Below are 47,812 nucleotides of genomic sequence, written 5' to 3'. Positions count from 1 at the left end.
GGGTGGGGGAGGCGGCTTCCGGTCCGGTGGCGGGCGGGTCTTCGGCCGCGGGCGTGGTGGCCGGGGGTGCGTCGGCCGGGCCGGCTGTTTCGGAGGGGCCGCGCCCCCCGGCCGCCGGGGCTGGGGCGGTGGTCTTCGGTCCGGCGGGGGACGGGGCTCCGGACGTGCGGGTGGGGGGCGGTGGAGCTCCGGCCGTTTCGGCGGGGCTGCGCCGGCCGGCCGCCCGGACGCGGCTGGTGGTCCCCGTCCAGGCCGCCGCGCTCGCCGCGCTGTGGGGGGCCGCGCTGACGCTGCACCCGCCGACGCCTCCGTACGCCGGCATGGTGCTGGCCGAGTTCGCCCTGCTGGGCGTCGCGTCGGGCGGCCTGCTGCTGCTCCGGCAGTACCGCCGGGCCGCCCTCGACGCCCCCGGCCCCCGGCCCCCGACCCGCTCCCGGCGGCTGCTGCGGGCCACCGCCACGGTGACCGGCCTGGCTCTGCTGGCCGTCGGCGGCTGTTCACTGGCCGCCGAGCGGAGCAGACTGCCGGGCGTGACGGGCGGGCCGGGACACACGCACGCCTTCGACACCGGAGGCGGCCCGCCGGCCGGGCAGGCCCCCGTGCGGTCCGTCGACGACCTCACCGGTGACCGCGGCGCCGAGCCCGATCGGCGCTTCACCCTCACCGCGACGGACCGCACCATGCGTCTGGCGTCCGGCGAGAAGGTCGCCGCCCTCGCCTTCAACGGGCAACTTCCCGGGCCGGAACTGCGTGTACGGCGGGGTGAGCTGGTCGAGGTGGTTCTCGTCAACCGGAACGTGGAGGGCGGGGTCACGCTGCACTGGCACGGTGTCGACGTCCCCAACGCCGAGGACGGAGTGGCGGGCGTCACCCAGAACGCGGTGTTCCCCGGCGGACGCCATGTGTACCGGTTCCGGCCGGACCGGGCGGGCACCTTCTGGTACCACTCGCACCAGCAGTCGAGCAGCACGGTGGCGCGAGGCCTGTTCGGGGCGCTGGTGGTCGAGGAACCCGGCGGTGGCGATCCGGCCGTCCGGGACCGCACCGTCGTCGCGCACGCCTGGACCGTCGGCGGTGCGAAGTCCCCGGCCGGAGGCCCGCCCGGCGGGGGCGGCGCCCTCAGCGGAGTCAACGGCAGCGGCGGGACCCTGCGTACGGCCTTCGGCGACGACACACGGCTGCGCACGGAGAAGGTGCCGGCCGGCACCGAGGTGCGGCTGCGGCTGGTCAACGCCGACAACTGCCCGCGCACGTACTCGCTGGCCGGGACGCCGTTCAAGGTCGCCGCGATCGACGGCAACGACGTGGCGGGCCCGACCGAGCTGCGCGATGTGAGGCTGCGGATCGCCGGCGGCGGCCGTTACGACGTGACCTACCGCCAGCCCGCCGGGCCGGTCCACCTGACCGTGGTCGGTGACGCGAACGCCTCCAGCGCGAGCCACGGCTCCGAGGGATGCGGTGAGGACGGCGCGTACGGAGCAGGGCGCCCGGAAACGGCGTCCCTGCTGCTGGCACCGGACCCGGCCACCGAGCCCCCGGCCCCGGCGGCGGGACCCCTGTTCGAGCCGCTGCACTACGGCACGGCGGGCAGCGCCCCGTTCGGCCCCTCGCCGCGCTTCGACCGCTCCTTCCATCTCGTCCTCGGCAACAGCCTCGGCTTCTACGACGGCCGGCTCATGGTGCTGTGGACCGTCAACAACGCGGTCCACCCGGACATCCCCGCGCTGCTGGTGACCGAGGGCGACCTGGTGCGCACGACGTTCGTCAACCGGAGCCTCGACGACCATCCGATGCATCTGCACGGTCATCGCATGCTCGTCCTGTCCAAGGACGGTGAGAAGGCCACCGGCAGCCCGTGGTGGACCGACACGCTGAACGTCGCACCGGGTGAGCGCTACGAGATCGCCTTCCGCGCCGACAACCCGGGTCTGTGGATGGACCACTGCCACAACCTCGACCACGCGCGCGACGGCATGGTGCTGCATCTCGCCTACGACGGGGTGTCCAGCCCTTACGAGGCAGGCAGGTCCAGCGGCAACCTGCCGGAGTGAGCGACGCCGGCCGAACCGGCCGGCGCCCGCCGGGCCACCATCCCGAGCACCCGCTCCCGTGCCTCGCCCACGGCGCGACGGTCCGCCTCGGGCCCCAGCGCCCGGGGCGGCAGGGTGGGCACCACGGTGCTGCGTCCCGAGCGCACGGCCTCGTGACCCCGGGCCAGGACCGTGAGGCTCTGCGCGGGGCCGGCCTCGACGAGCACCCGGTCGCCGTCCCTCAGCACCCGGTCGAGCGTCGGCCGGAAGAGCACCGGAGCCGTGGGCTGCACCGCCCAGAAGGCCGGGCTCACGGCCTCCGCCGCGCTCAGCGGCCGCGCCGTGTACGCGGAGTACAGGGGCGTGCGCGGCGCGGCCAGCGGCATGCCGGCGACCAGTACCTCGGTCGGCCCGACCAGCGGGGTGAGCGCGGGGCTGTGGTACGGAGTACGGGACCCGAGCCGACGGAAGGTCCTGCCGTCCGCCGTGAGCCGCGCCTCCACCGCGCGCAGCGGCTCCCGCGGGCCCGACAGCACCGTATGGCGGGGGGCGTTGACGGCGCCCACGACAACGCCGTCACCGAGGTACCCGGACAGTTCGTGCTCGGGGGCCGCCACCGCGAGCATGCCGCCCGCGGGGGTGCAGCGCTGCATCCTCACCCGTTCCCACAGCAGTTCGACGGCGTCCTCGAGGCGGAACACCCCGGCGAGCACCGCTGCCGCGAACTCGCCCATGCTGTGCCCGACATACGCGGCCGGCCGCACGCCCCAGCTCTCGACCAGCCGCCCCATCGCGTGGTCGACGGCGAACAGCAGGGGGGCCGAGCGCGTGTCGGCGTCCATCGGCACAGCCGGCGTGGCGGCCAGCCAGTCGGCGCGCACCGCCTCGCCGTCGGTACCGAGCGCGGCCAGCACCGCGTCGACGGCTTCGGTGAAGACCGGCTCGTGGCCGTACAGCCCCGCGGCCATACGGGCGTGCTGGGCGCCGGTGCCCGGGAACATCAGGACGACGGAGCGGTGCGAAGGACGCGTCATGACGCGAGCGTGGCCGCCGCGGGTCGAGCCGTACTCCATCGTGACGTCCAGAGGACGTCGAGCCTGTCTTGAGCGGCCGCACGCACACTGGGCGGCATGAGCGTTGTCGAGGAAACGCCCCTCAGTACCCCGGCTCCCGCGGACGGTCAGCTGCGCGACCGTGCCGCCGAACTCGCCGAACTGCGCGAGAGCGTGCGGCGCGGTCCCGGCGAGCGGGCCACCGAAGCGCAGCACGCCAAAGGCAAACTGACCGCGCGTGAACGCCTCGCCCTCCTGTTCGACGACGACACGTTCACCGAGGTCGAGGAGTTACGGCGGCATCGGGCCACGGGCTTCGGACTGGAGGACCGGCGGCCGTACACCGACGGTGTCGTGACCGGCTGGGGACAGGTGCACGGCCGGACGGTCTTCGCCTACGCCCATGACTTCCGGATCTTCGGCGGTGCCCTCGGCGAGGCCCACGCGCAGAAGATCCACAAGCTGATGGACCTCGCCGAGTCCGCGGGCTGCCCGGTGGTCGGTCTGTGCGACGGAGCGGGCGCCCGTATCCAGGAAGGGGTGACGGCGCTCGCCGGCTACGGCGGCATCTTCACCCGCAATGTGCGCAACTCGGGTGTCATCCCGCAGATCAGTGTGATTCTCGGCCCGTGCGCCGGTGGTGCCGCCTACTCCCCGGCGCTCACCGATTTCGTGTTCATGGTGCGCGGCACCGCCCAGATGTTCATCACCGGCCCGGACGTCGTGCAGTCGGTCACCGGGGAAGTGATCACCCACGACGAACTCGGCGGCGCCGATGCCCACGCCTCCGTCTCCGGGGTGGCGCACTTCGCGTACGACGACGAGGCCGGCTGCCTGGAGGACGTACGGCACCTGTTGTCCCTGCTGCCGTCGAACAACCGTGAACTGCCACCCGCCGAGCTCACGTCCGACCCGGCCGGGCGCCGCACCGAGGCTCTTCTCGACCTGGTGCCCGCCGACCCCGGCCGGGCGTACGACATGCGGGCGGTGATCACGGAGATCGTCGACGACGGGGACTTCTTCGAGGTCCAGGAGTCATGGGCGGCCAACATCATCTGTGCCCTGGCCCGGCTGGACGGAGAGTCGGTGGGCATCGTCGCCAACCAGCCCGCCGCGTTCGCCGGTGTGCTGGACATCCACGCGTCGGAGAAGGCGGCCCGCTTCGTCCAGACCTGTGACGCCTTCAATGTGCCGCTGGTCACCCTGGTCGACGTGCCGGGCTTCCTGCCCGGCGTGGACCAGGAACACGGTGGCATCATCCGCCACGGAGCCAAGCTGCTGTACGCGTTCTGCAACGCGACGGTGCCGCGGGTGCAGCTCATCCTGCGCAAGGCGTACGGCGGGGCGTACATCGTCATGGACTCGCGCTCCATCGGCGCGGACATCTCGCTGGCCTGGCCGAGCAACGAGATCGCGGTGATGGGTGCGCAGGGCGCGGCGAACGTCGTCTTCCGCCGGGAGATCGCCGGGGCCTCGGATCCAGAGGCGACGCGTGCCCGCCTGGTCAAGGAGTACCGCGCGGAGCTGATGCACCCGTACTACGCGGCGGAGCGCGGTCTCGTCGACAGCGTGATCGACCCCGCGGAGTCCCGCAGCCGGTTGATCGGGGCTCTGACGATGCTGCGCTCGAAACACGCGCCGATCCCGTCCCGCAAACACGGGAACCAGCCCCAGTGAGCGGCGCCGGCGACACGGTCCGCATCGTGCGGGGCCGTCCACGGCCCGAGGATCTCGCCGCTCTCCTCGCCGTCCTCGGCGCCCTCACCGGGTCCCACGTTCCGTCCGGGACCGCGGTCCGGGCCGCCCCCTGGACCCGGGAGCGGGCCGCCGACCTGCCGGCCTCGGCCTGGCGCACCCGGACTCTCCCGGCCAGGCGGGCGTCTCACCCCTGATGGACGGCGGTGCCCGCCGATGGGCCGCGGACGGGGACGGTCCGGCCCGAAGCTCGCACAACCGATGCCGACATCTCCCTCCAGTGGTGTGAACCTATGGCTATGGAGGGCCTGGCCAGCGAATTCTTCGGCATGTAGCGTCGTCCGCATGAAGATCCTCATCAGCGCCGACATGGAGGGCGCCACCGGTGTCACCTGGCCGGCCGACGTGCTGCCGGGGACTCCCCAGTGGGAGCGGTGCCGGTCCCTGTTCACCTCGGACGTCAACGCCGCGGTGCAGGGCTTCTTCGACGGCGGCGCCGACCAGGTGCTGATCAACGAGGCCCACTGGACCATGCGCAATCTGCTGCTCGAGCAGCTGGACGAGCGGGCCGAGATGCTCACCGGCCGGCACAAGTCCCTGTCCATGGTCGAGGGCGTGCAGCACGGTGACGTCGACGGCATCGCCTTCATCGGCTACCACGCCGGCGCCGGCATGGAGGGAGTCCTCGCGCACACCTACCTCGCCAACTCCATCACCGGGGTGTGGGTCGACGACGTGCGGGCCAGCGAGGGCCTGCTCAACGCGCACGTGGTCGCCGAGTACGGAGTTCCGGTGATCCTGGTCACCGGCGACGACCTGGCCTGTGAGGACGCGCTCGGCTATGCGCCCGAGGCCCTGAAGGTCGCCGTCAAGGACCATGTGTCCCGGTACGCGGCGGTGTGCCGCACCCCCGCCCGGACGGCGGCCGACATCCGCGCGGCGGCCAAGGACGCGGCCGCCCTGGCGGTGCGCCGGGAGCCCGTCGACGCGGGGCCCTTCACCGTCGCGGTGGAGTTCGACGCGGAGCATCTGGCGATGGCCGTCACCGTCGTGCCGGGCGTGACCCGGACCGGTGAGCGGAAGGTCGCCTACACCAGCACGACCATGTACGAGGGAATCCGTACCTTCAAGGCGGTCACCACGATCGCCTCGAGCGCGGTGGAGGAGCAGTATGGCTGACGAGCGGGCCCTGGACGAGGTCGTGACCTTCACCTCCGACCTGATCAGGATGGACACGGCCAACAGGGGCGGCGGCGACTGCCAGGAGCGGCCCGCCGCCGAGTACGCCGCCGCCCGGCTCGCCGAGGCCGGCCTGGAGCCGGTGCTCCTGGAGCGCACCCCCGGCCGGACCAACGTCGTCGCGCGGCTGGAGGGCAGCGACCCCTCGGCCGACGCGCTGCTCGTCCACGGTCATCTGGACGTCGTACCGGCCGAGGCGGCCGACTGGAGCGTGCACCCCTTCTCCGGGGAGGTCCGCGACGGAGTCGTCTGGGGGCGCGGAGCCGTCGACATGAAGAACATGGACGCGATGATCCTCGCCGTGGTGCGGGCCTGGGCGCGCGAGGGCGTGCGACCCCGCCGGGACATCGTCGTCGCGTTCACCGCCGACGAGGAGGCCAGCGCCGAGGACGGCTCCGGATTCCTCGCCGACCGGCACGCCCACCTCTTCGAGGGATGCACCGAGGGCGTCAGCGAGTCGGGCGCCTTCACCTTCCACGACGGCGCCGGACGGCAGCTCTACCCGATCGCGGCCGGCGAGCGCGGCACCGCCTGGCTGAAGCTCACCGCGCGCGGCCGGGCCGGACACGGCTCCAAGGTCAACCGGGAGAACGCGGTGACCCGCCTCGCCACCGCCATCACCCGGATCGGCGAGCACGAGTGGCCGCTGCGCCTCACCCCGACGGTACGAGCCGCGCTCACCGAACTCGCCGCCCTGTACGGCATCGAGACCGACCTGTCCGACGTGGACGCCCTGCTGGACAAGCTCGGCACGGCGGGCAAGCTCGTCGAGGCCACCGTCCGCAACAGCTCCAACCCGACCATGCTGGACGCCGGGTACAAGGTCAACGTGATCCCCGGTGAGGCCGTGGCGTACGTGGACGGGCGGTACCTGGCCGGCGCGGAGGACGAGTTCCGCGCCACCATGGACCGGCTCACCGGACCGGACGTCGACTGGGAGTTCGCGCACCACGAGACCGCCCTCCAGGCGCCGCTGGACACACCGACGTATCTCCGGATGCGGGCCGCCGTCGAGGAGTTCGCGCCCGAGGGGCACGTGGTGCCGTACTGCATGTCCGGCGGCACGGACGCCAAGCAGTTCTCCCGGCTCGGCATCACCGGCTACGGCTTCGCGCCGCTGAAGCTGCCGGAGGGCTTCGACTACCAGGCCCTCTTCCACGGCGTCGACGAGCGCGTCCCGGTCGAGGCGCTCCACTTCGGTGTGCGGGTGCTCGACCGGTTCCTGCGGACGGCCTGAGCGAGTGGGGGAGACAGTGCGGACCCTGGCGTACGGCGAGTGGCCCTCGCCCATCGACGCGGCCACCGCCGCGGCCCACGACGGCAGCCCCGAGTTCGCGGGCTTCGTCGGCGACGAGGTGTGGTGGACCGAACCCCGCCCCGCCGAGGCCGGCCGGCGCACGCTGGTGCGCCGACACACCGACGGCACGGAGGAGTCCGTGCTGCCCGCGCCGTGGAACGTGCGCACCCGGGTCATCGAGTACGGCGGACTTCCCTGGGCCGGTGCCGTGCACGGCGACGGCCCGGTCGTGGTGTTCGTGAACTTCGCCGACCAGCGCCTCTACCGGTACCGGCCGGGTCACGAACCCCGCCCGCTCACCCCCCTCTCCCCGGTCGGGGACGGGCTGCGCTGGGCCGAGCCCGTGCTGCTGCCGGAGCGCGGCGAGGTGTGGTGCGTCCTGGAGGAGTTCACCTCAGACGGCCCCAGCGACGTACGCCGCGTCCTGGCCGCCGTACCCCTGGACGGCTCCGCCGCCGACGACCGGGACGCCGTGCGGGAGCTGAGCGACGGCCGGCACCGCTTCGTCACCGGGCCGCGTCTCTCGCCCGACGGGCGGCGCGCCGCCTGGATCGGCTGGGACCATCCACGCATGCCGTGGGACGGTACGGAGCTGCTGGTCGCGGATGTCTCCCCGGACGGCACGCTGAGCGGCGCCCGCACGGTGGCCGGCGGACCCGAGGAGTCCGTCCCCCAGGCCGACTGGACCCACGACGGACGGCTGCTGTATGCGAGCGACCGCACCGGCTGGTGGAACCTCTACCGGGACGGGGAACCGCTCTGCCCGCGCGAGGAGGAGTTCGGCGGACCGCTGTGGAAGCTGGGACAGCGCTGGTTCGCCCCGCTGGACGACGGACTGATCGCCGTCCTGCACGGCCGGGGCGCCCAGGCGCTCGGTGTACTCGACCCCGAGACCGGTGAGCTCGTCGACGCCGCCGGACCCTGGACCGAGTTCGCCCCGTCCCTGGCCGCCCACGCCGAGCGAAGCGAGAGGGGGGTCCCCCCGCCCGGAGGGTGGGGGAGGGTCGTCGCCATCGGGGCCGGCCCGCGCAGCGGCCACGAGGTGGTGGAGCTGGACACCCGCACCGGCCGGGCGCGCGTGATCGGCGCCGCGCACGAGGACGCCGTGGACCCCGCGTACTACCCCGAGCCGCAGCTTCGCACGTTCACCGGGCCGGACGGCCGCGAGATCCACGCCCAGGTGTACCCGCCGCACCACCCCGGGTGCGCCGCCCCCGCAGGCGAGCTCCCGCCGTACGTGATCTGGGCCCACGGCGGCCCCACCGGCCGGGCGCCGCTCGTACTCGACCTGGAGGTCGCCTACTTCACCTCGCGCGGCATCGGCGTCGCCGAGGTCAACTACGGCGGCTCCACGGGGTACGGGCGCGCGTACCGGAACCGGCTGCGCGGACAGTGGGGCGTGGTCGACGTCGAGGACTGCGCCGCCGTCGCGCTGGCCCTCGCCGACGAGGGCACCGCGGACCGCGACCGGCTCGCCGTCCGCGGCGGCAGCGCCGGCGGCTGGACCACCGCCGCCTCGCTCACCACGACCGACGTCTACGCCTGCGGCACCATCATCTACCCGGTGCTCGACCTCACCGGCTGGGGCACGGGGGAGACCCACGACTTCGAGTCCCAGTACCTGGAAAGCCTGATCGGCCCGCGGGCCGAGGTCCCCGAGCTGTACCTGCGGCGCTCGCCCGTCGAGCACGCCGACCGGCTCTCCGTGCCTTTCGTGATGCTCCAGGGGCTGGACGACGTGATCTGCCCGCCCGTGCAGTGCGAGCGGTTCCTGGCCCGGCTGACCGGCCGGGGCGTACCGCACGCGTACCTCACCTTCGAGGGCGAGGGCCACGGCTTCCGGCGGGCGGAGACGATGGTGCGCGCCCTGGAGGCGGAGATGTCCCTGTACGCCCAGGTGTTCGGGATGCGACCGCCCGGGATCCCGGCGCTGGAGCTCGGCACGTGAGCCGCGTCGAAGCGCTGCGCCGACCGTCCCGCCTCGCCCCCGGCGCCCGGGTGGCCGTGGTCGCGCCCAGCGGCCCGGTGCCCGAGGACCGGCTCCGGGCCGGCCTCGACGTCCTGCGCGGCTGGGACCTCGACCCGGTGGTGGCCCCCCATGTCCTCGACCGGCACGGAGCCTTCCGCTACCTCGCGGGCAGCGACGCCGACCGGGCCGCCGATCTGCAGTCCGCCTGGTGCGACCCGGCCGTCGACGCGGTGATCTGCGCCCGCGGCGGCTACGGCGTACAGCGCATGGTCGACTCCCTCGACTGGGAGGCGATGCGGGCGGCCGGACCGAAGGTGTTCGTCGGGTTCAGCGACATCACCGCGCTGCACGAGGCGTTCGCGGTCCGGCTCGGCCTCGTCACCCTGCACGGGCCGATGGCCGCGGGCCTCGACTTCGTGAAGAGCGCGCGGGCCCAGGAGCATCTCAGGGCCACCCTCCTGGCCCCCGAGACGGTCCGCACCCTCACCTCCGACGGCACCGCGCTGGTCGGCGGCCGGGCGAGCGGCGTCACCCTCGGGGGCTGCCTCTCCCTGCTCGCCGGCGACCTCGGCACCCCGCACGCCAGAGCGTCGGCGCGCGGCGGACTGCTGTGCCTGGAGGACGTGGGGGAGGACACCTACCGGCTCGACCGCTGCCTCACCCAGCTGTTGCGGGCCGGCTGGCTGGAGGGGGTGAGCGGCCTGCTGCTCGGCTCCTGGGCGCAGTGCGAGCCGTACGACGGCGTGCGGACGATGCTCGCCGACCGGCTCGGCGGCCTCGGTGTGCCAGTGGCCGAGCAGTTCGGGTTCGGCCACTGCGACGACGCGCTCACCGTCCCGTTCGGCGTCGCGGCGGAACTCGACGCGGACGCGGGCACGCTGACGCTGGAGGAACCGGCGCTGAGCTGAACCCTCCTCCGGGCCGCGGCGGGCGGGCGAGGACGCCGCGCGCGGGTCCGGCGGGGCGTCGTAGGGTGGCAGGGTGCCGCACACCGCTTCCCGCTACCTCGCCGAGGGCGCCCGCGTGGGACTGCGCCACTTCACCCACGCGGACGGCGCCGAGTTCACCGCCCGCGCCCGGGAGAGCAAGGACCTGCACCACCCGTGGCTGTTCCCGCCGGACAGCGCGGCGGCGTACGCCGCGTACGCGAGCCGGCTGATCGAGGACCCCACCAAGGCGGGGTTCCTGGTCTGCGAGAAGGAGGCGGACGGCGCCCTCGCCGGGTTCATCAACATCAACAACATCGTCGAGGGCGGCTTTTTGTGCGGCGCGCTCGGTTACGGCGCCTTCGCGCACGCGGCGGGGCGTGGGTTGATGCGCGAGGGACTGCACCTCGTCGTGCGGTACGCCTTCGGCCCGATGCGGCTGCACCGGCTGGAGATCAATGTGCAGCCCGGCAACGCCGCCTCGATCGCCCTGGCCCACGCCTGCGGGTTCCGCCTGGAGGGCTTCTCCCCGAAGATGCTCTACATCGACGGTGCCTGGCGCGACCACCAACGCTGGGCGCTCACCAGCGAGATGACGGTGCGTCGTTGACGAGCGCCCGGCCACGGGCCGGGACGCGACGGCAGCGCCGCCCTCCGGCGCGCCGGTGCCCGCCCTCGCGCGAACCCGGCCCGTAGCGACCCTGTTCAGACGGACGTCCGGCGGCTTCCATGGAGATCGTGACGACGATCCGACGTGAGGTACTGACACTGCCCGCCGCGCACCTTGGCCCCGACAACCCGCTGCCCCCACTGCGGCCCCTCGACGAAACGCACCGTATCGAGGACCGCGACAAGGCCGGTCTGCCGCGCGACATGGCCCGGCAGATCGGCTACGCACCCCTGCACAGCCTGCTGCCGGTTCCCGTCCGTGACGGCTACGACCGCGACCGCGAACCCCGCCCCGTCGACGCCCTCGTGATCGAGAACGACCGGCTGCGCGCCACCGTGTTGCCCACCCTCGGCGGCCGGATCGCCTCCCTCGTGCACCTGCCCACCGGCCGCGAACTCCTGTACCGCAACCCGGTGTTCCAGCCCGCCAACTTCGCCCTCAACGGCGCCTGGTTCTCCGGCGGCATCGAGTGGAACATCGGCGCCACCGGCCACACCACCCTGTCCTGCTCACCCGTGCACGCGGCCCGTGTCCCCGCCCCCGACGGCGGGGAGATGCTGCGCCTGTGGGAGTGGGAGCGGCTGCGCGACCTGCCCTTCCAGGTCGATCTGTGGCTGCCGGACGGTTCCGACTTCCTGTACGTCGGCGTCCGGATCCGCAACCCGCACGAGAAACCGGTGCCGACCTACTGGTGGTCCAACATCGCCGTCCCCGAGGAGTGCCGCGTCCTCGCCCCCGCCGAGGAGGCCTACCACTTCGGCTACGAGCGGCGGCTGCGCCGGGTGCCCGTCCCGGAGTACGACGGCGTGGACCGCACCTACCCGCCCCACAGCACCTACGCCGCCGACTACTTCTACGACGTCCCCGAGGACCGCAGGCGCTGGATCGCCGCGCTGGACGCGGACGGCCACGGCCTGGTGCAGACCTCCACCGACGCACTGCGCGGCCGTAAGCTGTTCGTGTGGGGCCGGGGACCGGGCGGGCGGAGCTGGCAGCGGTGGCTCACCGAACCCGGCACCGGCGGCTACTGCGAGATCCAGGCCGGGCTCGCCCGCACCCAGCTGGAACACGTCCGGCTGGAGGCCGGGAGCGAGGTGTCCTGGCTGGAGGCGTACGGACCGTTCGACGCGCCGCCGGAAGGGGAGTGGAGCGGCGCACTGGCCGAGGCGGAGACCCGGCTCGAAACGGTCCTGCCGCGCGCCGACGTCGACGCCGCCCATGCGGCCTGGCAGCCGTACGCCGACACCGACCCCGGCGAGCGGCTCGCGACCGGCTCCGGCTGGGGTGCGTTGGAAGTGCTGCGCGCCGGCTGGAAGCTGCCCGGCACCCCCTTCGACGAGACCACCCTGGACGAGGAACAGACACCCTGGCTGCACCTGCTGCGCGCCGGTTCCTTCCCCGAACCGTCCGGTATCCGGCCGCCCGGCGGGACACTCGTCGCCCGGCACTGGCGGGACATGCTGGAGACCGCGCCCGCGACCCCTCTCACCGAGTACCACCTGGGCATCGCCCAGTGGCACGCGGGCGACCGGGCGCAGGCGGAGCGCAGTTGGGAGCGGGGCCTGCGGCACGCGACAGCCGCGTGGCCCGCGCTGCGCTGCCTCGCCGTCGCCGACCAGGAGGCCCGCAACCCCGAGCGGGCCGCCGACCGGTACGCGCGGGCCTTCGACGACCTGTGCCGCGCGACCGGCGACGAGGGGGGCGACTGGACGGCCGTCACCGCGGCGCTCGGACGGGAGGCGGTGGAGGCGCTGCTCGCGGTGGGCCGTACGGCCGACGCGCGGTCCGTGTGGCGGCGGCTGGACCCCACGACCCGCGCCCGCGGACGGTTCCGGCTGACCGAGGCGGGACTGCTGCTCGCCGAGGGGCGGCGCGAGGAGGCCCGCGCCGTGTTCGACGCGGGCTTCGAGGTCGCCGACCTGCGGGAGGGGGACGAGGCGATCGGACGGCTGTGGAGTGCCCTGACCGACGAACCCCTGCCGGAACGCTACGACTTCCGGATGCGGCCCACGCCCTGAACGAGTGTCAGGCGCGGCGGTCCGCGTATTCGTAGACCGCCCCGTCCGGGTGCCGTGCGATGAGGTTGCGGCCCACCGGGGTCGGGACCGGGCCCGCGATGATGTCGGCGCCCATCTCCGCGAGGACCCGGCGGGCCTCGTCGACGTCCCGCACCGCGATGGTCGCCGCGACCTTGCGCAGTACGTCCAGTTCCGCCGGGGGACCGCTCATCAGCAGGAAGCAGCCCACCGCGGCGACCTGGACGCCGGCCCGTTCGAACCGGAGGGCTCTGCCGCCCGCCAGCCGCTCGTAGAAGGGGATGGCGGTCTCGATGTCGTCGACGCAGACGCGCAGTGTGGCACCCAGAATCTCCATGGGGAGGAGCCTAGTTGGGGGCGGCCGGGACGAGGTGATCGCCCCGGCCCGTCCACTCATGGGTCTCCGCGCCCCGCGTCGGCGGGCGTTACGCGCCGCGGGCCGCGGGTACCCGTTCGCCATGCAGCACCTGGAGCACCTGGAGCATCTGGAGCATCTGGACAAGCACCTGGTCGACGAACTGGCACAGGTGGCCCGCGAGAGCGTACGCGACGAACTGCGCGAACAGGCGCGGGGGCAGCGCCGCAAGGCCGCCCTGTACGCCGCGTCCGGCACCGCCGCCCTCTACGCGGGCGCGGCGGTCTCGCTGGCCGTGGGACTCGCGCTGGCCCTGGTCCTGCCGGACTGGGCCGCCGCGCTGATCACGGCCGCGATCCTGGCGGCGCTCTCCTACGCCCTGCGCGGCGCGGCCCGGCCCTCGGCCTCCCGGCGGGCCACCGCACCCGCAGGCCGGGGTGCCCCGATCCCACCGGTGCCGTCCACCCCGCCCACCGCGGGCGTCGTACCGCCGCGACCGGACGAGTCCCGCCCCACCGACACCCACCACCGGCCGTGACCCCCGCCGCGGCCCGGCCCCGCTGACGGTCCGCCCGGCCGCCGGACGCGAAGGCGGTCGACTCCAGGACAGCGAGGGTGGGCGGCGGGATCCGGCAGCTGTCCGCCGGCGCGGCGTACGGCCGCGGGGTGTGCGGGTCGTGGAAGCGCGTGCGGGGCGTCGTCGGCGGCTCCCGGACCAGCAGGTCGCCCGCGTCCCCGAGGCGAGGAGCGGGTCGGGTCGGGTCCGCAGACAACCTGTGTCGCGGATGTCACCTCGCCACTCCGGGCAGCGAAAACCTGTGACCGGTCACAGGAGTTGACGTGCCGCACCCAGCGCTGCCCGGTGCGCGGCCTCCGTGCGGCCGGAGTGCGGATCCGAGTCGGCGGTCGGTCCCGCCGGGGCGGAACCCAGCCCTACCCGGCAGCGGCGAGGTGGGCGTTCACGGCGGCGACACCGTCGACGCCCTGGCAGAGACCCACGACCACCGGGACGAGACGCGGTTCCGGTACGTGTCCCCGAAGGGTGACGACCCCGTCCTCGACCTCGACCGCGACGGTGCCCTCGTCCAGGGCGAGGATGCGTCCCAGCACGTCCTGCTCGACCTCGCCGCGGATCTCGACGTCGGAGCGGATCAAGGCGTCGAGCAGGTCGCTGCGGGTGACGATGCCGGTGAGGAGCTCGTCGTCGCCGACCACCGGCAACTGCTTGACGTGCCGGCTGCGGAGTTCCCGTGCGGCCCGGGGAATCGTCCAGTCGGCGCGGGCGGTGAAGACGGGGCTGCTCATGAGCTCACCCGCGGTTCGGGCCCGGGCCCTGCCCCACGAGCGCTCGTCGCTTCCCTCCTGCCCCTGTGCGTCGGGCATGCCGGTCTCGTGCCGCAGCACGTCGGACGCGGACACGACCCCGACAGGAGACCCGTCGTCGTCGACGACCGGGGCCGCGACGATGTCGTTCGCGTCCAGCAGCGCGGCGACCTCCTGCAACGGTGTGTCGGGACGGAAGGTGAGGACCTCCTCGGTCATCACGTCACCGACCGTGCGGCGATACAGCATGGCATCGGCCTCCTCCGCTGTACGACGGGTCAGGCTCGGTCCGGGCCCGGGCGAACCGCGCGCGGCGCGTCCGCCTCCCCGCTCCTACCGGCCCGCTCACACCGTCTTCCCCCACCATGACAGCACCGCGCCGCTCCGGCGACCAGTGCCGTTCGGCCCGGCCGGGAGGCCGGGCGGTGCTTGTCGGCGTCGGGGCGTCCGCCCCGGAGCTCAGCCGGCCTGCTGGAGCCGCGGCAGCACCTTGGTGCGATAGAAATCGAAGAAGCCGCGCAGATCCGGGCCGATCTGGTTGACGTAGATCCGGTCGAAGCCCGCGTCGGCGAACCGCCGGAGCTCGGCGACATGCTCGTCCACGTCGTCGCCGCACACCCGGCTCCCGCGCACCATGTCCTCGGTGACCAGGCTCTGCCCCTGCGCGTCGTTCCACGGATGGAAGTGGTCCGAGATCCACAGGGCCTGGAATCCGGCCTGCTCGGCCATCCGCGCCTGCTCGATCAGCTCCGCGGGACCGTACTGCTCGCATGAGAGGAAGTAGCCGTACTTGGGCATGGGAGGTGCCTCCGCGACATGGGCGTCCGGGTCCCGGGCCGGGTACCCGGAGGGCCGGGCGGAGACCGGCCGGACGTTTGGCGGCCCCGGCCAGGGGGACGCGGAAGTCTCCCGACGTACGCGACAGCGCCGGAGGCGAACCGTGAGTCGACCCCGCACAGTGATCGTCGGTGCCGGCTTCGCCGGATACCGTACGGCGCGGACCCTGTCCCGGCTGGCCAGGGGACGCGCCGAGATCGTCCTGCTCAATCCGACCGACTACTTTCTGTACCTTCCCCTGCTGCCCCAGGTCGCGGCCGGTGTCCTGGAGCCGCGCCGGGTCACGATCTCCCTCTCCGGCACGCTGCCGCAGGTACGGCTGGTGCTGGGGGAGTCCGACCGCATCGACCTCGACGCGCGGCAGGTGCACTACACGGGGCCCGAGGGTGAGGGCGGCACCCTCTCCTACGACCGGCTGGTCCTCGCGGCCGGCAGCGTCAACAAGCTGCTGCCGATCCCCGGCGTCGCCGAGCACGCCCACGGCTTCCGGGGCCTGCCCGAAGCGCTGTACCTGCGGGACCACGTGACCCGTCAGGTGGAGCTCGCCGCCGCCACCGACGACCCCGTGAAGTGCGCCTCCCGCTGCACCTTCGTCGTGGTGGGCGCCGGCTACACCGGAACCGAAGTGGCCGCGCACGGGCAGCTGTTCACCGACTCGCAGGTCGCGAAGCACCCCATGCGGACCGGGTTGCGGCCACGCTGGATGCTCCTCGACATCGCCGACCGGGTCCTGCCCGAGCTGGACGAACGGCTTTCCCGTACGGCGGACGGCGTGCTGCGTGCACGGGGCGTCGACGTGCGGATGGGCACCTCCGTGAAGGAGGCCACACACGACGGAGTGCTGCTCACCGACGGGGAGTTCGTGGACACGCAGACCCTGGTGTGGTGCGTGGGTGTCCGCCCCGACCCGCTGGCCGAGTCCCTCGGGCTGCCCATGGAACGCGGCCGGCTGCTCGTGGACCCGCACCTCCAGGTGCCGGGCCGGCCGGAGGTGTTCGCCTGCGGTGACGCGGCCGCGGTGCCCGATCTGGAGGAGCCGGGATCGTACACCCCGATGACCGCGCAGCACGCGTGGCGGCAGGGCAAGGTGTGCGCGCACAACATCGCCGCCTCATTCGGTGACGGGGAGCGGCGCGCCTACCGGCACAAGGATCTGGGGTTCGTGGTGGACCTGGGCGGCGTCAAGGCCGCGGCCAACCCGCTGGGCGTGAACCTCTCCGGGGTGGCGGCGGGCGCGGTCGCCCGCGGCTACCACCTCGCCGCGATGCCCGGCAACCGGGTGCGGGTGGCCGCGGACTGGCTCCTCGACGCGGTACTGCCGCGCCAGGCGGTGCAGTTGGGCCTCGTACGGTCCTGGTCGGTGCCGCTGGACACGGATTCCCCCGAGCTGCCCCGCATACCGGGCAAGCCGGAACCGAAGCAGGAGCGGGAGCCGCAAGGGAAGCAGGAGCGGGAGCGGGAGCCTTCCCGGACGGGGGGCGAGGCCGCGAAGAACCAGCCCGGCGGTGAACCGGCCAGGAATCAGCCCGGCGGTGAACCGGCCAGGAACCAGCCCGGCGGTGAACCGGCCAGGAACCAGCCCGGCGGTGAGCCCGGCAAGGACCGGCCGCCCGCCGTCACCCCGCCGCCCGATCAGCCGCCGCCCGGGCCGGGCGTCGCGCCCGGACCCGTCAGGCTTACCGACCGATTTACCGAAGGAGACTCATGAACGCCGGTGAACTCGTCGAACTCGGGCAGCAGTTGCGGGTGGACAGTGTCCGCGCGGCGGCCGCCGCGGGCTCCGGGCACCCCACGTCGTCCATGTCGGCGGCGGACCTGATGGCCGTCCTGTTCGCCCGTCACTTCCGCTACGACTTCGACCGCCCCGACCATCCGGCCAACGACCGCTTCGTCCTCTCCAAGGGCCACGCCTCGCCCCTGATGTACGCCACCTACAAGGCGGCCGGCGCCATCGACGACGAGGAACTGCTCACCTTCCGCGAGAACGGCAGCCGCCTCGAGGGACACCCCACCCCCCGGCAGCTGCCCTGGGTCGAGACGGCCACCGGCTCCCTCGGCCAGGGTCTTCCCGTCGGTGTCGGTATCGCGCTGGCCGGGAAACGGCTGGACCACGCCGACTACCGCGTCTGGGTACTGTGCGGGGACAGCGAACTCGCCGAGGGCTCGGTGTGGGAGGCGGCCGAGCACGCCTCGTACGAGAACCTCGACCGTCTCACGGTGGTCGTGGACGTCAACCGGCTGGGCCAGCGCGGCCCCACCCGGCACGGTCACGACCTCGACGCCTACGCGCGCCGCTTCCAGGCCTTCGGCTGGCACACCGTCGAGGTGGACGGCCACGACGTGGACGCCGTCGACCGCGCCTACGGTGAGGCGGTCTCCACCAGGGGCCGGCCCACCGCGGTCATCGCCCGCACCCTCAAGGGCAAGGGCGTCGAGTCGGTCCAGGACAGGGAGGGCCTGCACGGCAAGCCGCTGCCGGAGGCCGAGGAGGCCGTCGCCGAGCTCGGCGGCCCGCGCGACCTGCGCCTCAGGGTGAGCCCACCGTCCCCCGACGGAGCACCGTCCGGCCGGCGGTCTGCCGGGACCCCCGATCTGCCCCGCTGGGACAAGGGCGAGGAGGTGGCCACCCGCAACGCCTTCGGTGAGGCGCTGGCCGCCCTCGGCACCGCCCGCGGCGACATCGTGGCCCTCGACGGAGAGGTCGGCGACTCCACCCGCGCGGAGTTCTTCGCCAAGGAACACCCCGAGCGGTACATCGAGTGCTACATCGCCGAGCAGCAGATGGTGGCGGCGGCGGTGGGCATCGCGTCGCGCGGCTGGACGCCGTACGCGTCCACCTTCGCGGCGTTCCTCACCCGCGCCCACGACTTCATCCGCATGGCGTCGGTCAGCGGCTCCGGCATCAACCTCGTCGGCTCGCACGCCGGCGTCGCCATCGGCCAGGACGGCCCCAGCCAGATGGGCCTGGAGGACCTGGCGATGATGCGCGCGGTGCACGGCTCGACCGTGCTGTACCCGTGCGACGCGAACCAGACCGCACGGCTGGTCGCCGCGATGGCCGACCTCGACGGCATCCGCTACCTGCGCACCTCGCGCGGGGAGAGCGCGGTGATCTACGGTTCCGACGAGGAGTTCCCGGTCGGCGGCAGCAAGGTGCTGCGCTCCTCCGGCAGTGACCGGCTCACCCTGGTCGCCGCGGGAGTCACCGTGCCCGAGGCGCTCGCCGCCGCCCAGGTCCTGGAGGGCGACGGCATCGCCGTACGGGTGATCGACCTGTACTCGGTGAAGCCGGTCGACCGCGAGACCCTGCGCACGGCCGCCGAGGAGACCGGCTGTCTGATGACCGTCGAGGACCACCACCCGGAGGGCGGTCTCGGGGACGCGGTCGCGGAGGCCTTCGGCGACGGACGCCCCGTCCCGCGCCTGGTCCGCCTCGCCGTGCGGACCATGCCGGGGTCGGCCTCCCCGGAGGAGCAGCTGCACGGCGCCGGCATCGACGCCGCGTCGATCGCGGCGGCCGGCCGGCTGCTGGTGGGGGAGGCGATCGTGTCGTGAGCAACGCCTGCATGTGATCGTTCCCCTGCCCGGGAACCACGACTTCGACGGTCGCGCCCTGCACCGTCCGTGCCCTGCCCGGCGCCCCCGTCGCCGTGCCCGTCTCCGGGGACCGGCCCGCCGTCGGTCGGCGGGGCTGCGGGGCTGAGTCCGGACGACCGCGCCGGCCGGCACTGCCACCCGGCCGTGGCAACCGGGTGAGCGTCCGGAGGTTTGGCGAACAGACTTGCGGCCACACGGAGGGGGAGGTGGCCATGTCGAACACGAAGAACACCGAAGAGTCACAGGATTCACAGGAATCCCGTACTTCCCGTACTACACGAACGTCCCGCAAGCAGACCGAAGACAACCCGACCACCAAGCGGCCGGGCCCGATGGAGGTGCTGCGCCAGGCGCGCGGACAGCTCGCGGAGCTCACCGGGATGGAAGCCGAGTCCGTGTCGTCCTTCGAGCAGACGGGGGACGGCTGGGCGCTGGAGGTCGAGGTCCTCGAACTCGAGCGTGTCCCCGACACGATGAGCCTGATGGCGAGCTACCAGGTCGAGCTGGACCCGGATGGGCAGCTCACCGGGTACCGGCGGGTCCGCCGCTACGAGCGGGGCCGAGCCGACGCGCGCGGCGGCCGCTAGGCCGCCCTGCCGGACTTCGTACACGGACGCATACACACAGACAAGGAGGAACAGCCGGCATGACAGTTGTACCGGCACAGCAGACCGGCGGTGGGGGCGGCAGCAGCGGCCTCTACGACGTGCTCGAGCTCGTTCTGGACAGGGGGCTCGTCATCGACGCATTCGTGCGCGTGTCCCTGGTCGGCATCGAGATCCTCAAGATCGACGTTCGGGTCGTGGTCGCCAGCGTCGACACCTATCTCCGTTTCGCCGAGGCGTGCAACCGCCTCGACCTCGAAGCCGGCCCCCGCAAGAGCCCGGGTCTGCCCGAGATCGTCGGCGAGGTCACCGAATCCGGTGCCCGCGGCAAGTCGAAGGGCGCCCTCTCCGGTGCCGCCGAGACCATTTCCGACGCCTTCAAGCAGGCGCGCGAGGACGGTTCCGAGCGGGAGACGGAGTCCCGCCCGCGAGCCCGTAAGAGCACCGCGTCCCGACGTAGGGAGGAGCAGGAGTGAGCACCTACGTCTACGGCATCACGGCGGCGTCGCACCCCTCACTGCCCGAGGGCATGGGTGGCGTCGGGGATCCGTCGCGCCCGGTGCGCATTCTGCGGGAGGGTGACCTGGCGGCCGTCGTCAGCGACGCGCCCGACGGGCTGCGCCCCAAGCGCAGGGAACTGCTCGCCCACCAGAACGTGCTCAGCGAGATCGGCGCGGCCGGCTGTGTGCTGCCCATGCGGTTCGGCAGCGTGGCCCCCGACGACGACTCCGTCACCGGCGTCCTCGCCGAGCGTGCCGAGCACTACCGGGAGCGGCTGCGCGCGCTGGACGACCGCGTCGAGTACAACATCAAGGCCAACCACGTCGAGGAAGCCGTCCTCCACCACGTGATGGCCGGCAACCCGGAGATCCGCGCCCTGGCGGAGGCCAACCGCCGGTCCGGCGGTGGCGGTTACGAGGACAAGATCCGGCTCGGCGAGATGGTCGCCGCGGCGGTCAAGGCCAAGGAGTCCGAGGACGGCGCCGCACTGGAGAGCGCCCTGGAAGGGGCCGCCGACGCCGTGAGCGTGGGCCCCGAATCCACGGGCTGGCTCGCCAACGTCTCCTACCTGGTGAACCGGGCGACGGCGGAGGACTTCCTGGCCGCGGTGGAGCGGGTCCGCAAGGACATGCCCCACCTCGAGGTACGTCTGAACGGTCCGCTCCCCCCGTACAGCTTCGTCGAGCCCGGACCGGCCGAGCCGGCGGGCACCGCGGCGGGTGGGGCGGACACCGGAACGAGGTGACGTCATGGGCCTGATCTCGGAAGTACTGCTGCTGCCGTTGGCACCGGCGCGCGCCGGCGGCTGGGCCATCCGGCAGGTGGTGCAGGAAGCGGAACGCATCTATTACGACCCTGCGACGATCCGCACCGAACTGGCCCGTCTGGAGGAGCAGTTGGAGTCCGGAGAAATCACCGAGGAGGAGTTCGACCGGCAGGAGGACGAACTCCTCGACCGGTTGGAGACCGCGACGCGCACAGGCGCGGGTAGTGGGGACGGGACGGCACGATGAACCGAATGGGAATGGGCCTCGCGATCGGGGCGGGATATCTCCTCGGGCGGACGAAGAAACTCAAGATGGCGGTCGCCGTCGGCGGGCTGGTGGCGGGCAAGAAGCTCAACCTCAGCCCTCGGATGGTCGCCGACCTGCTCTCCCAACAGTTGCGGGACAACCCGCAGTTCAAGGAGCTCGGTGATCAACTGCGCGGCGATCTGCGCGGGGTCGGCAAGGCCGCCTCCGGCGCGCTGGTCGAGCGGCAGATCGGCTCGCTCGCCGACCGGCTGCACGGCCGTACCGCCGAGATGCGCGAGGAGCTGAACGGCGGCGGCCGGCGGGAGCGGGCGGACGACGAGGACGCCGACGAGGAACCGGAGGACCGGGAGCGGAAGCAGGACTCCGAGGCGGACCTCGAGGACCACGAGGACCACGAGGAGGAGCCGCCTCCTGAGCGGCCGGCGAAGAAGGCCGCCGCCAAGAAGACCGCGGGCACGAAGGCGTCGGCGAAGAAGGCCCCTCCGGCGAAGAAGGCCGCGGCCAGGAAGACGGCTCCCGCGAAGAAGACGGCCGCCAAGAAGTCCGCGGCCGGCCCCCGGGGCGCCCGTCCCCGTACGTCGAAGGGAGGCGGTGAACGATGACCGAGACCCTGGGAAAGGCCGGCTCCGCCGCGCGGGACGGCGCGCGGGGGGCCGCGAACGGGGCGACGAACCCCCTGGCCGACATCGCCCACAGCGAGGCCGCGGACCGGCTCAAGGCAGAGCTGCAGGACTACCTCGCGGCCCAGGCCACCCGTCTGCTGAGCGGACTCGGCCACAAGCTCGGTGACACCACGAACAAGCTCAACGACATCGCCGAGGGCAACAGCCCGGGTTTCGCCAAGATCGCGGCCGACGGCGGACGCAAGCTCGCCGAGGGCAAGGGCCCGCTGCGCAGCGCCGTCGAACTCGGTGCCTCGCAGGCGAAGGACAAGGTGAAGGGCGCGCTGAAGGGCCTGGGCGGCGGGAAGGGCAAGCGCAAGCGCTCGTCCGGCAACAAGCCCACCGTCATCATCGAGCACATCGACGTCGGGGTGCCGTTGCGCACGGCGTACGACCAGTGGACCCAGTACCAGGACTTCAGCACCTTCGCCAAGGGCGTCAAGAGCGCCAACAAGGCCGACGACACCACGTCGGACTGGCAGGCGAAGATCTGGTGGTCGAACCGCAGCTGGAAGGCGAAGACCACCGAGCAGGTCCCCGACGACCGCATCGCCTGGTCCTCGGAGGGTGCCAAGGGCACGACGAAGGGCGTCGTCTCCTTCCACCGCCTCGCCGACAACCTCACCCGTGTTCTGCTGGTCATCGAGTACTACCCGTCGGGCTTCTTCGAGAAGACCGGCAACATCTGGCGCGCCCAGGGCCGCCGCGCCCGGCTCGACCTGAAGAACTTCGCCCGGTTCATCACCCTCAAGGGCGAGGCCGAGGACAGCTGGCGGGGCGAGATCCGTGACGGCGAGGTCGTCCACAGCCACGAGGACGCGCTGGCCGAGGAGGAGGAAGCGGAGGAATCGGAGTCCGGGGAGGACGAGACCCCGGCCGACGAGTACGACGAGGACGAGGAGTCCGGGGGCGAGGACGAGGCCGAACCCGGCACGGAACCCGAGGAGGAGTACGAGCCGGAGTCCGAGGACGAGGAGTTCCCGGAGGACGAGGAACCCGCCGACGAGTACGAGTACCCGGAGGAGGCGGAGGAGGAGTACGAGGACCAGGACGACACCGAGGCCGATGAGCCCGAGGACGAGTACGAGGACGAGCCCGAGCCCGACGAGAGCCGGAGCCGCCGATGACCACGCCCAGCCGGCTCCCCGATCCGTACGGCCAGGGCAGCGGCGCCAATCTTGCCGACATCCTGGAAAGGGTGCTGGACAAGGGTGTCGTGATCGCTGGGGACATCCGCATCAACCTGCTCGACATCGAGCTGCTCACCATCAAGCTGCGCCTGGTCGTCGCCTCCGTCGACAAGGCGAAGGAGATGGGGATCGACTGGTGGGAGTCCGACCCGGCGCTGTCCTCGCGTGCCCGTCGTGACGAACTGACCAGGGAGAACGCCGAGCTGCGTGAGCGGCTGGCCCGGCTCGAGGAATTGGAACTGGAGCCCCGTCGCGCACAGGAGGAGAGCCCGTGACCGGACTGCGGTACGTCTACGCGGTCTGCCGCCCTTTCGGCACGCCGCTCCAGGCACAGCTGACCGGGGTCGGCGGAGACCCGCCCCGTCTGCTGCCCCATGGGGACCTGGTGGCGGTCGTCAGCCATGTGCCCGAGGCGGACTTCGCGGAGGAGCCGCTGCGGGCGCATCTGGAGGACCTCGACTGGCTGACCGAGGTCGCCCGCGCCCACCAGGGCGTGATCGACGCGCTCACCACCGTCACCACCCCGCTGCCGCTGCGGCTGGGCACCGTCTTCCGTGACGACAGCGGGGTACGGACGATGATCGAGGGGCGGAAGGAGAGTTTCCTGCGCACCCTGGACCGGCTGGAGGGCCGGGTCGAGTGGGGCGTCAAGGTGTTCATCGAGGAGGAGCCGGCGCAGGAGACACCCGCCGCACCGGCGGCGAAGCCGGCGTCCGGCAGGGACTATCTGCGGCAGCGCCGCATGCGGACGAAATCGCGGGAGGACCTGTGGCAGCAGGCCGAGACCTTCGCGACCCGGCTGCACCACACCCTGTCCGAGAGCGCCGAGGACTCCCGGCTGCACGCGCCGCAGAATCCCACGCTGTCCGGCGCCTCCGGGCGCAACGTGCTCAACGCCGCGTATCTGGTGCCGCGGGTGAAATCCGAGGAATTCGTGGAACGAGTGGACCGGACGAAGGACGAGGCCCCCGGGATACGCGTCGAACTCACCGGGCCCTGGGCGGCCTACTCGTTCGCCGGTGAGGGATCGGCGGGGGAGGAGGGCCCGTGACCGTCGTCGAGCGCCGCGAAATAGCCCTGGTGGATCTCCTCGACCGGCTTCTGGCCGGCGGAGTCGTCATCAAGGGCGACATCACGCTGCGCATCGCGGACGTCGACCTGGTCCGTATCGACCTCAACGCGCTCATCAGCTCGGTGAACGCCCAGGTCCCATCCCCCTTCGAGGAGTCGCAGTGACGGCCGTCCCCGACCACGACCGCCATCGGGCCGAGCCGCACGCCGGGGGGCGGGGGCGGCTCGACCTGGAGCCGGACACGGTCGAACGCGATCTGATCAAACTGGTGCTCACCGTCGTGGAACTGCTGCGTCAGCTCATGGAACGGCAGGCGCTGCGCCGGTTCGACGAGGGGGATCTGAGCGAGGAGCAGGAGGAGCGGGTCGGGCTCACCCTCATGCTGCTGGAGGACCGGATGGCGGAGCTGCGGAACCGGTACGGACTGCGGCCCGAGGACCTGAATCTGGACCTCGGACCGCTCGGACCGCTGCTTCCCCGGAACTGAGCTCCTCTCAGGCCTCCTTGCGGCAGAGGATCTCCCCGTGCAGCACGCTGAACCAGCCGTCCTCCCGCGCGCCCCACGCGCGCCACGCCTCGGCCACCCTGCGCAGCTGCTCGCCGGTGGCGTGGCCCCCTTCGACGGCGCGCTCCGCATAGCTGGACGCCACGGTGCGGTCCGCCCACAGGCCGCTCCACCAGGACCGTTCCTCGGCGGTCGAGAAGGTCCAGGTGTCCGAGGTGGCCGTCACATCGGTGAACCCGGCGGCGAGTGCCCAGGACTTCAGCCGCCGTCCGGCGTCCGGCTCACCCCCGTTGGCCCGGGCCACCCGCCGGTACAGGTCCAGCCAGTCGTCCATGCCCGGCGACAGGGGATACCAGGTCATCGCCGCGTAGTCGGAGTCCCGTACGGCGACGCGGCCGCCCGGCGCGGTCACCCGGCGCATCTCGCGCAGCGCCCGGACCGGATCGCCCACGTGCTGGAGCACCTGGTGGGCGTGGACAACGTGGAAGGTGTCGTCCGGGAAGGCGAGCGCGTGCACGTCGCCCTCCGCGAAGTCCACGTTGGTCAGTCCTCGTTCGCCGGCCACCGCCCGGGCCCGCTCCAGGATTCCCGGCTCCCGGTCGAGACCGGTGACGTGCCCGCCCGGGACGAGCGCGGCCAGGTCGGCGGTGATGGTGCCCGGCCCGCATCCGATGTCCAGGATCCGCATGCCGGGCCGCAGGGATCCGATGAGGTACGCCGCCGAGTTCTCCGCGGTCCGCCACGTGTGCGACCGCAGGACCGACTCGTGGTGCCCATGGGTGTAGACGGCGCTCTCCCGTGCTCCCGGCATACGGGCCCACCCCTTCCGCTGTCGTAGGAGGGCACTCACGCTACCCGCTCCGGCCGCATCGTGAGACCCGCGTATCACATGGTGGTCCCCAGGTCGGTCGTAAACGGTTTGCCACCTGCGCCGACGACCCCGCACAATCCCCTCCATGGGCCACCTGGAAGCAGCACATCTGGAGTACTACCTCCCCGACGGGAGGGCCCTGCTGGGCGATGTGTCCTTCCGGGTGGGGGAGGGCGCGGTGATGGCCCTGGTGGGCCCCAACGGCGCGGGCAAGACCACCCTGCTCCGGCTCCTCGCCGGCGAGCTCAAGCCGCACGGCGGCTCCGTCACCGTAACCGGCGGCCTCGGCGTCATGCGCCAGTTCGTCGGCTCCGTACGGGACGAGACGACCGTACGCGACCTGCTCGTCTCGGTTGCCACGCCCCGGATCCGGGAAGCGGCCCACGCCGTCGACAAGGCCGAGCACGCCATCGTGACGGTCGACGACGAGGCCGCCCAGCTCGCCTACGCCCAGGCCCTCGCCGACTGGGCCGAGGCCCGCGGCTACGAGGCGGAGACCCTGTGGGACATGTGCACCACGGCCGCGCTCGGCATCCCGTACGACACGGCACAGTGGCGCCAGGTGCGCACCCTCTCCGGAGGCGAGCAGAAGCGCCTGGTCCTCGAGGCGCTGCTGCGCGGCACCGATCAGGTGCTGCTGCTCGACGAGCCCGACAACTATCTCGACGTACCCGGCAAGCGCTGGCTGGAGGAGCGGCTCGCGGAGACCCGCAAGACCGTCCTGTTCGTCTCCCACGACCGCGAACTCCTCGCCCGTGCCGCCCAGCGCGTCGTCTCCCTCGAACCGAGCCCCACCGGCGCCGACGCCTGGGTGCACGGCGGCGGCTTCGCCACCTACCACGACGCGCGCCGTGAACGCTTCGCACGCTTCGAGGAGTTGCGCCGGCGCTGGGACGAGAAGCACGCCCAGCTCAAAAAGCTCGTCCTGAACCTGCGCCAGGCCGCCGCCAACAGCCCGGACATGGCCTCCCGCTACCAGGCCGCCCAGACCAGACTGCGCAAGTTCGAGGAGGCCGGCCCTCCGCCCGAGCCGCCGCGCGAACAGAACATCACGATGCGCCTCAAGGGAGGCCGTACGGGCGTACGCGCGGTCACCTGCGAGCAGCTGGAACTCACGGGCCTGATGAAGCCGTTCGACCTGGAGGTGTTCTACGGCGAGCGGGTCGCCGTACTCGGCTCCAACGGCTCCGGCAAGTCGCACTTCCTGCGGCTGCTCGCCGGGGACGGCGTGGCCCACACCGGCGGGTGGCGTCTCGGCGCCCGCGTGGTCCCCGGACACTTCGCCCAGACGCACGCCCACCCCGAGCTGGAGGGCCGTACGCTGCTGGACATCCTGTGGAAGGAACACGCCCAGGACCGGGGTGCCGCCATGTCCCGGTTGCGCCGCTACGAGCTCACCGGCCAGGCCGAGCAGACCTTCGAACGGCTCTCCGGCGGTCAGCAGGCCCGGTTCCAGATCCTGCTGCTGGAGCTCCAGGGTGTCACCGCCCTGCTGCTCGACGAGCCGACGGACAACCTCGACCTGGAGTCCGCCGAGGCGCTGCAGGAGGGCCTGGAGTCGTTCGAGGGCACCGTCCTCGCGGTCACCCACGACCGCTGGTTCGCCCGCTCCTTCGACCGCTACCTGGTCTTCGGCAGCGACGGCCACGTCCGCGAAACCCCGGACCCGGTCTGGGACGAACGCCGCGTGGCCCGCACCCGCTGAGGACTCAGGGGCGCGGGGAACTGCGCGAAAGGGGGTCTGGGGGGCGGAGCCCTCCCAGGGACGGGACGGGAAGGGGCGGCGGGGGCGAAGAAAAACGCCGTACCCCCGCCGGACCCCCTGTCGCCGCCCGGGCCCGAACCCGCCCCCACTACCAGCGCAGCAACGCCCCCAGCCCACCCACCGGCGCCCCCGCCCCCGGCCCCGCCGCGTCGACCGCCACCACCGGCGCGTCCGTGGCGACCGCCGACCGGACCAGCGCGTCGTCCGCCCGCGCCGCCCACGAGTTCTGCTCGCCCAGCACCTTCAGATCCGTACGCCGCACCGCCAGCTGGTCCGGATCCTCACCGATCCACACCTCCCGGTGCGCGTCCGGCCCGTCGGTCCGGATCAGCAGTTCGTCGATCCGGTGCTCGCGCGCGGCCTCGACCAGCGCAGGCACCCCCTCCACGGCACCCGCGCGGCCGTCCTCGCCGGTTCCGCGGGCGGCGAGGAAGCGGTCCAGCTCGGCGGCCGCACGGCCGTGGACATGTTCCGCGCGGATCCGCTCGACGTCGTCGTCGAGCAACCTGCTGCCCGCACCGTGCGAGGCCTCGGCCACCATGTCGTGCAACCGCCGCGGCAGCCGCTCGCGCACGGCGCGCCGCTCACGGTCGTCACCGACGAGGATCAGCAGATCGGCGCCGGTCTCCTCCTGACAGACGGCGAGTGCGTCGGCGATCTCCGCGGCGTTGTGCTCCCAGGTGTTCTCCACCCGCAGCTGGAAATGCCGCTCCGACCAGTCCGCCGAGGGGGTCCGGTGCAGCGGCCACTGACGTCCGGTGACACTGCCGGAGTCGTCCCGGCCCAGCGCACTGCGCAGCTCGAAGTCCGCGCCCCTGCGGTCCACGTAGGCGACCACGCACATGGGGTCCTCACCGGCCAGTTCCAGCAGCGGTGTCACCCGCGGCAGCGGCGCCCACTCGGCCCAGTCGCGCTGCGGGGACCGGGCCAGCGGCGGGTCGAGGACCACCTCTCCGTCCCGGGCGAACAGGGCGCGGCCGTGCGGTTCGCCGGAGTGCCGCAGCTCCTCGATCGCGTGGCGCACCGCCCGGCAGGTCGCCTCGTCCGCGCCCCGGCCGGCCAGCTCCTGCGCCATCGCGCGGGCCGTCAGCTGCCGCTCATGGGGGGTGCTCTCCGTGTGCCGGGAGGTGTCCACGTATACGGAGGCCCAGGGGCCGGGACGTTCGTAGAGTGGGTACAGGAATGTGAGTTCCATGGTTCCCTCCCGGTTGCCGTACGGGGTGGTGCTCGTGCCGCCGGGCGGGTACCCGGAGCCCATGAACGCACACGACGAGCGGGGCACCACGATGACCGGAGTCGAGCCGGACCGCCTGAACGACCAGCAGCTCATGAAGGAGCTGGAGACCATCCACCGCACGCGCCACGACACACTGCTGTACGGCTCCAACGGCGCGCTGCGGGCCCACAACGACCGGATGGCACAGCTGGAGGGCGAGTATCTCCGCCGCAACCCGCGCCGCCCGGTCGCCGCGGGCCGCACGCGTGAGGGGGCCCGGGAGCGGGGCGCCGCGGCCGCGACGACACCGGGAGCCTGACCGCGGGCCCCGGCTGCCCCGGTCGCGTCCCGCGAGGTGGTGTACGCGATCACGCGCGTCGCCCTCCGGTACCCGGCTCGCGACGATCTCCACGTCGGCGCGGCACGCGAAGTGGCCCGGTCAGGCGCCGGGAGTGCCCCAGCCGGTCGACGAACCCGGCGTGACCTGCGAATTACGGTTCGTTGATCGACTACACCACCCGGCGGGACGCCATCGCTGCCCCGGCCCGCCCGCCGACGACCGGCTGACGACCGCTGCCCGCCGGCGACCGGTCACCCCGACCGGTCCGCCGTCCTCCTGCCCCGAAGGCCCGCCCAGGACCGGGCGCACGGAACGCCGGGTCCGGACGCACGGGACGCGACCGCGCAGCACGACCGGGGACCGCGCGTCCGCGGGCCCCGGTCGTGTCGTGTCCCCCGACCTGCGTCAGGCAGCAGCCGCCGTCTCCTCCTCGAACACCTCCAGATACGTCTCGCAGAACGCCTTGAGATCGGCCGGCTTGCGGCTCGTGACCAGCTTGTTCGAGCCGTGGTCGCAGACCTTCACCTGCTCGTCGACCCAGGTCCCGCCGGCGTTGCGGATGTCGGTCCGCAGGCTGGGCCAGCTCGTCAGCTCACGGCCTCGTACGACATCGGCCTCCACGAGGGTCCACGCGGCGTGGCAGATCGCGGCGACCGGCCGGCGCTGCTCGAAGAAGTCCCGCACGAACGAGACGGCCTTGTCGTCCATGCGCAGGAAGTCCGGGTTGGCCACCCCGCCCGGCAGCACCAGTCCGCCGAAGGAGTCCGCCGACGTCTCACCGGCGACCTCCTGCACAGGGAAGGTGTCCGCCTTGTCGAGATGGTGGAACCCCTGGATGGTGCCCGGCCGCGTCGACACGAGTACGGGTTCGTGACCGGCGTCCACGGCCGCCTGCCACGGCTCGGTCAGCTCCACCTGCTCGACACCCTCGGGTGCGGTCAGAAATGCGATGCGCATGATGGTTCTACGTCCCTTCGTCAGCTTGCGGCGGCCGTCGCGGTACGCGCCCGGCCGCCCCGCGGGAAGGGCGGGCGCGGTACCCCGACGGGCCGGTCACGCGGTCTCCGTCTCCCGGGTCCGGGTCAGCGCCTCGGCCAGTTCCTGGACGCTGTCGTAGCGGGCCTTGTGCGGCAGCCGCTCCAGCCCTTCGATCAGCGCGTCGGGCGCGTGCCGCCGGTCCAGCGCGCGCATCAGCTCACGCGGACCCGCGGGGAACGATCCGCGGTTCAGGGTCCTGGCCAGTTCCAGCCGCACCGACTCCAGTGACGTCGGGCCACGGCCCGGCGTCACCGGGCCGTGAGCGACCTCGGGGTCGTCGTCGGCGAACGGTTCCGGGTCGTTCCACTCCTCGGTCCGGGTGGGGCGCCCGGACCTCAGCAGACCCTGGAGTTCGTGCTTCATCTCGTCGTCACGGTGGACGCTGAGCCGGTCACTGCCTCGCTGCATGTCTCCCTCCAGATCCTTCGGGGGTCCGTGCCGCGTACCCGGCGAGCGGAGGCCGACACGGGGTTCCTGCGGTGGATCGTCACGCGCCCGGGTTTGCCCGCGGGACGGTGGGAGACCCGGAGCGCATACCCCCCCACGAGCCTCCCTGGAAAGGTCCGGCGATGGCGGTGCTCGCCCTGCTCATCCCTTCCTTCATGCTCGGTGTGATCCTGATGCTGGGCCGCTACGAGGACCTCCTGCTGCCGCCCGTGCGGCCACCGGAGGAACCCGCTGAACCCGGACTCCGACGTTTGGGGCGGTGATGCGGGGGAATGCGCACGTGGAGTGCTTCGGACAGGAGGCACGTCCGTGGATGCGGCCCCGTGCCGCCCCCGGGTGCACCTGTTCCCGAGCCGGTGCGCTCCCACGGTGACGTCCCCGAGCACCTCTGAGGGAGTTGCGCGCACCATGCCGACCCGAGCGACCGCGAAGCACCCGCACGACGACGCCCCCGACACCGCGGACGCCTTCCGCAGGCTCGCCGCACTGCCCGACGGCGCGGAACGCGACGCGCTCCGCGACGAGATCGTCGAGGCGTGGCTGCCCATGGCCGACCGGCTCGCCGGACGGTTCCGCAGCCGCGGCGAGAGCTTCGACGATCTGCGCCAGGTCGCCGCGCTGGGACTGGTCAAGGCCGTCGACCGCTACGACCCCGGGCTCGGCAACGCCTTCGAGAGCTACGCCGTGCCGACCGTCACCGGTGAGATCAAGCGGCACTTCCGCGACCACATGTGGACCCTGCACGTGCCGCGCCGGGTCCAGGAGCTGCGCAACCGTGTCCGGGGCGCCTCCCAGCACCTCGCCCAGACCCTCCCCGGACGCTGGCCGACCGTGGCCGAGATCGCCGAGCACGCCAGCCTCAGCGAGGACGACGTCCGCACCGGGCAGGAGGCGCTGGAGAGCTTCAGCGCGCTGTCCCTGGACGCGGCGCTGCCGGGCAGCGACGACGGCTACTCGCTGGGCGACGCCCTCGGGGCGCCCGACCCGGCGCTGGACACCGTGGTCGACCGCGAAGCCGTCAAGGAAGGGCTGGCCGCCCTGCCGGAGCGGGAGCGGACCATCCTCTACATGCGCTTCTTCGCCGACATGACCCAGAGTGGCATCGCCGAGGAGCTGGGCATCTCGCAGATGCATGTCTCCCGTCTGATCAGCCGCTGCTGCGGCCGGGTCCGGGAGCAGGTCATGAGCGACGCCGACACGGACTGACGCACGCGTCCTCACCCGCTCGGGTGCGCCGGGTCCCGCCAAATGGGGTCCGGCCGCGCGCGGTGCGGCGGCGGGCGGGCTGTGATGGCTGTGGGGCAACCGACGCCGTGCCCCGCCGTCGCTCGAAGGAGCCCGCACCATGCGCCGCACCGCCCGTGCCCTGTCCCTGGCCGCCGTCGCCGGTACCGTCCTCGGCGTGCTCGCACCGGCCGCGTCCGCGGGAACGGTCCCGGGCAGCGGGCCGTCGTGGGGCACCGCCTCCCCCTCGCCCTGTCCGGAACCCGGTGGGCACGGCCGGGACGGGTACGCGTCCCACAGCGCGCAGCCGGAGGCCTGGGAGCAGGACCTCGCCGAGCCGGAGACGTTGCGGGAGGAAGCATTCGAGGGAGCGGTCGAGGACGAGGCCCTGACCGAGCCGGAGGGCGGCGTCCCGGACACCGTCCCCGAGGGCGCCGAGATCCCTCCGCCCGACGGCACCGACGCCGCGGGATCACAGGCCATGGAATCCAGGGCCAAGGATCAGAAGCCCCCCGGGCCGGAAACCGTCGAACCGAAGCCGGGCGAACCGAAGCCGGGCGAACCGAAGCCGGGCGAACCGAAGCCGGGCGAACCGAAGCCGGGCGAACCGAAACCCACCGCATCCAAGCCGCTGGAACCGAAACCCACCGCATCCAGGAGCAACCCCTGTCCCTCCGCCCCAGCGCACCAGGGCGTCCACGCGGGTGGCGGCGGTGCCTTCACGGACTCCGTGCCCGCCCTGGCCGCCGGAGGCCTGCTGATCGCGGGCGCGGTCGGTGCCGCCGCCCACCGCCTGTACCGGGACCGTTCCGTCCGGACGGAAGGCTGACAGCCGCGCGCCGGACCGGCACCCATGACACGCGGCACGCTGGGTACTGGCCGGCCGAGGGCGCCACGAGCGGACACGGGAGCAGGAGCACGGGAGTACGGGAGTACGGGAGTACGGGAGCACGCCACCAGGGCATCAGGGACTGCGCGGAGGTAGGGATGTGGCGTTCGGATCCGGAAGGCCACGGTCCCGTCCGCTTCGGGCCGCCGGACCCCGAGGACGGGCTCCCCGTCCTGCCCGAACTGTCCGCCGTACTGGCCGCGGCGGCCTCCCGCGCCGGCGCCGAGCCGGTCGGCGGCGGCCCCGCTCTGCTGGACGCCGCGTGCGGCTACGGCGACCGGCGGGGACTGCCCGCCGCCCCCGACCGGGTGGCCGTCGCCCCCGGCGCGCCCGCCCTGCTGGTGGCCCTGACCGCCGCCATCGGCGGCGACGTCCTGGTACCCCGCCCCTGTGCGGCGTGGTGGGCCCCCCACGCGCGGTTGCTGCGCAGACCCGTCTTCCACGTGCCGACCCCGGCCGAGAGCGGCGGTGTGCCCGATCCGTACGCCCTGCTGGAGACCGTCCGCCGGGTACGAGCCGAGGGCGGCGACCCACGGCTGCTGGTGCTCTCCGTCGCCGACGATCCGACCGCGACCGTGGCCCCGCCCGAACTGCTGCACGAGACCCTGGAGGCCGCCGTCGGTGAGGGATTGCACCTGGTCAGCGACGAGACCTGGCGCGATACCGTGCACGACCCGCACGGCACCGTGCTGCTCAGTCCCGCCGAGATGCTGCCCGACCGGGTCACCGTCGTCACCGACCTGGTCGGTGCCCTGCTCCCGCCCGGCTGGCCCGCGGCGGTCGCCCGATTCCCGGCCGGTGAGGAGGGAAACGCGCTGCACGCGCGCGTGCTCGACGTGCTCACCGCGCTCGACGCGCGGGTCGCCGCGCCCGTCGCCGCCGCGGCGGTGTACGCGCTGTCCGAACCCGAACCGGTCACCACGCGCGTCGCGGAATCCGTACGCCTGCACGCGCGACTGGCCGCCGCCGCGCATCGTGCCGTCGTCGCCGCCGGTGCGGTGTCCCGGCCTCCGTCCTGCGGCCGGCACCTGTACGTCGACCTCACACCGCTGGCGCCCGCCCTCACCGCGCACGGTGTGGGCGACGCCCAGGAACTGGAGGACTTCCTCACCGCCCGGCTGGGCATGCCCGCGCCGGGCGGCCACCGCTTCGGCGACGATCTCGAGGCGCCGCGCGTGCGGCTGTCCACCGCACCCCTGCTGGGCGACACCGCGGAACTCCGCGAGGAACGCCGGCGTATCCCCGAGCCGCTGGAACTGCCCGGGGTGCGACGCGCGTTGACCCATCTGGCATCGGTCTTCGACGATCTCCGTGACGACGCTCAGCGATGGGAGTCTCCTCGATGACGCAGCGGCCCGAGTCGACGAACAGAACGACCACGACCACGACCACCACCACGGCCCCCGGCGAGGCCGGACCGGAATCGGACAGCCCGCGAGCCGACCCCCTGTCCCCCTCCACGCGCCCGTACCCGCCGCCGGCCGAGCCGCGCCCGCTGGCCGAACACCGGGTGTGGCCCCGCGCCTTCCACGACCGGCTGACCGCCCCGCTGCCCGGCCTCAGGGCCTTCGCCCGCTTCGCCCGCGAGGGTGCCGTACGCCCCACCCCGGACGGCCTCGCCGACATCCCCCGGCTGCCCTTCGCCCCCGCCCCGCTGCCCCGCGTGGACGCCCGTACGGTCGCCGTCACCTGGGCGGGGCACGCCAGCTGGGTCCTGCAAATCGGCGGGCTCACCGTGCTCACCGACCCGGTCTGGTCCCGCCGTATCCTCGGCACCCCGGCCCGGATCACCCCCGTCGGCGTCGACTGGGAGGCGCTGCCGCGCGTGGACGCGGTGGTCATCAGCCACAACCACTACGACCACTTGGACGCCCCCACCCTGCGCCGGCTCCCGCGCGGCACCCCGGTGTTCGTGCCGGCCGGGCTCGCCCGCTGGTTCCACCGCCGCCGGTTCACCCGGGTCACCGAACTCGACTGGTGGGAGGCCGCCGAACTGGACGGTGTCCGCTTCGACTTCGTACCGGCCCACCACTGGTCCAAGCGCACCCTCACCGACACCTGCCGCTCGCTGTGGGGTGGCTGGGTGCTCACCGACCGCGAGGGCCGGCGCGTCCACTTCGCCGGTGACACCGGCTACGGGCACTGGTTCACCCGGATCGGCCGCCGCTACCCGGGCATCGACCTCACCCTGCTGCCCATCGGCGCCTACGACCCCCGCTGGTGGCTGGCCGACGTCCACTGCGACCCGGAGGAGGCCGTCCGGGCCGCCCAGGACCTCGGGGCGCGCCGCATGGCCCCCATGCACTGGGGCACGTTCGTCCTCTCCTCGGAACCGGTGCTGGAGCCCCTCACCCGCGTGCGCGCCGCCTGGGAGCGGACCGGCCTGCCCCGCGAGAACCTGTGGGACCTGCCGGTGGGCGCCTCCCGCATCCTGGAGTGACCCGGCCACCCACCGCCCGCCGCTCCCCGGCCGGCCCCGGGGTGGCTGTCGTCCCTCCGCCCCACCGGGCAGCCGCCCCGACGTGGACGGCTGTGATCCCACGGCCCGCGCTACCACGGTGCCGGGCCGCGCCGCACCGTCGGCCGACCGGTGTCCGGGGAGGACGGCCGGTCCGACGGGTGCGGCTGCCGGTGTGGACGGGCGTCGGCCCGCTGCCGGAGGGTCGGTGGGCCGGGTTCGCCCGCCGTCTCAGCGTTCCGCGCGTTGCATGTAGGCGCGGGTGTCGGCCGCCGCCTGGGACGGCCACCGGTGGGGCGGGTGGGTCGTGCCGTACCGGACGAGACGCACTGGCGGCCGTCCGGTGCCGGGGGAGGACGGCCGGTCCGGTGGGTGCGGGCGTGGCTGTCCTCTGGATGGGTGTCGACCGCCGGCCGGGGCGGCTGCCGGTGGGGAACGGGTGTCGGCCCGCTGCCAGGGTGGCGGCCGACGGGCAGACCGCCATCCGGCTCAGGCGTTCGGCGCGTTGGCCGTGGGCGGGCCGACCGCCGGGTGGGGCGGGTGCCGGCCCTCATCGGGGCCGTGTCGGTTCCGGCCGGCGTCAGCCCGTCGCCGTTCCGCGGAGGCGCCGCCACAGGCCCGGGGCCACGCTGATCAGTACGGTCAGCACGATCGCCGCGAGTACGCCCGCCCACGGCTCCTTGAACAGGGAACCGCCGAGGATGCCGATCAGCTGGTACGTCGTCGCCCAGGCGACACAGGCCGGCAGATTGCCGCGCACGAAGCGGCGCACCGGCCACTGCGCCAGCAGACAGGCCAGCATCACCGGAAGTCGCCCGGCCGGGACCAGCCGGGACAGCACCAGCACGGCCACCCCGTGGTCGGTGAGCTTGCGCTGCGCCTGCTCCAGCCGGTCCTCCGGGGCCCGCCGCCGCATCGCCTCCAGCCAGCGCGAGCCGTTCCTCGACGTCATCCCGCGCCGCCCCAGCCAGTACAGCGCCACGTCCCCGAGGAACGCCGCCAGCGACGCCGTGACGAGCAGCAGCGCCATCGAGAACGGCGCCGTCCGGTGGAAGGCGACCACGGCCGCCGAACTCACCAGCGCGCCCGTCGGGACGACCGGCACCAGCGCGCCGATCAGCACCAGCAGGAACAGCGAGGGATAGCCGACCACCTGCTGGGTGGAATCGGGCGCCACCACCGGGAGCGCCGCCAGCGGGGCCGCCTGGCCCAGGGAGGCGGGAAGGATCACCGGGCGCCCTCCAGGCGCACGCTCTCCCCGTGCTCGAGCCGGTGCACGCTCACCCCGGGGGCGTGCCGGGCCGCCAGTCGCTCGAACTCGTGACCCGGCGCGTGGAACTCGTGCGGGCGCACGGCGTCCATCCCGATCGGCCAGTACGTGCCGTAGTGCACCGGCACGGCGCTCGGCGCCCCCAGCAGGGCCAGCGCCTCGGCCGCGCGCCCCGCGTCCAGATGCCCCTCGCCGAGGTAGGGCCCCCAGCCGCCCACCGGCAGCAGCGCCACGTCGACCGGCCCCACCTCCTTGTCCATCCCCTCGAACAGACCGGTGTCCCCGGCGAAGTACGTCCGCGCCTCACCCTCCACGACATAGCCGAGGGCGGGCGCGCGGTGCGGTCCGACCGGCAGCCGTCGCCCGTCGTGCCGCGCGGGCACGGCCCGGACGACCAGACGGCCGACCGTGGTCACCTCGCCCGGCGCCATCTCGCTCACGCCGAGATGTGTGAGCCGGCGCAGACCCGGTACCGCGCGGAGTGCGCCCCGGGGCACGAGCAGGCGTGTGCCCGGGGCGAGCAGGGCCAGGGACGGCAGGTGCAGATGGTCGGCGTGCAGGTGGGAGACCAGGGCCACGTCCGCGTGCCGGGCGTCCGCGGACGGCAGCGCGCCGCGCCGGCGGCGCAGATGCGCGAGACGGCGGGCGAACAGCGGGTCGGTGAGCACACGGGTGTGCGAGTCCTCGACCGTGCAGGTCGCGTGCCCCCACCACGTGACGTCCACCGGCACTTCTTCGCCTCCTTCGCACGACTCCCCGAAGCCTACGTGCAGGAGTAGGGTCGGCGACGAAAACCGGAGGTGAGGGGGACGCCATGGGACCGGTGCGGGTGACGGCGATCGCGAGTCTGACTCCGCTGGAGGAACTGGACGCCGACCCCTTCCTGGTGGACTCCCGCAGCCAGCACGCCATGTGCGCCCGCTGGGCCGCCGAGCAGGGTCACGTGGTGGCCAGGGAACTGCTGGTGCGAGGGCTGCGGCCCGACCACAGCCTGCTGTGGGAGGGGGTGCGGCCCGGCGCCGACCTGTTCGTGGCGCCCAGCCGGCGGGTACTGGAGCGGGCGTTGTCCTCCGTGGCGGACTTCACCGCCGAGTGCGCGCGCCGCGGGGTGCGCGTGGTGACCGTGGGCCGCGCGGAACCGTCGTACGACGCCGTGATGAAGGCGCGCGTGCACCGCAGGCTGTCGATGCCGACCGCCGGCTACGACGGCCGCTGAGCGTCCGGGGGCCGCGGGGCCGCGCGGCCGGGGCAACGGGGACGAAAACCCTGCTCCGGACGTTGTGGCAGGGTGGAGAGGGGCCGTACCGGCCGGGACGTGAGGTGTACGGGGCGTGGGTGGCGGGCGTTGGCGACGGGTCGCCAGTCAGATCGGGCGGAGTATCACGGTGTGGGTGGTCTCCACCCTGACCATGCTGCTGCTCGCCGGGATCCTGCCGGACTTCCGGCTGCGCTCGGCCGACGGCGACAGCGCCACCGACATCGCGGTCACCGCTGCCCTCGGCGCCGGCGCCTTCGGTCTGCTGTCCGCCCTGGTCTGGCCGCTGCTGGTGCGTCTCCTGCTGCTCGTACCGGCGCTCGTCCTCGGGGTGCTGGTGTTCTTCCTCAACGGCGCCCTGCTCTGGCTGGCCCTGTACCTCAACCCCGTCGAACGGGGCTCCGTCGTCCCGGAGACGGCGGTCGTGGTCGCCGCCGTCATGTCCGCCGTCGCCTCGGCCACGGGCGCCGCCCTCGCCGTACGCGACGACGACGCCTACCGCCGCCGCCTCTACCGGCTCGCCGACCGCAGACGGGGCTCCGCCCCGCCCTGCCCGACCACCCCCGGCACCGTCTTCCTGCAACTCGACGGTGTCGGCCACGACGTGCTGCTCGACGCCGTCGACCAGGGGCTGATGCCCACCGTCGCCCGCTGGCTCGGGACCGGCAGCGGCGGCGATCAGCCCTCCCACCGCCTCACCCGCTGGCGCACCGACTGGTCCAGCCAGACCGGCGCCAGCCAGCTCGGCATCCTGCACGGCAGCAACCACGACGTCCCCGCCTTCCGCTGGTACGAGAAGGCCCGGCGCGAGGTCATGGTCTGCAACCGGCCCACCAGCGCCGCCGAACTCCAGGCCCGCGCCATCGAGTACTCCGGGCACGCCGGACTGCTCGCGGGCGGCGGCGCCAGCCGCGGCAACCTGTTCAGCGGCGGCGCCGACCAGCAGGCCCTGGTGCTGTCCATCACCACCCGCCGCCGGGACCCCGCCGCCCGCTCCCGCTCGGGCTACTTCGCGTACTTCTCCGACCCCGCCAACGCCGTGCGCACCGCGCTGTCCTTCGGCGCCGAGGTGGGCCGGGAGATCGTGCAGTCCACCCGCGCCCGGGCGCGGGGGCAGCGTCCGCGTGTCTCGCGCGGCGGGCTCTACCCGTTCGTCAGGGCCTTCGCCACCGTCGTCCAACGGGACGTCGTCGTCGCCGCCGTGATGGGCGACCTGCTGGCCGGCCGCACCGCCGTCTACGCCGACCTGGTGGCCTACGACGAGGTCGCCCACCACTCCGGGCCCACGAGCCGGGACACCGAGAAGGTCCTCCAGCGCCTCGACCGGGCCCTCGCCCTGATCGAGAACGTCGCGGAGCACGCTCCCCGCCCGTACCGCCTCGTCGTCCTCTCCGACCACGGGCAGAGCCCCGGCGAGACCTTCCGCTCCCGCTACGGCCTCACCCTCGGCGACCTGGTGCGGGCAGGCTGCGGACTGCCCGTGCCGCGCCGCGCCCGGCGCACCCACAGCGGCGCCGAGGCACGGGCGGCCGTCCGCGCGGCGCTGCACCGGCCCGTCGAGGAGGGCACCGAGCACTACCGCCCCTCGCGCGGTTCCGAGCCCGTCGTCCTCGCCTCGGGCAACCTGGGCCTGATCTCCTTCCCGGACGTGCCGCACCGGATGACCAAGGAGGAGATCGACGCCCGCCACCCCGCGCTGCTGCCCACCCTCGCCAACCACCCCGGCATCGGCTTCCTCCTGGTCCGCAGCGAACGCCACGGCGGGGTCGTGCTCGGCGCGTACGGCGCGGAGATACCGCTGGACGAGCTGGACGACGATCCCGGGCCCCTGGCGGCCTTCGGCCCGGGCGCCGCCGACGCCGTACGCCGTACCCACACCTTCCCGCACACTGCCGACATCATGGTCAACTCCTTCCACGACCCCGTGGACGGCGAGGTGCTGGCCTTCGAGGAGCAGATCGGCTCCCACGGCGGGCTCGGCGGCGCCCAGTCCCGCCCCTTCCTGCTGTCCCCGCTCGCCCTGTCGCCACCCGTCGCCGAGGGCGCGGTCCTCGCCGGCGCCGAGCAGGTCCACCACGTACTGCGCCGCTGGCTGACCGAGTCGGATCAGGGGGAACTGCCTGGAGCCCCGGGCCGGGAGCGCGCGGCCTGACGGGGCCGACGCCCGGAAAACGCGTTGCTCCGTCGCCGCGGGACACAGTTCACTGGGTCCGGCGCCCCTTCCGGTCCGCGTGCTCCGGCCCGTGTGTTCCGGTCCGTGTGATCCGGCCCGATGCCGGCGATCCGTGCGCCCCTGCCGACGTCCCACCTCCCCCTGAACCCCGAACCCCTGACCCCCAGGAGCCATTGCGTGCAGGCAGTCGTCACTGTCACCCCCTCCCGCGTCCCGGAGCTGCTGCTCGGTCTGGCGACCGTGCGGCCGGTGTTCCTCTGGGGGGCGCCCGGCATCGGAAAGTCCTCCCTGGTCAGGGAGTTCGCCGAGAGCCTGGGCCTGGAGTGCGTGAGTCTGCTGGGCACTCAGCTCGCTCCCGAGGACCTGATCGGCGTTCCCCAGATCCGCGACGGCCGCTCGGTGTTCTGCCCGCCGCAGGCGATCGCCCGTGACGAGCCGTACTGCCTGTTCCTGGACGAGCTGAACGCGGCCACCCCGGATGTGCAGAAGGCGTTCTACTCGCTGATCCTGGACCGCCGGATCGGCGACTACGAGCTGCCCAAGGGCTCCATTGTCATCGGCGCCGGCAACCGCGCCACCGACAACGCGCTGGCCCGCCCCATCGCCTCCGCGCTCATCAACCGCCTCACCCACGTCCACCTGGAGGTGTCCGCCGGGGACTGGCTGCTCTGGGCGGCGAACAACGGCATCCACCCGTGGATCACCGACCACCTCACCGACCGCCCCGACCACCTGTGGTCCAAGCCGCCGAAGACCGAGGAGCCGTTCTCCACCCCCCGCTCCTGGCACATGCTCTCCGACGCGCTGCACTCCTTCGGCCGTGACCTCGATGAGGACACCCTGAAGGTCCTCGCCCACGGCACGCTCACCCCCGCGCACGCCACCGCCTTCTGCGGCTACGTCAAGATCGTGCGCAGCCGCTTCGGGATCGACGCCGTCATCAAGGGCGAGGCCCGCTGGCCGCACCGGATCGAGGACCGCGACCTGCTCTACTACCTCGCCGAGTCCTTCCGCGGCCGTCTGGTCAAGGAACTCCCGGCGACCAAGGAGCACATGTCGGCGAACGGCCGGCAGACCGCGTACCGAGCCAAGGCGCTGCTGGTGCAGCTCGCCGAGATCTCCGTCGAGGTCGCCCAGACCGTGATCGCCTCCGACGAGGACGGCAACCCGGTCCTGCCGGCCTGGTTCCTCGTCGAGGCGGCCCGCGACATGCCGCGCCTGGTGGAGGCGCGCCGGTGAGCCGCCCCCGCGCGAAGGGGCCGAAGAACGCGAAGGGTCCGAAGAAGCGGGACCTCGCGCAGGAGGCGTTCGACGCGGGACTGCGGCTGGTGCGGGCCAACCCCGCGCTGGCCGCGGTCGAGTTCGAGGTCTGCCGCCGGGAGAACTGCGAGCTCGCCCCCCGGGACGGGCTGGTGCGGGTGGACTCCGAGGCCGTCCTGCACGCCCACCCGGACCGTATGGCCGACCCGGAGGCCTGGGCGTGGGCCCTCGCGCACGCCGTCCTGCACCTCGGCTTCGGTCATGTCCCCGCCGCGCAGGGCACGCGCGAGCAGCCCGACCACAGCGAGCTCGCCGCCCGCTGCGTCGTGGTCAACCGCTTCCTGCTCGGCTTCCCCGTCGGCACGGCGCCCGAGCACCTGCCCGCCGCCTACCCCGACGGCGACGAGGAGCGGCTCGCCGCCCACTGGCGTCGGGAGGGCGTCCCTGCGGTGTACGAGCGCTGCGGCACGGCCGGCGGCGAGGCGGACCTGTTTCTCGCGGAGTGGTTCGGCTACTACGGGCAGCCGCCGGACCACCAGCTGGCGTTCGCCACCGCCCTCACCCGCACCGTGTCCGCCGCGATGGACCTGGCGGGCGGCCGCCGCGACAGCCTGGACGGCAAGCCGGTCCCCCGGCGGCCCTGGGAGCGGGCGCTCGGCTGGTTCGTCTCCTCCTACCCGCTGCTCGGCGGCATCGCCGCCGGTATCACCCTGGTCGCCGACGCCGAGCTCGCGCGCGCCCACGGCATCTCGGTCGCCGCCGTCGACGCCGGGGCCGGAGAGATCTACGTCAACCCGCTGCGGCAGCTGGAGGACGAGGAATGGCGGTTCGTCCTCGCCCACGAGATGCTCCACGCGGCCCTGCGCCACGGCGACCGCTGCGGCGGACGCGACCCGTATCTGTTCAACGTGGCCTGCGACTACGTCATCAACGGCTGGCTGGAGGAGATGCGGGTCGGCACCATGCCCGAGGGCCTGCTGTACGACAAGGAGCTCGCCGGGCTGTCCGCCGAGGAGGTCTACGACCGGATCGCCGTCGACCTGCGGCGGATGCGCCGGCAGGCCACGCTGCGCGGCAAGGGGCTCGGCGACATCCTCGGCGGCCCCCTCGGCCCGCCCCGCGACCCCGTCGACCTCGACGCCTTCTACCGCCGCGGCCTCGCCCAGGGCCTGGACCTGCACGACCGGCAGGAGCGCGGTTTCCTGCCCGCCGGGCTGGTCCAGGAGATCCGCGCGCTCAGCCATCCGCCGGTGCCCTGGGACGCCCGGCTGGCCCGCTGGTTCGACGAGTTCGTGCCGCGCCCGGAGCCGCTCCGGTCGTACGCGCGTCCCTCCCGGCGCCAGGCGTCCACCCCCGACATCCCCCGCGCGGGGCGCTGGTTCCCGCCCGAGGAGATCGCCCGCTGCACCTTCGGTGTCGTCCTGGACACCTCCGGCTCCATGGACCGGGTCCTGCTCGGCAAGGCGCTCGGCGCCATCGCCTCCTACGCCGAGGCCCGCGACGTACCGGCCGCCCGCGTGGTGTTCTGCGACGCGGCACCGCACGACGCGGGATACGTACCGGTCACCGAGATCGCCGGGCGGGTCCGCGTGCACGGCCGGGGCGGCACCGTCCTGCAGCCCGGCATCGACTTCCTCCAGCGAGCCGACGACTTCCCGCCCGCCGCGCCGATCCTGGTCATCACCGACGGCTGGTGCGACGTCCTGCGGGTCCGCCGCGAGCACGCGTACCTCGTTCCGCGGGGCGCGCGACTGCCGTTCACCGCGAGGGGACCCGTCTTCCGGGTGAGTTGAGCCACGATGTGATCGGATGGGGCAGGGCGCCCGGTGATCAGGGCACCCGGACCGAGACCCGCCGGACACACGGCCGGACATTTATTTCGAAAGGATGCGTCATGGCAGCCACGCGCTCCGCACACACCGTTTGGGAAGGCAGTCTCTTCAAGGGCAGCGGGGTCGTCGCCTTCGACTCCTCCGGCGCCATCGCCGAGCAGCCGGTCACCTGGGTGTCGCGTGCCGAGGAGGCGAACGGGAAGACCAGCCCGGAGGAGCTGATCGCCGCCGCGCACTCCAGCTGCTTCTCCATGGCCCTGTCCAACGGTCTCGACAAGGCCGGCACCCCGCCGACCAAGCTGACCACCTCCGCCGACGTCACCTTCGTGCCCGGTGAGGGCATCACGGGCATCCACCTCACCGTCGAGGGCACCGTCCCGGGCCTGGACGAGGCCGGTTTCGTCGCCGCGGCCGAGGACGCCAAGGTGAACTGCCCGGTCAGCCAGGCGCTGAAGGGTACGAACATCACCCTGACGGCGAAGCTCGCCTGACCCGCTCGCCGTGTCGAGCCACCGCAGGCCGCTCCACCCGGGGCGGCCTGCGGTACATCCCCTCCGGGAGCGACCACCATGACGTCACGCCCCGCCGTCTCCGCCCACCGCGGCGGCTCCGAGCGCGCCGCCCCGGCCACCTGGGAGGCCTACGAGGACGCGCTCGCGTCCGGCGCGGAGTACGTCGAGTTCGACGTCCGGCGCACGGCGGACGGCGTCTTCGTCGTCCACCACGATCCCCGGGTAGGGCGTACCGGCCCGCCGCTGTCCGCGCTCACCCTCGCGGAGCTGAACGAGCGCGCCGGATACCCCGTGCCCCTCGTGGAGGAGGTCATGGAGCTGATCGCCGGGAAGCTCGTCGCGCACCTGGATCTGAAGGAGACCGGCCACGAGCGGGAACTGATCGACCGCGCGGTCGCCCTGCTCGGCACGGACGGATGCGTCGCCACCACCCTCGAGGACCGTTCCGTCGCCGCCCTCACCGCCGCCCACCCGCGGGTGCGCACCGTGCTGTCGCTCGGCCGTGACGGCGCGGACATCGGCCGGCGCCGCCTGGTGGCCACCCGTATCAGCGAACTGCTCCCCATGCGCCGGGTCCGCGCCTGCGGCGCCCACGGGGTCGCCGTGCACCAACGTCTGGCCCGCGCCACCGTGCTGCGCGAGGCGGCGCGTAACAGACTGTTCACCATGGTGTGGACCGTGAACGAGGACGCGGCCCTGCGGGGCTTCCTCGGCGACCCGCGCGTGGACGTGCTGATCACGGACCGTCCCCGTCGCGCCGTGGAACTGCGTGAACTGCGTGGGCACACGGACGCCCGCACCCCCCATTGACAACCACCCGTTCAAACCATTGACAACAGGGCACTCAAGTTTTGTGCTGGAAGATGCCGGAAGTCCGAAGAGGTGCCCTGGCGGAAGGGGACAGCGATGGGACGTGCCGTCGGAATCGACCTGGGAACCACGAACTCGGTCGTGGCCGTGCTGGAGGGAGGCGAGCCCACCGTCATCGCCAACGCGGAGGGCGCGCGCACCACGCCCTCGGTGGTGGCCTTCGCCAAGAACGGCGAGGTGCTGGTCGGTGAGGTCGCCAAAAGGCAGGCCGTGACGAACATCGACCGCACCGCCCGCTCGGTCAAGCGGCACATGGGCGACGCCCAGTGGCGCTTCCCCGGGGAGGGCTCCGTCGACGGGACCCGCTACACGGCGCAGGAACTGTCCGCACGGGTGCTGCAGAAGCTGCGCCGGGACGCCGAGTCGTACCTCGGCGAGGACGTCACCGACGCGGTCATCACCGTACCGGCGTACTTCGACGACACCCAGCGGCAGGCCACCAAGGAGGCCGGGGAGATCGCCGGCCTCAAGGTGCTGAGGATCATCAACGAGCCCACGGCGGCGGCCCTTGCGTACGGCCTGGACAAGGAGAACGAGCAGACCGTCCTCGTCTTCGACCTGGGCGGGGGCACCTTCGACGTGTCGCTGCTCGACATGGGCGACGGCGTCATCGAGGTGAAGGCCACCAACGGCGACACCCACCTCGGCGGCGACGACTGGGACCAGCGCGTCGTCGAATACCTCGCCAAGCGCTTCAAGGGGCAGTACGGCGTCGACCTGGCGCAGGACAGGATGGCCGTGCAGCGGCTGCGGGAGGCCGCCGAGAAGGCGAAGATCGAGCTGTCCTCGTCGACGGAGACCACCATCAACCTGCCCTACATCACCGCCTCCGCCGAAGGCCCCCTGCACCTCGACGAGAAGATGACCCGCGCCCAGTTCCAGGAACTCACCGAGGATCTGCTGGAGCGCTGCAAGAAGCCCTTCCACCAGGCCGTCAAGGACGCCGGGGTGGAACTGTCCGCGATCGACCACGTCATCCTCGTCGGCGGTTCCACCCGGATGCCCGCCGTCACCGACCTGGTCCGTGAACTCACCGGCAAGGAACCGCACAAGGGCGTCAACCCGGACGAGGTGGTGGCCCTCGGCGCCGCCCTCCAGGCGGGTGTCATCCGCGGCGACGTCAAGGACGTGCTGCTCCTCGACGTCACCCCGCTGTCCCTGGGCATCGAGACCAAGGGCGGCATCATGACCAAGCTGATCGAGCGCAACACCACGATCCCCACCCGGCGTTCGGAGATCTTCACCACCGCCACCGACAACCAGCCCTCGGTCGGCATCCAGGTCTACCAGGGCGAACGCGAGATCGCCGCGTACAACAAGAAGCTCGGTGTCTTCGACCTCACCGGCCTGCCGCCGGCCCCGCGCGGCGTCCCCCAGATCGAGGTCGCCTTCGACATCGACGCCAACGGGATCATGCACGTCTCCGCGAAGGACCTCGCCACCGGCCGCGAGCAGAAGATGACCGTCACCGGCGGCTCGGCCCTGCCCAAGGACGACATCGACCGCATGATGCGGGACGCCGAGGAGTACGCCGAGGAGGACCGCAAACGCCGCGAGACCGCCGAGACCCGCAACCAGGCGGAACAACTCGTCTACCAGACGGAGAACTTCCTGCGGGACAACGCCGACAAGGTGCCCGGCGACGTCCGGTCCGAGGTCGAGGCGGCCGTCACGGAGCTGAAGCGGCTGCTGGAGCGGGAGGCGGTCGACACGGCCGAGCTGCGCGGCGGCGTGGAGAAACTCGCTACGGTCAGCCAGAAGATGGGCCAGGCGATGTACGCGAGCCCCTCCGGGGGTGCGGCGCAGGACACCTCCGCGGCGCAGGACGCCTCCGCGTCGCAGGAGGACGAGGGCGTCGTGGACGCGGAGATCGTCGACGACGACAGGGACACGGGGGGCAGGCGCGAGAACGGCGCAGCCTGACCCCCACGGCCGTCGGCCGCCCCTCGCTGCCGCGCGGCACCCGGCGCGGCTGCGACCGGCGGCGCCGTGCCTCACCCGCGTAGCCGCGAGCGGCCACCGACCGTGCCCGCGTAGCTGCGGGCAGTCAGTCGTGCCGCGACGGGCCGCCGGCCGTGCTCCGCGCAGCTGCGGGCAGTCGTGCCTCCCCCAGTGCCTTAAGGGCCTGGGAGGTACCCCCAGGGCGGCACGGGTGGGCGGTGGGGGAGGCACTTGGCAAGCGCCGGGAGCGAAGCGGTGTTGGTGCGGGCCGGGGGGTGACTGCGCAACCCGGCGCCGGCGGGGTGCCGTCGCGCCCACCCTCCCCCACTCTCGGCTTCGCTCGAGCGGGGGGACCCCCATCGCCCTGCGGCACGACTGCCCGCGGAGAGCGGGGGCTGATCGCGGAGGGCGGGGGCTGATCGCGGCAACGGCTGCCCGCGGAGGGCGGGGGCAGTGGAGGGTGAGGGGGCGCTAGTAGTGTTCGCGGCACTCTCGTAGGAGCTTTTCCGTGCGCTGGGTCGTGGCCGCCCGCGCCGTCATGTGGTCCAGGACCTCCAGGTGCACCGAGACCTCCTTGCGGGAGTCCAGGTACAGCGCCCCGGTCAGGTACTCGGTGAACACCATGTCCGGCAGCTCCGGCTCGGCGAAGCGGAACAGGGAGAACGGCGCGTACGTCCCCGGGTGCGGCCCGTCGGCGAACTCGGCGATCTGGAGGGTGACCCGGTCCCGCGCGCAGTAGTCGAGCAGCTTGTCGAGCTGGTCACGCATCACCCGCCCGTCGACGCTCACCGGACGGCGCAGCACCGTCTCCTCCATCAGCACCCACAGGTGCGGTGGATCGGACCGCTCCAGCAGCCGCTGGCGCTCCATGCGCAGGGACACATGCCGCTCGACCGCGTCCCGCCCCGCGGTGCCGATCGTCCCGGCCTCCAGGACGGCACGGGCGTAGTCCTCGGTCTGCAGCAGCCCCGGAACGAAGTGCGGCTCGTAGGAGCGGATGATCCGGGCGGCGCCCTCCAGGCTCACATACAGGCTGAACCACTCGGGCAGCACATCGTGGTACCGCTGCCACCAGCCCGGCCGGTTCGCCTCCTCGGCGAGTTCCACGAACGCCTCGGACTCGCCGTCGGGCACCCCGTACGCGGTCAGCAGCAGCTGGACGTAGGGAATCTTCAGCGCGACCTCGGCGGTCTCCATCCGCCGCACGGTCGCCGGCGCCACCCGCAGGATCCGGGCCGCCTCCTCCCGCGAGAGGCCGGAGGCCTCCCGCAGCTCGTACAGCCGCCTTCCCAGAACCACCTGGCCCACGGTCGGTGCGGCCCGCCGCTCACTCACGCCACGCCTCCCCAACGCGCCCGGGCATGCGCTCAGTCTGTCATGTTCCTCCGACACTCTCACGAGCCACGGTGATCCGCCCTGTTTCCCTGCTCCCCGCCCCTCCCTTACCCGGCAGGTAATCGACCCCCTCCGGCGTGCGCGGGATCGTGGACGCACCGGGTTCCGGACCGGCGCACTCCGGCCCGGGACCCGGCCCGCCCCCACCGACCCCGACCGACCCCGACGGAGGGTGACCCATCATGTCCGCGACCCAGCTCGCCGTACTCGCCAGGACCGTGGAACCGCAGCGGATGCTGCGCCGCTTCCTGGCCCTCGACGCCGTGGTGACCGGTGTCAACGCGCTCGCCTACCTCGCCCTGCCGGGCCCTCTCGGACGCCTCCTCGGCGTCGGCTCCGGCCTCCTCCTGGGAATCGGCGCGTTCCTCGCGGTGTACGCGGCGGGTGTGGCCCTGCTGGCCGCCCGGCCGCATCCGCCGGCGGCCGGCGTGCGGATCGTCGTCGAGGCCAACCTCGTCTGG

Annotated in this window: 48 protein-coding genes (1 of these 48 running past the window's edge); 37 read left to right on the top strand and 11 right to left on the bottom strand. The window is 73.1% G+C overall.

Annotated features, from left to right (window positions below; all coding sequences use genetic code 11):
• Positions 1-236 precede the first annotated feature (236 nt).
• Entirely contained in the window at positions 237-2,051 is a 1,815-nt protein-coding gene (locus ACIF9R_RS15080) for a multicopper oxidase family protein (protein ID WP_399979316.1), read from the top strand.
• Here ACIF9R_RS15080 and ACIF9R_RS15075 read toward each other — a convergent pair.
• The gene (locus ACIF9R_RS15075) at positions 2,012-3,064 is read right to left on the bottom strand and encodes an acyltransferase domain-containing protein (RefSeq protein ID WP_399979313.1); all 1,053 of its coding nucleotides are present in this window, start codon (positions 3,062-3,064) and stop codon (positions 2,012-2,014) included. The genes ACIF9R_RS15080 and ACIF9R_RS15075 overlap by 40 nt on opposite strands.
• A 96-nt stretch (positions 3,065-3,160) precedes the next feature.
• Here ACIF9R_RS15075 and ACIF9R_RS15070 point away from each other — a divergent pair, with 96 nt between their 5' ends.
• From ACIF9R_RS15070 to ACIF9R_RS15035, 8 genes are all read left to right on the top strand, one after another.
• On the top strand, positions 3,161-4,759 hold the full coding sequence (locus tag ACIF9R_RS15070; protein WP_399979311.1) for an acyl-CoA carboxylase subunit beta: 1,599 nt from the start codon (positions 3,161-3,163) through the stop codon (positions 4,757-4,759).
• Positions 4,756-4,974 (top strand): acyl-CoA carboxylase epsilon subunit, encoded by a 219-nt coding sequence (locus tag ACIF9R_RS15065; RefSeq protein WP_399979309.1) that lies wholly within the window; start codon positions 4,756-4,758, stop codon positions 4,972-4,974. Before ACIF9R_RS15070 ends, ACIF9R_RS15065 begins: the two co-directional genes overlap by 4 nt.
• Before the next feature lie 148 nt (positions 4,975-5,122).
• Positions 5,123-5,956, top strand: a complete 834-nt coding sequence (locus tag ACIF9R_RS15060) for a M55 family metallopeptidase (protein WP_399979307.1) — start codon at positions 5,123-5,125, stop codon at positions 5,954-5,956.
• Positions 5,949-7,253, top strand: a complete 1,305-nt coding sequence (locus ACIF9R_RS15055) for a M20/M25/M40 family metallo-hydrolase (protein WP_399979305.1) — start codon at positions 5,949-5,951, stop codon at positions 7,251-7,253. The genes ACIF9R_RS15060 and ACIF9R_RS15055 overlap by 8 nt, the downstream gene beginning before the upstream one ends.
• Before the next feature lie 4 nt (positions 7,254-7,257).
• Positions 7,258-9,261 (top strand): prolyl oligopeptidase family serine peptidase, encoded by a 2,004-nt coding sequence (locus ACIF9R_RS15050; protein WP_399979303.1) that lies wholly within the window; start codon positions 7,258-7,260, stop codon positions 9,259-9,261.
• Positions 9,258-10,190 carry an LD-carboxypeptidase gene (locus ACIF9R_RS15045; protein WP_399979300.1) on the top strand — a complete coding sequence of 311 codons (933 nt, stop codon included), beginning with the start codon at positions 9,258-9,260 and terminating at the stop codon, positions 10,188-10,190. The genes ACIF9R_RS15050 and ACIF9R_RS15045 overlap by 4 nt, the downstream gene beginning before the upstream one ends.
• A gap of 73 nt (positions 10,191-10,263) precedes the next feature.
• Entirely contained in the window at positions 10,264-10,818 is a 555-nt protein-coding gene (locus tag ACIF9R_RS15040) for a GNAT family N-acetyltransferase (RefSeq protein ID WP_399979297.1), read from the top strand.
• A 119-nt stretch (positions 10,819-10,937) separates the two neighbouring features.
• Positions 10,938-12,896: a DUF5107 domain-containing protein gene (locus ACIF9R_RS15035; RefSeq protein WP_399979295.1), complete on the top strand. Its 1,959-nt coding sequence runs from the start codon at positions 10,938-10,940 to the stop codon at positions 12,894-12,896.
• Positions 12,897-12,903: 7 nt separating this feature from the next.
• On the opposite strand, the gene ACIF9R_RS15030 is transcribed toward ACIF9R_RS15035, so the two are convergent.
• Positions 12,904-13,251: a VOC family protein gene (locus tag ACIF9R_RS15030; protein ID WP_399979292.1), complete on the bottom strand. Its 348-nt coding sequence runs from the start codon at positions 13,249-13,251 to the stop codon at positions 12,904-12,906.
• 130 nt (positions 13,252-13,381) lie between these two features.
• Here ACIF9R_RS15030 and ACIF9R_RS15025 point away from each other — a divergent pair, with 130 nt between their 5' ends.
• A complete protein-coding gene (locus ACIF9R_RS15025) occupies positions 13,382-13,807 on the top strand; it encodes a phage holin family protein (protein WP_399979570.1) in 426 nt (141 codons plus the stop codon).
• Positions 13,808-14,202: 395 nt separating this feature from the next.
• On the opposite strand, the gene ACIF9R_RS15020 is transcribed toward ACIF9R_RS15025, so the two are convergent.
• Both ACIF9R_RS15020 and ACIF9R_RS15015 read right to left on the bottom strand, forming a co-directional pair.
• Positions 14,203-14,841 (bottom strand): CBS domain-containing protein, encoded by a 639-nt coding sequence (locus ACIF9R_RS15020; protein ID WP_399979289.1) that lies wholly within the window; start codon positions 14,839-14,841, stop codon positions 14,203-14,205.
• Between the two features lie 210 nt (positions 14,842-15,051).
• Positions 15,052-15,390 (bottom strand): hypothetical protein, encoded by a 339-nt coding sequence (locus ACIF9R_RS15015; RefSeq protein WP_399979287.1) that lies wholly within the window; start codon positions 15,388-15,390, stop codon positions 15,052-15,054.
• Positions 15,391-15,532: 142 nt separating this feature from the next.
• On the opposite strand from ACIF9R_RS15015, the gene ACIF9R_RS15010 reads away from it, so the two are divergent.
• The 12 genes from ACIF9R_RS15010 to ACIF9R_RS14955 all read left to right on the top strand — a co-directional run bounded on the left by ACIF9R_RS15010 (position 15,533) and on the right by ACIF9R_RS14955 (position 24,577).
• On the top strand, positions 15,533-17,137 hold the full coding sequence (locus tag ACIF9R_RS15010; RefSeq protein ID WP_399979284.1) for an NAD(P)/FAD-dependent oxidoreductase: 1,605 nt from the start codon (positions 15,533-15,535) through the stop codon (positions 17,135-17,137).
• Positions 17,134-18,984, top strand: a complete 1,851-nt coding sequence (locus ACIF9R_RS15005) for a transketolase (RefSeq protein ID WP_399979282.1) — start codon at positions 17,134-17,136, stop codon at positions 18,982-18,984. Before ACIF9R_RS15010 ends, ACIF9R_RS15005 begins: the two co-directional genes overlap by 4 nt.
• 254 nt (positions 18,985-19,238) lie before the next feature.
• Positions 19,239-19,613 carry a gas vesicle protein gene (locus ACIF9R_RS15000; protein WP_399979279.1) on the top strand — a complete coding sequence of 125 codons (375 nt, stop codon included), beginning with the start codon at positions 19,239-19,241 and terminating at the stop codon, positions 19,611-19,613.
• Positions 19,614-19,672: 59 nt separating this feature from the next.
• The gene (locus tag ACIF9R_RS14995) at positions 19,673-20,107 is read left to right on the top strand and encodes a gas vesicle structural protein GvpA (protein WP_399979276.1); all 435 of its coding nucleotides are present in this window, start codon (positions 19,673-19,675) and stop codon (positions 20,105-20,107) included.
• A complete protein-coding gene (locus ACIF9R_RS14990) occupies positions 20,104-20,877 on the top strand; it encodes a GvpL/GvpF family gas vesicle protein (protein ID WP_399979274.1) in 774 nt (257 codons plus the stop codon). The genes ACIF9R_RS14995 and ACIF9R_RS14990 overlap by 4 nt, the downstream gene beginning before the upstream one ends.
• A 4-nt stretch (positions 20,878-20,881) precedes the next feature.
• Complete coding sequence (locus tag ACIF9R_RS14985) at positions 20,882-21,145, top strand: gas vesicle protein GvpG (RefSeq protein ID WP_399979272.1); 264 nt, start codon at positions 20,882-20,884, stop codon at positions 21,143-21,145.
• On the top strand, positions 21,142-21,768 hold the full coding sequence (locus ACIF9R_RS14980; RefSeq protein ID WP_399979269.1) for a DNA primase: 627 nt from the start codon (positions 21,142-21,144) through the stop codon (positions 21,766-21,768). Before ACIF9R_RS14985 ends, ACIF9R_RS14980 begins: the two co-directional genes overlap by 4 nt.
• The gene (locus ACIF9R_RS14975; protein WP_399979267.1) at positions 21,765-22,955 is read left to right on the top strand and encodes an SRPBCC family protein; all 1,191 of its coding nucleotides are present in this window, start codon (positions 21,765-21,767) and stop codon (positions 22,953-22,955) included. Before ACIF9R_RS14980 ends, ACIF9R_RS14975 begins: the two co-directional genes overlap by 4 nt.
• Complete coding sequence (locus ACIF9R_RS14970) at positions 22,952-23,293, top strand: gas vesicle protein (protein WP_399979264.1); 342 nt, start codon at positions 22,952-22,954, stop codon at positions 23,291-23,293. The genes ACIF9R_RS14975 and ACIF9R_RS14970 overlap by 4 nt, the downstream gene beginning before the upstream one ends.
• Entirely contained in the window at positions 23,290-24,069 is a 780-nt protein-coding gene (locus ACIF9R_RS14965) for a GvpL/GvpF family gas vesicle protein (RefSeq protein ID WP_399979261.1), read from the top strand. Before ACIF9R_RS14970 ends, ACIF9R_RS14965 begins: the two co-directional genes overlap by 4 nt.
• The gene (locus ACIF9R_RS14960) at positions 24,066-24,254 is read left to right on the top strand and encodes a gas vesicle protein (RefSeq protein ID WP_399979259.1); all 189 of its coding nucleotides are present in this window, start codon (positions 24,066-24,068) and stop codon (positions 24,252-24,254) included. The genes ACIF9R_RS14965 and ACIF9R_RS14960 overlap by 4 nt, the downstream gene beginning before the upstream one ends.
• On the top strand, positions 24,251-24,577 hold the full coding sequence (locus ACIF9R_RS14955; RefSeq protein ID WP_399979256.1) for a gas vesicle protein K: 327 nt from the start codon (positions 24,251-24,253) through the stop codon (positions 24,575-24,577). The genes ACIF9R_RS14960 and ACIF9R_RS14955 overlap by 4 nt, the downstream gene beginning before the upstream one ends.
• Positions 24,578-24,584: 7 nt before the next feature.
• Here the strand turns inward: ACIF9R_RS14955 and ACIF9R_RS14950 are convergent, their stop codons facing one another.
• Positions 24,585-25,406, bottom strand: coding sequence for a class I SAM-dependent methyltransferase (locus ACIF9R_RS14950; RefSeq protein ID WP_399979253.1), 822 nt, complete (start codon positions 25,404-25,406; stop codon positions 24,585-24,587).
• 145 nt (positions 25,407-25,551) lie between these two features.
• On the opposite strand from ACIF9R_RS14950, the gene ACIF9R_RS14945 reads away from it, so the two are divergent.
• Positions 25,552-27,171 (top strand): ABC-F family ATP-binding cassette domain-containing protein, encoded by a 1,620-nt coding sequence (locus ACIF9R_RS14945; RefSeq protein ID WP_399979250.1) that lies wholly within the window; start codon positions 25,552-25,554, stop codon positions 27,169-27,171.
• 148 nt (positions 27,172-27,319) lie between these two features.
• On the opposite strand, the gene ACIF9R_RS14940 is transcribed toward ACIF9R_RS14945, so the two are convergent.
• A complete protein-coding gene (locus ACIF9R_RS14940; RefSeq protein ID WP_399979247.1) occupies positions 27,320-28,426 on the bottom strand; it encodes a Vms1/Ankzf1 family peptidyl-tRNA hydrolase in 1,107 nt (368 codons plus the stop codon).
• A gap of 61 nt (positions 28,427-28,487) precedes the next feature.
• Between ACIF9R_RS14940 and ACIF9R_RS14935 the strand changes: the two genes are divergently transcribed.
• The gene (locus ACIF9R_RS14935; RefSeq protein WP_399979244.1) at positions 28,488-28,766 is read left to right on the top strand and encodes a DUF6158 family protein; all 279 of its coding nucleotides are present in this window, start codon (positions 28,488-28,490) and stop codon (positions 28,764-28,766) included.
• A 426-nt stretch (positions 28,767-29,192) separates the two neighbouring features.
• On the opposite strand, the gene ACIF9R_RS14930 is transcribed toward ACIF9R_RS14935, so the two are convergent.
• Both ACIF9R_RS14930 and ACIF9R_RS14925 read right to left on the bottom strand, forming a co-directional pair.
• Positions 29,193-29,744 carry a type 1 glutamine amidotransferase domain-containing protein gene (locus ACIF9R_RS14930; protein ID WP_399979242.1) on the bottom strand — a complete coding sequence of 184 codons (552 nt, stop codon included), beginning with the start codon at positions 29,742-29,744 and terminating at the stop codon, positions 29,193-29,195.
• A gap of 96 nt (positions 29,745-29,840) precedes the next feature.
• Positions 29,841-30,233: a DUF2795 domain-containing protein gene (locus tag ACIF9R_RS14925; protein WP_399979239.1), complete on the bottom strand. Its 393-nt coding sequence runs from the start codon at positions 30,231-30,233 to the stop codon at positions 29,841-29,843.
• Positions 30,234-30,394: 161 nt separating this feature from the next.
• On the opposite strand from ACIF9R_RS14925, the gene ACIF9R_RS14920 reads away from it, so the two are divergent.
• The 5 genes from ACIF9R_RS14920 (at position 30,395) to ACIF9R_RS14900 (ending at position 34,825) form a co-directional block, all read left to right on the top strand.
• The gene (locus ACIF9R_RS14920) at positions 30,395-30,535 is read left to right on the top strand and encodes a hypothetical protein (protein WP_399979237.1); all 141 of its coding nucleotides are present in this window, start codon (positions 30,395-30,397) and stop codon (positions 30,533-30,535) included.
• Between the two features lie 145 nt (positions 30,536-30,680).
• Positions 30,681-31,478, top strand: coding sequence for an RNA polymerase sigma factor SigF (locus tag ACIF9R_RS14915; protein WP_399979236.1), 798 nt, complete (start codon positions 30,681-30,683; stop codon positions 31,476-31,478).
• Positions 31,479-31,617: 139 nt separating this feature from the next.
• Positions 31,618-32,325 carry a hypothetical protein gene (locus ACIF9R_RS14910; protein WP_399979234.1) on the top strand — a complete coding sequence of 236 codons (708 nt, stop codon included), beginning with the start codon at positions 31,618-31,620 and terminating at the stop codon, positions 32,323-32,325.
• Positions 32,326-32,483: 158 nt separating this feature from the next.
• Positions 32,484-33,731 carry an aminotransferase class I/II-fold pyridoxal phosphate-dependent enzyme gene (locus ACIF9R_RS14905; RefSeq protein WP_399979232.1) on the top strand — a complete coding sequence of 416 codons (1,248 nt, stop codon included), beginning with the start codon at positions 32,484-32,486 and terminating at the stop codon, positions 33,729-33,731.
• Positions 33,728-34,825 carry an MBL fold metallo-hydrolase gene (locus ACIF9R_RS14900; protein WP_399979229.1) on the top strand — a complete coding sequence of 366 codons (1,098 nt, stop codon included), beginning with the start codon at positions 33,728-33,730 and terminating at the stop codon, positions 34,823-34,825. Before ACIF9R_RS14905 ends, ACIF9R_RS14900 begins: the two co-directional genes overlap by 4 nt.
• Before the next feature lie 598 nt (positions 34,826-35,423).
• Here the strand turns inward: ACIF9R_RS14900 and ACIF9R_RS14895 are convergent.
• Positions 35,424-36,071, bottom strand: a complete 648-nt coding sequence (locus ACIF9R_RS14895) for a DedA family protein (protein ID WP_399979568.1) — start codon at positions 36,069-36,071, stop codon at positions 35,424-35,426.
• Positions 36,071-36,844, bottom strand: coding sequence for an MBL fold metallo-hydrolase (locus ACIF9R_RS14890; protein ID WP_399979227.1), 774 nt, complete (start codon positions 36,842-36,844; stop codon positions 36,071-36,073). Before ACIF9R_RS14890 ends, ACIF9R_RS14895 begins: the two co-directional genes overlap by 1 nt.
• 83 nt (positions 36,845-36,927) lie before the next feature.
• On the opposite strand from ACIF9R_RS14890, the gene ACIF9R_RS14885 reads away from it, so the two are divergent.
• From ACIF9R_RS14885 to dnaK, 7 genes are all read left to right on the top strand, one after another.
• A complete protein-coding gene (locus ACIF9R_RS14885) occupies positions 36,928-37,329 on the top strand; it encodes a hypothetical protein (protein WP_399979225.1) in 402 nt (133 codons plus the stop codon).
• Between the two features lie 169 nt (positions 37,330-37,498).
• Positions 37,499-39,520 (top strand): phage holin family protein, encoded by a 2,022-nt coding sequence (locus tag ACIF9R_RS14880; protein ID WP_399979566.1) that lies wholly within the window; start codon positions 37,499-37,501, stop codon positions 39,518-39,520.
• Positions 39,521-39,718: 198 nt separating this feature from the next.
• A complete protein-coding gene (locus ACIF9R_RS14875) occupies positions 39,719-40,780 on the top strand; it encodes an ATP-binding protein (RefSeq protein ID WP_399979223.1) in 1,062 nt (353 codons plus the stop codon).
• Positions 40,777-42,594: a hypothetical protein gene (locus ACIF9R_RS14870; RefSeq protein ID WP_399979220.1), complete on the top strand. Its 1,818-nt coding sequence runs from the start codon at positions 40,777-40,779 to the stop codon at positions 42,592-42,594. The genes ACIF9R_RS14875 and ACIF9R_RS14870 overlap by 4 nt, the downstream gene beginning before the upstream one ends.
• 101 nt (positions 42,595-42,695) lie before the next feature.
• On the top strand, positions 42,696-43,124 hold the full coding sequence (locus ACIF9R_RS14865) for an OsmC family protein (RefSeq protein ID WP_399979216.1): 429 nt from the start codon (positions 42,696-42,698) through the stop codon (positions 43,122-43,124).
• Between the two features lie 78 nt (positions 43,125-43,202).
• On the top strand, positions 43,203-43,955 hold the full coding sequence (locus tag ACIF9R_RS14860; RefSeq protein WP_399979214.1) for a glycerophosphodiester phosphodiesterase family protein: 753 nt from the start codon (positions 43,203-43,205) through the stop codon (positions 43,953-43,955).
• A gap of 96 nt (positions 43,956-44,051) precedes the next feature.
• Complete coding sequence (gene dnaK / locus ACIF9R_RS14855; RefSeq protein ID WP_399979212.1) at positions 44,052-45,938, top strand: molecular chaperone DnaK; 1,887 nt, start codon at positions 44,052-44,054, stop codon at positions 45,936-45,938.
• A gap of 489 nt (positions 45,939-46,427) precedes the next feature.
• On the opposite strand, the gene ACIF9R_RS14850 is transcribed toward dnaK, so the two are convergent.
• Positions 46,428-47,291 (bottom strand): helix-turn-helix transcriptional regulator, encoded by an 864-nt coding sequence (locus tag ACIF9R_RS14850; protein WP_399979209.1) that lies wholly within the window; start codon positions 47,289-47,291, stop codon positions 46,428-46,430.
• Between the two features lie 242 nt (positions 47,292-47,533).
• Here ACIF9R_RS14850 and ACIF9R_RS14845 point away from each other — a divergent pair, with 242 nt between their 5' ends.
• Positions 47,534-47,812 carry the 5' portion of a hypothetical protein gene (locus tag ACIF9R_RS14845; RefSeq protein WP_399979207.1) on the top strand. Its footprint extends 147 nt past the window's final position, so only the first 279 of its 426 coding nucleotides appear in the window; the start codon lies at positions 47,534-47,536; its stop codon lies beyond the right edge, outside the window.

This window comes from Streptomyces sp. NPDC086080 (assembly GCF_044540255.1).
GTDB lineage: Bacteria > Actinomycetota > Actinomycetes > Streptomycetales > Streptomycetaceae > Streptomyces.
This window is presented reverse-complemented; position numbering and strand designations above follow the sequence as displayed.

Coding starts and splice junctions, on each gene's coding strand:
- ACIF9R_RS14900 (WP_399979229.1), top strand. CDS start 33,728: ATGACGCAGCGGCCCGAGTCGACGAACAGAACGACCACGACCACGACC.
- ACIF9R_RS15060 (WP_399979307.1), top strand. CDS start 5,123: ATGAAGATCCTCATCAGCGCCGACATGGAGGGCGCCACCGGTGTCACC.
- ACIF9R_RS14945 (WP_399979250.1), top strand. CDS start 25,552: ATGGGCCACCTGGAAGCAGCACATCTGGAGTACTACCTCCCCGACGGG.
- ACIF9R_RS15055 (WP_399979305.1), top strand. CDS start 5,949: ATGGCTGACGAGCGGGCCCTGGACGAGGTCGTGACCTTCACCTCCGAC.
- ACIF9R_RS15035 (WP_399979295.1), top strand. CDS start 10,938: ATGGAGATCGTGACGACGATCCGACGTGAGGTACTGACACTGCCCGCC.
- ACIF9R_RS14925 (WP_399979239.1), bottom strand. CDS start 30,233: ATGCAGCGAGGCAGTGACCGGCTCAGCGTCCACCGTGACGACGAGATG.
- ACIF9R_RS14905 (WP_399979232.1), top strand. CDS start 32,484: ATGTGGCGTTCGGATCCGGAAGGCCACGGTCCCGTCCGCTTCGGGCCG.
- ACIF9R_RS14980 (WP_399979269.1), top strand. CDS start 21,142: ATGAACCGAATGGGAATGGGCCTCGCGATCGGGGCGGGATATCTCCTC.
- ACIF9R_RS14995 (WP_399979276.1), top strand. CDS start 19,673: ATGACAGTTGTACCGGCACAGCAGACCGGCGGTGGGGGCGGCAGCAGC.
- ACIF9R_RS14950 (WP_399979253.1), bottom strand. CDS start 25,406: ATGCCGGGAGCACGGGAGAGCGCCGTCTACACCCATGGGCACCACGAG.
- ACIF9R_RS14970 (WP_399979264.1), top strand. CDS start 22,952: ATGACCACGCCCAGCCGGCTCCCCGATCCGTACGGCCAGGGCAGCGGC.
- ACIF9R_RS15015 (WP_399979287.1), bottom strand. CDS start 15,390: ATGCCCAAGTACGGCTACTTCCTCTCATGCGAGCAGTACGGTCCCGCG.
- ACIF9R_RS14920 (WP_399979237.1), top strand. CDS start 30,395: ATGGCGGTGCTCGCCCTGCTCATCCCTTCCTTCATGCTCGGTGTGATC.
- ACIF9R_RS15030 (WP_399979292.1), bottom strand. CDS start 13,251: ATGGAGATTCTGGGTGCCACACTGCGCGTCTGCGTCGACGACATCGAG.
- ACIF9R_RS15070 (WP_399979311.1), top strand. CDS start 3,161: ATGAGCGTTGTCGAGGAAACGCCCCTCAGTACCCCGGCTCCCGCGGAC.
- ACIF9R_RS14975 (WP_399979267.1), top strand. CDS start 21,765: ATGACCGAGACCCTGGGAAAGGCCGGCTCCGCCGCGCGGGACGGCGCG.
- dnaK (WP_399979212.1), top strand. CDS start 44,052: ATGGGACGTGCCGTCGGAATCGACCTGGGAACCACGAACTCGGTCGTG.
- ACIF9R_RS14985 (WP_399979272.1), top strand. CDS start 20,882: ATGGGCCTGATCTCGGAAGTACTGCTGCTGCCGTTGGCACCGGCGCGC.
- ACIF9R_RS15020 (WP_399979289.1), bottom strand. CDS start 14,841: ATGCTGTATCGCCGCACGGTCGGTGACGTGATGACCGAGGAGGTCCTC.
- ACIF9R_RS14885 (WP_399979225.1), top strand. CDS start 36,928: ATGGGACCGGTGCGGGTGACGGCGATCGCGAGTCTGACTCCGCTGGAG.
- ACIF9R_RS15000 (WP_399979279.1), top strand. CDS start 19,239: ATGTCGAACACGAAGAACACCGAAGAGTCACAGGATTCACAGGAATCC.
- ACIF9R_RS14860 (WP_399979214.1), top strand. CDS start 43,203: ATGACGTCACGCCCCGCCGTCTCCGCCCACCGCGGCGGCTCCGAGCGC.
- ACIF9R_RS15005 (WP_399979282.1), top strand. CDS start 17,134: ATGAACGCCGGTGAACTCGTCGAACTCGGGCAGCAGTTGCGGGTGGAC.
- ACIF9R_RS14915 (WP_399979236.1), top strand. CDS start 30,681: ATGCCGACCCGAGCGACCGCGAAGCACCCGCACGACGACGCCCCCGAC.
- ACIF9R_RS14930 (WP_399979242.1), bottom strand. CDS start 29,744: ATGCGCATCGCATTTCTGACCGCACCCGAGGGTGTCGAGCAGGTGGAG.
- ACIF9R_RS14940 (WP_399979247.1), bottom strand. CDS start 28,426: ATGGAACTCACATTCCTGTACCCACTCTACGAACGTCCCGGCCCCTGG.
- ACIF9R_RS14935 (WP_399979244.1), top strand. CDS start 28,488: ATGAACGCACACGACGAGCGGGGCACCACGATGACCGGAGTCGAGCCG.
- ACIF9R_RS15075 (WP_399979313.1), bottom strand. CDS start 3,064: ATGACGCGTCCTTCGCACCGCTCCGTCGTCCTGATGTTCCCGGGCACC.
- ACIF9R_RS14865 (WP_399979216.1), top strand. CDS start 42,696: ATGGCAGCCACGCGCTCCGCACACACCGTTTGGGAAGGCAGTCTCTTC.
- ACIF9R_RS14910 (WP_399979234.1), top strand. CDS start 31,618: ATGCGCCGCACCGCCCGTGCCCTGTCCCTGGCCGCCGTCGCCGGTACC.